Genomic DNA, 57,671 nt, shown 5'->3' on the forward strand with positions numbered 1-57,671 from the left:
GCTATGTTTGAATCAAATTCTGGTGCAGTTACATCTGCTTCTGGTGCTGGATCAACTGTTATTACATATGGTCCTGCACTCAATGGATTTTGACATGCATCTACTCCATCATAAGTAATTGTGATTGTTCCTCCACATGCTGTATAATCTTTTACAACTACTGCTTCGATACTTCCTGAGATTTCACATAAACCTGTTAAGATATTTGAGTAAGTAGCATCATCTGCACTAAAACCTTCTGCATCTGAACACATAATGTTAGATGGGAATTCTGGTGCTGTTACTTCAGGTGCTGGAGCTGGTAAAACAGTAATTGTCTTTCTGTAATCGATTTCACGGCCACAATCATCAACAAATTTCCAGTCTACGTATAAAGTTCCTCCACATGCATCATAGCTTCCGCTCAATTCACCTGGAACTTCTCCATTAATACCGCAAGTACCTTCTAACCCATTGCTGTATGCCAAGTTAGTAACGATATAATCGTCAGCTAAATCGCATGTTACATTGATATTTGGTAATGGATTTATAAACTCAGCCATTGGAGCTGGTTCAACAGTGATAGTTTGTGAAGCACTTAGTGGGTTACCACATATATCTTCACCATCCCATGTTACTGTAATTGTACCACCACACTCATCAAAACTATTAGTTTGTACTGGCTCTAATGATCCACTAATATTGCAATCACCTTCTAAGCCATTGCTATACGCTAATGAACCTGCTTGATAAGCATCCGCATCAGAACAACTTAGAGAAAAATTCTCTACTTCTTCAAGTGTTGGTGCTGGAGCTGGTCCTACTTTTAACTGCTTTCTAGCAGTAATTGTACGATTACATTCATCTGTGTATGTCCAATCTACAAATAATAGACCTCCACATGAATTAAATTCTCCACTCAATACTCCTTCAACAGAACCATTAATTCCACATTCTCCTTCTACTCCATTAGAGTAAGCTAAAGACGAAGGAATATAGTTCGCTGCTTCTTCACAAGAGATATCTTCATGTTCTGAAATATCAAAACTAGCCTCTGGTGCTGGGTTAACATCTACATCAAATGGCCCAGCGCTTAGTGGACGTCCACAAGCATCTTCACCACTATAGGTTATCGTTATTTTTCCTCCACATAAATCATATACTTTTTCCACGTTTGCTTCAAGTGATCCTGAAATTTCACAATCTCCAACTAAGCCATTTGTGTAAGTAGCTGCATCTGCTGAAAAGCTTGCTGCTTCTGAACACATAATATTAGAAGGAAACTCTGGTGTTGATATTGTAGCCTCTGGAGCTGGATCAACATCCACGTCAAATGGTCCTGCGCTTAACGGACGACCACAAGCATCTTCTCCATTATATGTAATTGTAATTTTTCCTCCACAAGCATCATATACTTTTTCAACATTTGCTTCTAATGAACCTGAAATTTCACAACCTTCTGTTAATCCGTTTGTAAAAGTTGCATCGTCAGCTGAAAAACCTTCTGCGTCTGCACATGTAATGGTAGATGGGAATTCTGGTGCAGTTACAATTGCTTCAGGTGCTGGTAATACATCAATAACTACTGAAGCACTTAATGGATTTTCACATTCATCCTGACCTTCCCAGGTAATTGTGATTGTTCCACCACATGAATCAAAATCATTTGTTTGTACTGGTTCTACTGAACCACTAATATTACAAACGCCTTCTAAACCATTTGAATAGTTTAATGCACTTGCCACATAAGTAGCAGCATCTGCACATGACAATTCTGATTCTACTTCAATAGTATCAAATACTGGTGCTGGTGCTGGATCTACTGTTATATCTAGAGTTGCTTCTAATGGGTTCCCACAAGCATCTTCACCAATATAATTCACTAAAATTTTTCCGCCACAGGCATCAAATTGATTCTTTTGTAAAGGCTCTATTGAACCATTTATGCTACAGTCTCCTTCTAAACCATTACTAAAGTTTAGTGAACCTGCAACGTATGCTGAAGCATCTTCACAACTTAAAGTAAAGTTTTCAATTGGATCTAATACAGCAGCTGGTGCTGGTGTAACTGTGTAGATTTTTTCTGCGTCTATTGTACGTCCGCAATCATCTGAATATGTCCAATTTACTGTAATAGTTCCTCCACAAATTGTAAAGTTTGGTGTTACAGTTCCTGGTACTGATCCTTGAATTGAGCATGCACTTTTTGAGATACCATTGCTATATAATAAGTTATCAGCTTCAAAGCTAAACGCCTCTTCACAAGAAATTGTTTCTGGTGATACTGGTTCAAACTCAGCCATTGGTGCTGGTAAAACAACTATTGTTTGACTAGCTGAAGTTGTGTTTCCACATAAATCTGTTGCAGTCCAAGTTCTAATAACTTCTCCTCCTTCACATGCTAATCCTAGATTATCATCATTTTCAGTATAAACAACTTGAATATTATCTGTACAATTGTCTGTTGCTGTTACATTTGCTGGCGTTGGTAGTAAATCAATACAGCTTACTTCTGTATCAGCTGGCACACCACTTAATACTGGATTTTCTGAATCTCCACCCATATATTCAATATAGATTGGATCTGCAAAATTCCCACAATCATCTTGTATTGTGTATTCAAAAGAAGACAACCATTTACAATCATCGTTACCTTTTTCCGTTCCTAATGATTTTGTAACCGTTACTGTTCCGCAATTATCTGAAAACAATGCTGCGATTTCAGCTTCAGTTGGACCTAATGGTTTATTATCAAAACATAAATTTAAGCCATTTGCTCCTGTTGGTACTTCTGCTCCTTTATTTAACTGTGGTGCTTGAGTATCTCCTCCACTATAGTTAATATCTAAATCTGCAATCATGTTTCCACAAGTATCCATAATAGTATACTTGTAATTAGCTGTCCATTCACAATCAGTTCCTTGAGGAGAACCAAATTTATTAACAATCACTTCACCACAATTATCTGAGTAAAGTCCTGCAATAGTACTAACTTTTGGTCCTGATGGCGCCTGAGCTAAACATAAGTTTAAGCCTGATGCGCCTGTTGGCACTTGTGCTCCATCATTAAGTGTTGGTGGTGTTCTATCTCCTCCAACATAACCGATTTTGATTTGCTCTTCGAAATCACCACACTTAACATCATAAGTGTATTCTACTTCCCAATCACAATCGTTACCTGACATATTAGATGTCTTAATAACTTCTGCTGGAGTATCTCCACATTGGTTTAAATACAAGTTTGCAACATCTTCCACAGTTGGACCTGGAGGTGCATCTTCTTGACAACGATCGAAGAAAGTACTTCTTTCTAACGATTGTGCAGTCATTGTACCTATACTAAACGCAAAAAGCACAATAAAGGCAAATGCCTTCATACTTCTGGTTTGTTTAGTAATAAGATCAATGCTACAACACGATAAATTCGTGATAGACTGCCAGATTTTGGCGCGACTACCACTTCGGGTAAAATTGCTCATAAACATAACATTTGGTTTTAAATTAAAATTATTTTAACATTCATTTTGACTACATCTCAGTAATCTATTACAATTCAAGTTTTTCAACTTAAAAAATAGGTTTGTTTTAAATGAAATCAAATAGCGTACGAATCTCGTAGGTCAAATGACTCCAGTATTGAATACATCAAGTACTCAAAAATCAATAAATGTGCTAATAATCAATTGTTGTGCTATCAAACAATTTTTTGGTAAGAACATAATAAATAATCGCTATAATACTATTTATCATGTGGCTAAAATGAATAGAAATCATCTTAACTTACTTTCAAAAGTAGAAGATAATATATTGACTGCCAAATAAATTTAACGTTTTTTTACATATTAAACAGTTGAACATTTTTTTTTGCATTTAATCGAAAAGTAATTCATTTTCTATGCAAAAATCTTCGATAAAATGTACTGATAATTTTATGTTTTTATGAAAAATACCATCTTCTTTTGCAAATGGAACATGCTTTCTATAACTATTTAATAGAGAGTTGATTAAAGGGGATGATGATTTGGGGCTTCTAAAGTGTAAAGCCTGAGATGCATTAAGTAATTCTATAGCCAAAATACGCTCTACATTATTAACTAATGTGTAAGCTTGTGTTGCAGCGTTTGCACCCATACTTACATGATCTTCCTGACCATTACTGGAGACAATACTATCTACACTTGCTGGTGATGCTAATTGTTTATTTGCGCTTACAATACTTGCTGCGGTATATTGTGGAATCATAAATCCTGAATTTAATCCTGGATTATCAACTAAAAAAGTTGGCAACCCTCTAAGACCAGATACTAGTTGATATATTCTTCGCTCAGAAATATTTCCTAATTCGGCCATTGCTATTTTTAAATAATCTAAAGCTAAGGCTAAAGGCTGTCCATGAAAGTTTCCACCAGAGATGATTTTATCCTCATCAATGAATACATTTGGATTATCAGTAACTGAATTAATTTCTGTTTTGAACGTTTTCTCTACAAATGCTAATGTATCTTTTGTTGCTCCGTGAACCTGAGGAATACATCTAAATGAATATGGATCTTGAACATGTGCCTTTTCTTGGTGAATTAATTCACTTCCTTCAAGAAATTCTCTTATACGCTCAGCTGTTTTTAATTGTCCGTTATGAGGCCTTACTAAATGTACCAATTCATTAAATGGTTCTATTCTTCCGTCAAATGCATCTAGAGAAATACTGGATATTAAATCTGCCATATAGGACAGTTTGTAGGATTTAAGAAGTATATGAATTCCATATGCACTCATAAACTGAGTTCCGTTAAGCAATGCCAAACCTTCTTTAGATTGTAGTACAATAGGTTTTAAATCAAATTTTTTCAATACCAATTCGGTATCACATATATCATCCTCAAAATACACCTCTCCTTTACCTATTAATGGTAACGACAAATGTGCTAATGGAGCCAAATCTCCAGAAGCTCCCAAAGAGCCTTGTGTATATACAACAGGTAAGATATCGTTATTATAAAAATATACCAGTCGCTCAACAGTTTCAATTTGTACACCACTATGTCCATAACTTAGTGATTGTATTTTTAAAAGCAACATAAGCTTAACAACTTCTTTAGGAACCTGATCCCCTATTCCACATGCATGAGACATGACTAGGTTTTCTTGTAACTGTGTTAACTTATCTTTCGAAATTTTTACATTACATAAGGATCCAAAACCTGTATTAATACCATAAATAGGATCATCTTGTTCTTGCATTTTGGTGTTAAGATACGCTCTACATTTTGAGATTTTATCAATTGCTTCAGCAGACAATTCTATTTTCTTTTGCTGAAAAATGATGTCATTCAAAGTATGAAGGTCTAACGTTTTAGAAGAAATTATATGGGTAGTTTTCATTGTCATATATTTGGTTTTTCAAAAATCAGCAATACATATATAGTATGCAACAAATGTTAATAATTAATAAAGTTTCTTTAAATTTTTTAAATCTTGTATTTTTGATTAACTAAAACAACTATAAATTATGAAACGATTAATTATTGTTCTATTCGTAATATCGATTACTGCATGTAAGCAAGAACCAAAAATTGATTACGCTATTCTTTCTGGAAAAGTAGAGAATACAAAAGCTACTAACGCTTTATTAAATAGTGTAGATTATAAAAGAGAAATAGCAATCAAAGAAGATGGAACATTCACTGATACACTTCAAATTCCTGAAAACGGATTTTATTCCCTATCCATTGGAAGAGAATTTACACCACTTTATTTAAGTGCTGGTGACAATTTAAATGTAACTATTGATGCCAAAAAATTTGATGAAACCGTAACCTATTCTGGTGAAGGGTCTGTTGAAAACAATTACTTAGCAGCTAAAACTTTAAACAATTCTAAAGCTACAGCTAATGCCGTTGAATTTTATTCTATGGAAGAAGATGCATTTAAAACGAAGCTTTCTGAAATAAAAACCAAAAATGAAGTCCTATTAAATGGATTAACAAATGCTAATGAAGACTTTTTAGCTACTGAAAAACAAAATCTGGTATATGACAACTATTCAATGTTAAATAACTACGTACAACGTCATGGTTATTATACAAAAAAAGAAGGTTTTGAAGTTTCTGAAGACTTCATTCCTGAAGATTTAAAAAATATGGTTTATGATAACGCAAAAGCATATAAATCTTCAAGTTCTTACAAAAACATGGCTTTTGATCATGCATTAACGAAAATATTTGACAGCCTTGGCGATGATATTTCAACGGTTTCTCCTGAAGATTTAAAAGATGTTACTGAAATTAAAATTCCTGCGTTAAAAAATGATGTTATTGATTATTTAGGAAGCTTTCTAGTGTCTCCGGGAAATGAAAACATGGAAGCTGTTTATAATTTCTTTGTTAGCAATTCAACCAATGATGATACTAAAAAGATGCTTACCGAAACATTTGACAAAAACAAAGACTTAGTTAAAGGAAAGCCTTCTCCTCAGTTTGTAAACTATGAAAACCACAAAGGAGGCGAAATGTCTCTGTCTGATTTAAAAGGAAAATATGTGTATGTTGACGTTTGGGCGACATGGTGTGGACCATGTATAAGAGAAATCCCTTCGCTAAAAGAAGTTGAAAAGAAATTCCATAACGAAAACATCGAATTTGTAAGCACTTCTATTGACCAGGCAAAAGACCATGATAAATGGGTTGCTATGGTAAACGACAAAGAGTTGGGAGGCATACAATTAATGGCAGATAAAGATTGGAAATCTCAGTTTGTACAAGAATATGCTATTCAAGGTATTCCAAGATTTATTTTAATAGATCCAAATGGAAATATTGTAAGTGCAGATGCGCCAAGACCTTCAAACCCTAAACTAATTGAGTTGCTTGAAGAAGAACTTAAAATGCAACCTTAATAACAAACTTTAAAAAAAAAAAGCCGTTCAGTAAACGGCTTTTTTTTTTAGGATTCTTTTTGTTTTGTCTTTTCTTCCTTAGGGTGTTCTTCCGGTTGTTTAAACAAATCGATGTAAGCTGCTCCTAAGGCTTCAATAACATGACTCGCAATCAAACTTTGATAGCCTAAATCTTCTAACGCAATGTCTGCCGATCGACCATGAAGATAAACCCCAAATAATGTGGCTTGTAAAGCATCATAACCTTGTGCCACCATTCCTGTAATAATACCTGTTAACACATCTCCTGTTCCTGCTGTTGCAAGACCTGGATTTCCTGTTGTATTAACATAGTACTTTTCATTGTAAACAGTAATGGTATTTGCTCCTTTAATTACAATAATGATATCGTGTTTTTTAGCTAAGATTTTGGCTTTTTCAAGTTTATCAAAATCATCTTTCCACTTCCCTATTAACCGTTCTAATTCTTTCGGATGTGGTGTTAAAACCGATTGCTTAGGTAATAATTTCAACAATGCTTTTTTCTTAGAAATGATATTTAGTGCATCAGCATCAATAACCAATGGCACTTTATTATTTTTAAGGAATTTTTCTAAAGCAGAAACTGTTTTAGTATCTGTTCCCATACCAATTCCTAATCCTATTACTTTAGGTTCTATTTCAAAGGCAATACTGCTTATTATATACTCATTGGCATCAGTAATAACCATAGCTTCAGGTAAAGCCGTTTGTAATATAGAATAACCACATTTTGGAATAAAGGCAGTAACTAAACCAGCTCCTGAAGCTAATGCTGCTCTACTTGCCAAAAGTGTCGCTCCTATTTTACCATAACTACCTCCTAAAATTAAAGCATGACCATACATGCCTTTATTAGAAAATTTTTCTCTGGGTTTGTACATTGGTAAAACCTCGTGCTTTCCAATAAGAATAGCGTTCGTTTCTGTTTTAAATAAAAACTCTCTATCTATACCAATATCAATGACTTCCCATTGTAATGAAAATTTAGCTGTTTCTGGCAAAAAGAAAATCAGTTTGGGTGATTGAAAACTCAATGTATGATTTGCCCAAACAACACTATCTTCATTTTCCAATACTTTATCTGTAAATGCTCCTGAAGGAATATCTATAGAAAGTGTAAAGGCTTTACTAGCTCTTAAATGAACAAATAACTGAGTAACCCATTCATCTACTGGACGATTTAAACCAATTCCGAAAATTGCATCAAGAATAATATCATCTTTATGAATTTGAGGAAAGTCTGCTTTGCATTTAAGCATAATTGGCCATTCTTTAGTAGTCTCTTTGATGCGATCATAATTCACGAGAAAATCTTTAGAACGTTTATCACTACAATTAACAATGTAAGTTTTAACATTATATCCATGGGTAATTAAATGCCTTGCTACGACCAAACCATCTCCTCCATTATTACCAATGCCACAAAATACATGAATAGGAACTTGTGCACCTTGCATCCTGATATGTAACCAATTAAAAATTTGGATGCCTGCGCGTTCCATTAATTCTGTAGAGGTAATGTTCTGTTTTTTAGCAGTTAACCTATCACCTTCATAAATCTGTTCTTTAGAGAAAATTTTCACGTGTAAAGTTTTATTTAAAAGTAAAAGTAATACTTTTGGAACTTAATATAAAACAACTCAAACGAAGTTGTAAATCAATACAAATGAAAGTTTTAAAATTTGGAGGTACATCTGTTGGTTCTGCGAATAATATCAACCAGGTTATATCTATATTAGAAAATAAATCGAAAAACGAAAACGTTATTTGTGTCGTTTCTGCTGTTGGAGGTATTACAGACAAGTTACTAAACGCAGGACATCTCGCTCAATCAAAAAACAAAGGCTACAAAGATGCATTTGCCTCTATTCAGCGTATTCATCTAAAACTGATTGAATCCCTTATTCCCAAAAAAAACAAAGAGGTTACCAAATATGTTGAGGCCAAACTCAATGACCTTAAAGACCTGTTGGATGGTTTATTTTTAATTAACGAATTATCACCCAAAACTTCAGATAAACTTGTGAGTTTTGGTGAATTATTATCTTCTTACATCATTGCTGAAACTATGAAGTCCAGAGGTATTGATGCGAATCGTAAAAATTCTCAAGACCTAATAGTTACCAATTCAAATTTCACAAAAGCAGATGTGATTTATAAAGATACAAACGCTAACATTAAAACGTATTTTAAATCTGCACATCAAGATATCACCATTTTACCTGGATTTGTATCTAAATCCACTCATGGAGAAATAACAACTTTAGGTCGTGGAGGTTCAGATTTTACAGCTGCTATTATTGCTGCAGCTTTAAAAGTGAAACAATTAGAAATATGGACAGATGTAAGTGGTATGTATACTGCAAATCCTAAATTGGTTAAGCATGGATATCCTATAAAGCGCCTATCGTACCAAGAAGCCATGGAACTATCCCATTTTGGAGCAAAAGTATTGTATCCTCCAACGGTTCAACCTGTTTTAGATTTAAATATTCCAATACATATCAAGAATACTTTAAAACCAGATGAAGATGGCACAATGATATCTTCAGAAACTGAATTAACAAATAACGCTCCAGTTAAAGGGATTACAAACATTAACAATATCGCTCTACTTACTTTACAAGGCAGTGGAATGGTTGGCATTCCTGGATTTTCAAAACGTTTGTTTGAAACACTGGCTCAAGAAAAAATTAACGTCATTTTTATAACTCAGGCATCATCTGAGCATTCTATTTGTTTCGGAATTGATAATGACGATGCAGAAAAAGCGAAAGCTGCAATTGATTCTACTTTCGAAAATGAAATTTCTTTACATAAAATAGACCCAATACTCACTGAAAATGAATTGTCTATTATCGCTCTTATTGGTGATAATATGAAAAATTTTCAAGGTATTAGTGGTAAAATGTTTAGCACATTAGGTAAAAACAACATTAATATAAGAGCTATCGCTCAAGGTGCTTCAGAACGGAACATTTCGGCGGTTATCGATAAAAATGATGTAAAAAAGGCTCTGAATGTTCTGCATGAGCGATTCTTTGAAGTTAAAACAAAACAACTTAATGTCTTTATTGTTGGCATTGGTAATGTTGGTGAAAAACTGATAGATCAAATCGCACAACAACACAACTTCCTTAAGAAAAAATTAAAAATTGATGTTCGTATAGCTGGTATGGCAAATTCCAGAAAAATGATTTTTGATGAAGAAGGCATTAATCTTAACGATTGGGCTTCTCAATTTCACTATGCAGAAAAATCTAGTATGCAAGGTTTTATAGACAAAATCATAGACATGAATTTACGAAATAGTATTTTTGTCGATATTACTGCAGATAAAGGTGTTGCTAGCTGGTACGATACATATTTAAAGCAAAGTATTTCAGTAGTGGCTTGTAATAAAATTGCCTGTTCTGGCACTTACGAAATCTATAAAAAGCTTCAGGATTTATCTTTAAGATACAATACACCTTTTCTTTATGAAACCAATGTTGGTGCAGGATTACCAATCATAAACACACTAAACAACTTGGTCGCTTCTGGTGACAAAGTAACCAGTATTGAAGCTATTTTATCTGGAAGTTTAAATTTCATTTTTAATAATTTTAGTGACCGAACTAACTTTCACGACACTGTTAAGCGAGCAGAATTTGAAGGTTATACTGAACCTGATCCTCGAATCGATTTAAGTGGTATTGACGTTGCAAGAAAAATATTAATTTTAGCCAGAGTTAATGGCGGAATCATGGAAATTGAAGACATCAATAACCAGTCGTTTTTAACCGAAGCTAATCTCAAAAGTAAGTCTGTTGATGATTTTTATAAATCACTCAAAACTGAGGAAGCACATTTTCAAAAGCTATATGCTTCTGCGGAATCTAAAAATTGCCAGCTAAAATATGTTGCAGAATACAAAAACGGAAAAGCAAAAGTTGGTCTAAGAGAGATTCCTGAAGGTCATCCTTTTTATAACTTGGAAGGTAAAGACAATATTGTCATGTTCTACACCGAACGCTATCCTGAACAGCCCTTAATCATTAAAGGTGCTGGTGCTGGTGCTGATGTAACTGCTTCAGGATTATTTGCTGACATCATAAAAATTGGAAACAAATAAAGACTTCTCTTGTGAAAAAAGACATGAACCAAATTAAAATTTTCTCTCCTGCAACAGTAGCCAATGTATCCTGTGGATTTGACGTACTTGGGTTTTGCTTAGACTCCGTTGGAGATGAAATGATTATTAAAAAAACCTCTCAAAAAGGAATTAATATCTCAAGGATTGAAGGCTACGAATTACCTTTTGAAGCTGAAAATAATGTCGCTGGTGTTTCTGCTCTTGCCTTGTACAACGATGCCAATCCAGACTTTGGATTTGATATAGAAATCTATAAAAAAATCAAACCAGGAAGCGGTATCGGAAGCAGCTCTGCAAGTGCCGCTGGAAGTGTCTTTGCCATAAACGAATTACTGGGAAAACCTTACAACAAAACACAACTTACCAATTTTGCAATGAAAGGAGAAGCCTTAGCAAGCCTCTGTGAACATGCAGACAACCTTGCTCCTGCTCTTTTTGGCGGATTTACCTTAGTTAAAAGTTTATCACCTTTGCAGATCTTAGAATTGCCGACTCCAAAAAATCTTTTTGCTGTTGTTATCCATCCACAAATTGAAATTAAAACTTCTGAAGCTCGAGCAATTTTACCTCAAGACGTCTCTTTAAAAAAAGCCATTACCCAATGGTCTAATGTTGGCAGTTTTGTTCATGCCTTACATACCGAAAACTATAAATTATTGAGTGAAAGCCTAATCGATGTAATTGTCGAACCTCATCGCAGTAAATTAATTCCTCATTTTGAAGACGTTAAGCAAACTGCTATAAATCATGGAGCTTTAGGCTGTGGGATTTCAGGTTCCGGACCTTCCATATTCAGTTTATGTGAAGGAAAAGAAAGTGCGAAAAAAGTTCATGATGCCATTCAAAATATCTATTCGCAAACAACTATTGATTTTGAAATCTATACATCAAAAATCAATACTGAAGGTATAAAAATACTATGAACTACTTCAGTTTAAATAAAAAAGCACCTGACACCTCCTTTAAAGATGCTGTGATTAAAGGATTGGCTCCAGATAAAGGCTTATATTTCCCAGAACATATTGAACCATTATCGAAAATTTTTTTTGAAACTATTGGTAACCTCTCAAATTCTGAAATTGCTTTTCAGACAATAAAACAGTTTGTAAGTCCTGATATTCCGGAAGCTGATCTAAAAGCTATTATTGAAGACTCATTATGTTTTGATTTTCCTGTTATAGAATTGGATAAAAGCATATCTACACTCGAATTATTTCACGGACCAACAATGGCATTTAAAGATGTTGGTGCTCGTTTTATGGCTAGATGCTTAGGTTATTTTAATACCAATAACACCAATGAAATAACTGTTTTAGTCGCTACTTCTGGAGATACAGGTGGTGCAGTTGCCAATGGTTTCTTAAATGTAAAAGGTGTTAATGTTGTAATTTTATATCCTTCTGGCAAAGTAAGCGATATTCAGGAAAAGCAATTGACTACGCTTGGTCAAAATATTATTGCTCTTGAAGTTGATGGTGTTTTTGACGACTGCCAAGACATGGTGAAACGTGCTTTTTTAGATGAAGAATTAACAAATAAAATGCAGTTAACATCTGCAAATTCTATTAATGTTGCTCGTTGGTTACCTCAAATGTTTTATTTCATGTTTGCTTACAAACAACTTCATAAAAAACATGATAAGATTGTATTCTCTATTCCTAGTGGAAACTTTGGAAACATTTGTGCTGGCATGATGGCGCAACAATTAGGGTTACCAATACAACATTTTGTAGCATCCAATAATGCTAACAATGTGGTGACTGAATATTTAAAAACGGAAACCTATACACCAAAGCCATCAGTACAAACCATTAGTAATGCTATGGATGTAGGTAATCCGAGTAATTTTATACGTATTCAGGAAATTTACAAGAACGATTTTAGCGTTCTTAAAAAGAATCTTACGTCTTATAGTTATACTGATGAAGAAACCAGAACAGCTTTAAAAGACATTTATAAAACTTACAATTATATAGCAGATCCTCATGGAGCAGTTGGTTATTTGGGTTGTAAATCGTATTTAAAACATCATTCAGATACACATTGTGTCTTTTTAGAAACTGCTCATCCTACAAAATTTTTAGATGTTGTTGAAAACGTTATAGATACTAGCCTTACTTTACCTTCTCAAATTAAAGCTATTATGAATAAGAAAAAAGTAGCCACTAAAATTTCAAGCTATACCGATTTAAAAACATGTTTACTTAAATAATATACTCATGACAAGTACTGACTGGATAGGTTTTGTTGGCGTTTTTCTTATACTCCTTGCCTATTTTCTTAATGTCTTAGAAAAAGTAAATCATAAAGACCTTTCTTTTATCGTACTCAATTTGATTGGAGCCACTTTAGCTTGTTTGGCTTCAATACTCTTGCAGTATATACCCTTTATCATTTTAGAAGGTGCTTGGGCATTAGTCTCACTTTATGCACTTTTGACCTTAAAAAGATCTAATTTTAAATAATATAATGATAGACCATAAAGAAATGACAAATGGCGCCTCCTAAAACAAAAAAATGCCAGATGACATGATTGTAAGGGATTTTGTCTATCGCATAAAATACGATTCCAACCGTATAAAATAATCCACCTGAAAATAACAATAGTAATCCGTTGGTTTGCATTCGGTCTGCTAAGGTTGAAAAATCAAAAACGATTAACCAACCCATTACCAAATATAAAAGTGTAGAAAAGGTTTCGAATTTACCTGTAAAAAAGAGTTTTAAAACCACTCCAAAAGCAGCGATTCCCCAAACTGTCCAGAACAATTCCCATCCCAAACTATCTGGTAATGTAATGAGTAATACTGGTGTATATGTTCCTGCTATTAATAAATAAATACTAATATGATCAACGATTCTAAAATAGTGTTTTCGTCGCTCTCCACTTACTGCATGATAAAATGTTGAAGCTAAAAACAAGACGATAATTGAAATCCCATAAACAATAACACTAAATAATGCATAAGGCGTCTCTTGCTTCAGAAATACAATCAACAGAATGAGTCCTGCAATACCTAAGACAGCTCCAAGTGCATGACTCCAAGCATTAAGGCGTTCTTCAAAAGGCGATTGTATTCGCATTATTGCTTCGGTTCTGTTGTTTTATTACTTACCCATTTATCTTTAATATCATAGTAATCAAAGTCTAAGGCTGGCTTTTGACGTTTTAATTTTCCGTCTTGAAATGCATGTTCTAAAATATCTTCAATTAAAAAATCTTCTTTAACATTAAATGGATCAAACTCACGTTTCAATGAAATATCGAATACACTTGCTGTGGTATTAAACCAAAAAGCTCGCCAGCCACTTCGCAATTCTTTAATAAGGTCAAATGTGGTTTTTCCGGTTTGCCTGTGAATGAGTTTCACTAAAATCTGACCTTCGGTGCGTGTCAGTTTTTTTAATTCTTCAGCAAATTCTTCTTCAATATACTTCTGAATAATCTTTGCATAGCGCTTTTTAGCTCTTCTGGAATCTAAGGTTTCTAAACGTTCTTTCAAAGTGGTTAAGCGTTCTGCTGCAAGTTTGGCATAAGGGTAAACCTTTATCGTTTTACGTTTTAAAATCAGGTATGTAATGCGATCTTCTTTTGAATCAAACTTTAGGTTTTGCAATAACAAAACTTCATTAAGGTCTATGGCTGTTTTAGGAATCGAATCGCCTTCAATTAGGATGTATTCAACAACCGTTGAGTCTTGTTGTACAGGTTCAATTTGAGCCATTACAAAGACAGGAAACAAAAGAAATATGTATCTTATTAACTTCATTATGAATTGCTAAGCTAAAACCATTCCAAACCTGATTTTAAGCGTTCGTCAAAATTAAATATTTACAATCTGTTAAACCTTAAAATCTTATTAATATTATATAGAGAAATTATAAATACTCTACCACACAAAAAACCCATAAACTTTTACGCTATGGGTTTCTAACAAAAATTTCAAATTTTAGAGTCGCTTTCGGTTATCGTCTGAACGTGTATCAATGAGCTTATTGAAAGGGTCTACACCAACTTCAACTGGCTTTTCGTCAACAATAACCGATATTGTATTGTTAATTTCTGTGATTTTATGCTTTTGTAAATACAGTACACGCTCTTTCTTGTTTCCATCGATATCATCTTCAGCAAAGACACCAATATCTATATAATCTTCAAGAACAACAGAGTGGATAGGGTATTTTTTATTTTCAGGAGTATAGCTGATAGAATCTCTACCTTCTTCGGAATAAAAACGTTTTCCTTTTTCATCATTTCGATATTTGCTTACATTAAATTCTATATCGACTTTAAATTTACCGTTATCCAATTCAGTTGAAGATACCTCTACAATTTGATTATCATACAAAGTAATGGTTTCAAACATGTCTTTAATGACATATTGTAAACTGTCTGGTGTAACAGCCTTGATGTGATTTACCATATCGATAGACGTTGTATAAGGAGGTTCCTGAAACTTAACCTTTTCCACATATGTTTTTAAAGCATCGTTGAGCACTTTTTCTCCTATGTAATCACTCAACGCATAAAACACTAAAGATCCTTTTTGATAACGAATATAACCTTGTCCGTCATTATACATCAGCGCTTTTTCCCGTTTACTTTCAAACGTACGCTGAATTAAATAATCGTCAAGAGATTTTTTCAAAAATTTACGCATTTGGGCTTTTCCTATTTCTTTCTCCAGAACTTTTAGAGCAACGTATTCTGATAGACTTTCAGATAACATTGTGGCTCCCAAAACATCTGCTCCAATAACTTGATGTGCCCACCATTGGTGTGCTACTTCGTGAACTGTAATGGCATATGCATAATCAATTCCGCCTTCATCACTATCGTCAACATCTGCAATAAATCCTGCATCACCAGCAAATGGAATGGTATTAGGAAACGATTGTGCAAAACTACCACTTGGAAACTCTATAATACGCAATTGTCTGTGTTGGTACGGACTAAAATTTTCACTGTTATATTCTAATGATGCCTTCATTCCTCTCATCATTCGGTCTAAATTATACTCGTGACCTTTGTGATAATAAATTTCTAATTTAACATCGTTCCATGTATCGCGTTTCACTTCATATTCAGCAGAATTAAAAGCATAGAAATTTAATATTTTACTATCCATTTTATAATGAAAATAGCGTCGACCATCTTCTGTCCATTCTTTTTGAAGATAACCTGGAGCAATAGCTATTTGATTTTCACTTGTGCTGACTGTTGCTTCAAAATCTATCCAATCACTATCTTTAGAAATATAAGTATTCCCCAGAGCTGTAGAGTCTGATGGATGTGGTTTTAAATCATTAGGTGGCAAATCATATTTTTCACGGGTTTTATTATCGGTTAATTCACCTCCATTATAACCCAGATTAGGGAACAATTGCATGTTATTGATAAAAGTTCCGTTTCGTAAGACTGGAGAACTATTTGTTAAAATGGTATTTGTTTTATTATGAACCGTGAAATGCAAGGTCATTGTATCACCAGGATTTAAAGGTTGTTTTAACCTGTAGATATCAAAATTGTATAGCGTATCTTCTAACACTAGTGTGTTTTCTCTATCAAACTCAAACGTACTGGGATAACTATTGTGATTTATAAAGATACTATCGATAGCCTGACTGGTCTTATTGACCATCACATAATCTCCAGAAGCATCAAAATTTAACGCTTTAGGAAAGATATTGACATTCGTTTTTACTGAAATGATTCTTGGTTGCGCATAATCTTCATACTTTTTATAAGTCTTCTCCCATTCAACTGTTTGGAGTTCCCTTTCTTTTGAAGAGTATCTTGTATTTTCAATATTATTTTCATGATAGATTTTAAACCCTAGAGCCAAAAATCCAATAAGCAAAACCAGTAATGTAATTGCTACTGGACGTTTAAATCTCAATCTGGCAATCTGAAGGCGTTCTTTAAACGAATGCGGAAGTCCGCGTACCCAAAATAAAGCAGCAATAACCATAAGTACAGAACCTGCTAAAACCCAATAGAATTTGTAAAGTAAATAACGTCCTAAAGAATCGCCATAACCATTCATATCATTATATCTAAAGCCTGGTCCTTCATTGTATTTAAATATCGATTGCTCAACTCCAGCTAAACTCAGTAATGGGATACCTATTGATAAGACAATTAAGATAAATAATCCTAAATATGGATTTCTAATAAGAGTTTGAACTGTTAATGCTAAAAATGCCCAAACGATATAATTAATAAGTCTTAAGCCAAACAGTTCTTTTATATACAAACCTAATTCAATGTCGTAATACCCCTTATATAATTGAAATAATATACCCGAAATCATAATAACAGAAAGCAGCAGCAACTGCATCTTAACAATCGCGATGAACTTAGATAAAAACAGAGACCAATTTGGAATTGGTGTCACATCTTCCAGATGATTAATATTCGCTATTTTACTTCTATTTACTAGCATTCCTGCATATAAAAACGTACAGATATTAATGGCGATTACAAAAGCACTTCCTCCTTGAAGCATACGCCACGTTCTTGGGTAAGTGGGTGTTCCAAAAGGATTACTAAAATCTGAAAGTGCTATCAGTACAATTATTAATCCAACAATAACAATACTAATAAACGGCCAGCTTTTAACGATGTATTTGAATTCTACATTTGAAATTTTCCAGGTCGTTTTTAGATTCTGAAAGAAAGAATAATCAAAGTTGACTTTGGGAAGATTAATACGCGTAATACCTCCAAAATTTCGTTTTGTAGAACGTTCTCCTTTACTTTTTCTAAATGAAAATGATATAGCATTTTGACTAAAACTGAAATATTTAAAGACTAAACCAAATATAATGGCAGAAACACCTAACCACAGTAAACGGTTGTATAAAATTAATGCTTTAATAGGGATATGCAGTTCATTCTGTTCAGCAACGGTCCAGTATCTCGTGTAGTAATACGCTGCTGCAGAGCCATAAGGATCTAGTAGTCCTGCCAAATATCGATTATCTGGATCTGATAAAAGCGATTCTGTTAAACCTTGAACAAAAAGTAATAAAATAATAGTAATAAAACCTGCTGCAATATTTCTGGTAAACGTTACAACTCCAAATACAATTGCTCCAAAAAGTAAAATATTTGGTAAAATAAATAACCAATATGCGTTAAAATATGATGTAAAATCAAATGAGACAACCAAATCAGAATTGGTTCCAGGCAACCTAAATCCGATAAACATTCCTATACCAATCGTCAATACAATACATGTAACGATGAGGATGGAACTAAAAAACTTAGCAAATAAATAATTTGCTTTTGAGAAAGGGTATGAATATAAAATGGTATGCATTTCACTTTTATAGTCTCGATATACAGACACACCAACAATAGAAGGAAATAAAAAGAAAATCAAAATGGTCAAACCATTAAATAAATTACTAACACCTAATGGTGAATTCACAATTTTAGAAGAACCGGTTGTGACAGTAAGACTATCAAAAATACCTGCTGTAGATGCAGCCATAATTAATGATAAGCCAAAGAAAATGGCCATATAAATGTAAAATGCTGGCTTTTTTATCCAGTACTTTAATTCATGAAAAAATATAGTTGAAAACATAATGTACTTTTTAAATTATTGATTTTTGAACTTAGCTCAATACTGGTTCATCATGCTTTAATGCTAAAAAATACACATCGTCTAATTGTGGTTCTGCTGACTTAAACTCTGCATCAGGTAAAGACTCTGCATACACCCGAATGTTCAGCGTATTGTCTTCATTATAGTTTGAAGATAATATATCATACTTAACTTCATTCGCTTCTAAATCATCACGCTCAATAACTTTTGTCCATATGCTTCCAATCAACTCTTGTCTTGCTTTTGTTGGTGTGGTGTGCTTTAAAATACGTCCTCCATTTAAAATTGCCATTTCATTACATAGCTCTTTTACATCTTCTACAATGTGAGTAGAGAAAATCACAGTGCAATTAGTTCCTACTTCTCTCAAGACATTTAAAAAACGGTGTCTTTCTGCTGGATCTAATCCTGCAGTAGGCTCATCTACAATAATTAGTTTTGGATTATTCAATAATAATTGTGCGATTCCAAAGCGTTGTTTCATACCTCCAGAATATCCTGCAACATGCTTTTTACGTACATCGTACAAGTTTGTAATTTCTAAAACTTCTTTAACCAAAGCTGTTCGGTCAGGTTTTGAACTTACTCCTTTAAGCATTGCAAAATAATCTAATAAGTCTTCAGCAGACATTTTTGGATACACACCAAAAGATTGCGGAAGGTATCCTAATACCTTTCTCAACGCCATTTTATCACCTAAGACATCAATATTTCCAAATGTAATACTTCCAGAATCTGGGCTTTGTAACGTTGCAATAGTTCGCATTAAAGATGATTTTCCTGCGCCATTAGGACCTAATAAACCAAACATTCCACTACCTATTTCTAAGCTTAGGTTATCAATGGCTTTGACTCCGTTTTTATAAGTTTTCGTTAAATCTTTAATGATAAGCTTCATCTGTACGTGTTTAATTATTAGTGTATAGGTCAATAAGTACAAAAATAAGGCGATTTGTTACAAAAATCTTTTCCGAAGCCTTAAAAAGAAAATAAAACGGTTTATTTTTACAATTATATAAAATCAGAATAACTTTTATGGCTACAAAAAGCATACTCAACAAAAAATCGATTGATTTCCTAGAAAAATATTTAAACAATGCAGCTCCAACAGGATATGAGTGGGATGGACAAAAAATCTGGATGGATTACCTCAAACCTTATGTAGATGAATTTATTACAGATACTTACGGAACTGCTGTTGGTGTCATTAACCCAAACGCAAAATACAAAGTCGTAATCGAAGGTCATGCCGACGAAATCTCGTGGTATGTCAATTATATATCAGATAACGGTTTAATTTATGTCATCAGAAATGGTGGTAGTGATCACCAAATTGCACCAAGTAAAATTGTAAATATTCATACCAAAAATGGCATTGTAAAAGGCGTTTTTGGCTGGCCTGCCATACATACAAGAAATAAGTCTAAGGAAGAAGCACCAAAACCTGATAATATTTTTATCGATTGTGGTTGCGCTACTAAAGAAGACTTCGAAAAACTTGGCGTTCATGTTGGTTGCGTCATTACCTATCCTGATGAATTTCATATTCTAAATAAAGACAAATTTGTATGTCGTGCTTTAGATAACAGAATGGGTGGATTTATGATTGCTCAAGTCGCTCGTCTTTTAAAAGAAAACAAGAAAAAACTTCCTTTTGGGTTATATGTAACAAACTCTGTTCAAGAAGAAATTGGATTACGTGGAGCACAGATGATTACTGAAACCATAAAACCTAACATTGCAATTGTAACAGATGTAACTCACGACACAACAACACCAATGATAGACAAGAAAAAAGAGGGTCTCTTAGAAATGGGTAAAGGTCCTGTAGTTGCTTATGCACCTGCAGTACAACAAAAATTGCGTGATTTAATTACAGATACTGCTGAAGCTAAAAAAATACCGTTTCAACGTTCTGCTTTATCAAGAGCAACTGGAACAGACACAGATGCATTTGCCTACAGTAATGGAGGTGTTGCCTCTGCTTTAATTTCGTTACCATTGCGATATATGCATACCACTGTAGAAATGGTGCATCGTGATGATGTTGAAAACGTTATTAAGATGATTTATGAGACATTACTCAAAATAAAAGAAGGCGACACATTCTCATATTTTGAATAACCAGTTAATCTGGATTAGGCAAAGAATTAAATGTAAAGCCTCTTAATTGAGGCTTTTTCAATATGGAAGAAAACATAGATATCGTTGATCAATACGGAATACCTACAGGAGTATCAGTCCCCAAATCTGTAATTCACACTAAAGGACATTTACACAATACAGCACATGTTTGGTTATTTACTTCTGAAGGCAAAATACTTCTCCAGCAACGAGCTGCTTCAAAAACTATTTGTCCGTTACTTTGGGATGTTTCAATCGCAGGACATATTGATGCAGGTGAAACACCTGAGCAAGCAGCTGTAAGAGAAGCTAAAGAAGAAATTGGGCTAAGCATTTCAGAAAAGCAGCTTATTAAAGTTGGTACGTTTAAATGTTTTCGGTCTTATCCTAACGGCATTATAGATAACGAATTTCATGTGACATTTATAATAGAAATCAATCTTCCTATTGAAGACTTCTCTCCTCAAAAGGAAGAAGTGGAAGCTTTAAAGTTTGTGAGTCTTTCTGAGTTTAAAACACTTTTAGAGCACAGCGAAACTAACAATCATTTTGTCTCAAGCAATCGGAAGTATTATGACTTTGTTTTAGAGACAATCTCAACAAAACGAACCCAATAATTTTCATTATTTTTCATACATGAATAACGTATTACTTGCAGTTGCTCCAGTACTAATCATAATTATATACATTTACTGTAAAGACAAGTATGAAAAAGAGCCAAAAGGTTTACTTCTTTTAAGCTTTCTTTTTGGAGCTGTTGTGAGTATCATTATCACAACAATTCTGTATCTTGGTTTTGATATTCTCTTACCTTTAAAAGATAAATTTAGCGTCTTAGAACAATTTATAAAAGCTTTTTTTGTGGTAGCTTTAGTTGAAGAATTCAGCAAATATGTTATCGTGCGTTATTTTGCTCAACCCAGACTTGCGTTTAACGAACCTTTTGACGGAATTGTTTATGCTGTTATGGTATCTATGGGTTTTGCAGCTACCGAAAATGTATTATACGTTTTAGAAGGAGGAGCTGGTGTTGCTGTCTTAAGAGCTTTTACAGCTGTTCCTGCGCATGCTACTTTTGTGAAGGTTAAAGTATTGGTAGGTAGTAAGTCTAACGTTTATAGGGGTTACGCTTATTAATAAAAAATAAGAAACCCATCGTTGATAGATGGGTTTTTATATAAAATATGTATTATTCTGGTTATAATACAGATTGTGATTCAATTACATTCACTCTATTTGATACTGAAGATATTTCTTCTACAGATACAACTGGTGCTGGTTGATTTGCTACAGCTGTTGCTAATGCTTCAATATCAATTATATTACCAGTTGAAGGTGCTGGTACTGAACCAGCAATACCACCTCGTTCAAATCTACCAAATGATACACCACCACCATCTTGATTGATTGCTGATAACAATGGTAAATATTTAGCTGTTGATTTTCTATTAATGATTGCTTCACCATCTTCAGCTTCGATATTAATACCACCTTGTGAATGTCTAGCACCAGATAATAAACCACCACGTTCAACATACATACCTTTTTCAGCCTTTGGTTTTGATGAAGCTAACTTAACTACACTTGATGCTAGAATTTGTGCAATATTTAAACCAGCTGATAATTTATTTTGTGCTATACCTTTTATTTGTAATGCTGTATTAATAGCTGTAAAAGGTAAACCACCAGTTAAAGGTGAAGTTGCAACTGCTTTAGCGTTTGCAATTTGAGTATTAGCAACTATTTGTGCATTAGCTTGTGCTGTATTGATTTTAACTTGTGCAACAGCTAATGCACTTTCAGCAACAATAGAAGCAATTCTAGCTGCTAATGAATCACCTAGTATTGTATTTAGAATACCAGTTACTTGTCTTGCATTATTAATTTTAGCTTGTGCTAATGCATTATCAGATTCAATTTCAGCTAAATCTAATTCAGCTTGTTTTTCAACCTTTGCAATATTAGCATTATTTTTAATTTCTTGTAATTGTAAATCTCTATCAAGTTCTAATAATTTTAATAGTTCAGTTTTTTCTTCTTCAGTTAGTTGAAGGTTTTCAATTTCAGCTTCTTGTCTATCAAAATCTCTTTGAAGTTTTTCTTCTTGTGTTTTAAATTCATCTTCATTTCTTCTTTCATTTATTGAATCTAAAAGTTCATCTTTTTTATTTTCAAAATCTTGAATACTTGTAAGTTTATCTTTATTTAAAGTAGCATCACTAGTTTTTTGTTCTGATTTCTGTGATTCAATTTTATTTTCTACAGCTAATTGTTCATTTTTAAGTCTTAATACTTCATTTTGTAAATCAACATTACCTTTATTTAATGATGCTTCTTTTTGTGCATTAGCTAATCTTAAACCAATTAAATCTCTTTCAGCTTTACTTTGTTTATTTAAATTAGCAAGTAAATCATCACTAGCTTTTTGTCTATCCTCGAATGATAAAGATTCATCATCTCTTAATTGTCTAAATTTTTCTGATTGACGTTCTAATCTTTGTACAACACCTTCTTGTGCTATAATTAAACCTTCAGTATTTTTTTTTATTTCAGTTAATGCTTTAGCATCTTTAACTACGTTTGAAAAATCTATATTAGATACAGCTGTACCTACAGCTGATGCACCATCAGCAACTTCATTAAATGCTTCACCAAAATTAGTAGCTACTTTTGCACCAGCACTAATAGCTTCAGCACCTATTTCAACTAATGTATCTTTTGTTTCATTAATTTTAGTATCTAGTTCTTTTAATTTATCAGCATCTTTACCACCGAAAAATGAATTTTCCCAACCTCGTTGTGCTTCTAAAATAGCTAATTTAATAGCAAAGAATGATGCTTTAAGTGGTGTTATAATTAGGGTAAGTAAACCACTCATTACTTTACCTAACGCATCAAAACCACCATTAGCTTGTGATACAGCTTCAACCGTATCTACAATTGTACCAACTACTTTATCGAATACAATACCTACTGCATTGAATACAGTAGATACTGCATCAGCTACTTTTTGATTTCTACCAAATGCTTCAGTAAGTTTAGCAATACCAGCTACAATAAAACCAATACCTAATGCTTTTAATGCTGAACCAAAACCAATTACAGCACCTTTAGCTTTACCAAATAAAGATGGGTAATTACCAACATTAGATTTTTGTTTTTCTAATTTAGATGTATTCTCTTTAATAAGGTCGTTATTCTTATCAATTGTTTTATTAATATCATCTAAAGATTTTTTACCTTTTTTGGTACTTGTATCTAATTGATTCCTTATTTCAACTAATTCTTTATTTTGTTTTTTAGCATCATCAATTGATTGAACATTCTTATTCAATGCATCATTTAATCTAGTTGTTGCATTGGTTGTAGTTTGTAGAACTTTACTTTGCGCTCTATATTCTTTTTGAAGGTTCTTTAATTCAGCTTCATTTTTAATGAATATAGCACTGGTAGTATCACCAGCTTTTGCTAATTCTTTTTGTGATGCTGATAGTTCTTCAATTCTTTTTTTAGTTGATTGAAGTTCTGATAATAATTTTTTATTGTCTATTTCTAAAGAAGCAATTTTTATCGTTTCTGCCATTGTTCATAGTATATTTGGGGTATTGTGATTCATCTTGTGAATCGTTATCTGTAGTTATTAACTACATTGTGTTTCTGTTTTGGTTACAACTGCATTTGAACCAGTTGTATATTCAGTTTCTGTTAAATATGGTGAACCAACATATAAATCACCAGTAACACCAAACTGAATTGATTTCACACCACTAGTACAAATAATTGTATCTAAATCATAAGTGAATGTTTCAGTTACTTCATCACCTTCACAATCATAGTATGTAATTGTAATTGCATCTTCTGGTTCAGTAGGATTACCAGTTGCTCTTACAGTCCAATTATAACAAGGTGTTGAATTACATTCATTATTTGTATTGGTCACCACTGCATTTGAACCAGTTGTATATACAGCATCTGTTAAAAATGGGTCACCATTATATGTATCACCAGAAGTACCGAATTGAATTGACCTTACACCATTAGTACAAATAATTGTATCTAAATCATAAGTGAATGTTTCAGTGATTATTTGATTATTACAATCATAGTATGTAATTGTAATTGCATCTTCTGGTTCAGTAGGATTACCAGTTGCTCTTACAGTCCAAGTTTTACATTCTTCTGGGTATAAATTAACACTTCTACCCACTTCAACTAATTCAGCTTCTACTTGTGTTGAAGTAACATTATATTTCAATTTATTACAGAAATAATATTGCCCAGTTTGTTTTAAGAATATTAATTTATAGAAGTCAAAATTTTTAATATCAGCTAAATTAAAATTGAATTCAACTTTTACTGTTTTATATTTATCTAATACTTCAATTAAACTTGAATAATATTCATCAAATACTTCTGAATAAGGTTTTGGTAATGTTAGATAATTGAAATAATCATTGATTGGTACAGCTGGTGTACCATTAAAATATAAAGAATAATCAACCTTATCATCACTTCTATGAAGATTAACCAATTTCAATTTATTTTCAACTGGTTCATAGATTAATTCTTCATCATATGCTATTAGATTGTGTTTTAGACTTGAATATGTTTGATAATAGTCATCAAAATATGAAGTAGTAAATAAGTTATTATTAATCACTTCAAATATTGAAGTGAATATTGTTTTTTCAGATGTTGCAAGTTTATTATCTAATAAAAATGAATCATCATAAAACCCAGTTGTATCTATTTCTGAATTTGGATTTTTACCATACTTCCATTTAAAGAAGTTTTCTTGTGCATATGAATTTGTAAATTCTTCACTTTTTTTTCTATTTAATTTTGAAGTGTAATCTACGAAACCATCTATACCAATTAATAAATTATTAATATTTTTAGTTGTGATTACATTACTAGTTTCTGATTTATTTAGAAGTAAACCATATCTATTTGTAATATCTTTTATAAAGTCTAATTGTTTAACATCACCTAATTTCATTTCATTACCAGAAACAGTTACTGGTTGTACATCATTTATACCTATATTATAATCAAAGGTGAAGTTATATTCTAACCATTCACCAAATACAAAACCACTTGAAAAATCAATATATTTTAGACTATACTTAGAATTAGCTTCTAATTTCCAAGTATAAACATCACCATCATTTGTAAATAATTCAATTTCTTCTGTTTGAATATTAGCACCAAATGATTGTGTCATATTTATTACTCTAAATTCAACACCATTTTGATAAAGTATTAATCTCAAATAATCGGCAAAACGAATATTATAATTTGCTGAAATATTTATTCTAATTATATCACTGAAATTGGTGGTAAAGCTTCCAGCATCAATAGTAATTTCTGTTGTAGAAGAAAAACTTGTATTTGATACATCATCTAATCTATATATATCATCTGGTAAAGGTTCAGTACCAACATTATGTTCATTTACTTCTTCAATATTAAATTCAGTTGTTTCAATATCACCAATATTTTCTGTAATAATTTCAAGTGGGGCATCAACAACATAACCTTCACTTAATGATATATATTCTTTTTTAAATGAATCATAAATATTAGCATCTTCAAATAAATCACCATCAACTTCAAAACCAGCTTCTTCAATAATTTTATTAAAAACATATTCAGCTTTTATAAATGGTAGTGTTTCACTTAAATTATAAGTTGATGCTGATATATTATCTTCAAATGGGTATGATTCTGGTCTTTGAACATTATCAGTAATGATTGAGTAATTAAAATTTGATGTATCATCATTAATATATGTTTGATAATCTTCTATACTAATTGAATGAGTTAAACCAGATAGATTTAAATCAGATAATTTTTTACCTTTTAATGCTTCACCTAATTCGATAATACCATTATATATTGTTAAATTATATGTTTCTGGTGTTACTGATTGAATGATTGCATAACCATCAACAAATATTGGAATAGTATTATAATAATAACTACACCTTAATCTATTATATGGTAATTGAGTATTATTACCAGCAATACCTAAACCTTCAAATATTCTTGTATTATTTGATGTTTTAGGTAATTTGATAGTATTAGAATATGAAGATTGTTTAGCTGTAATATTACCTAAACTATTTATAGTTAAAGTTCTTGAAATTTTACCACCTTCAAATAAATCAACTCTTTGACCTTCAATAATTATTTCTTCTTTAATATTCATTAATATGTTATATTATATTGTACTGGTAATTCCACTGTTAAAGTGATATCATTACCGTTTATTCTTCTGTTATTAGTGTTTACAGTACCAGATACATTTACAGTAATCCATTCACCAGTTTGAAATGGTGTTTGTGATGTATATAATTGTACTGATGGTGATGTAAGTATTTCTTTTACATAATTGATTTCATCATTATTCATTGTAGATTTCAATCTTAATGTTTTAGTGATTTCTTTACCTTGATTGTATGAAAATGATTTAGGTGATTCATCTACATTTAAAAATGAATTTCTAGTGATTTCACCAATTGCTTTACCTTTTAAAGTTTCTCTATAATATTCATCAAATAACCAATATGAATAACCACCTTGTGGGTTAAACCATTTCAAATAAACACCACATTTAGATGGTACTTTCTTTAAGTTTAAATTGGTTTTAAATACATCATCTTCATAGATTTCTAATCTATTCACATTATCAGTTAATGCTATTACGTTTAATGTAGTCCAGTTTGAAGTTCCTTTATCAACCCATAAACGCATTGTATTTGAATCAGTATTACCAGTAATAATTACTTCTTCATTAGTACTATTTAGATTTACAATTTTAATATCAGTATTACCAGATACTTTTAATAATTCAAATTGAAATTCATACCCTTCAAAATATGTAAGATTGTAATCAATACCATTGGTTGATTTATGTAATAATTGACAATTATTTTCAAAGATTGTTTCATCAATTTGTTTAACTGATTTTGAAAAAGTATATGTTTTATCTTCAACTGTAATTGTTGAACCATTATCTAACCAAATATTAACATCTAAATCTAAAATTCTATCATCTTTAATTTCATATTGTGCTGATGGTGGTATGAATGTTGAATCTTCAAAACCATCAAAATTAGCTTTAACAATCTCTTTTAAATTAAATGTGAATATTCCATTGGTATCTGGATATATTGTAAAATAATTATCAAATGGTTCAGCTGTTATTCTAGCATATCTAGTTGTTACACCAACTTGAACATTACTAAATGTTATGTAACTATCATTATATGCTGGATAAATACCAGTTGGTTCTTGTGTGAATGTAATTGCCATTTCTTATATATTTTTTTCTAATAATTCTAGTGATGTTTCAATCTCATTTACGAATAGATTAACATTGAATTCACTTACTTTTTTTATGATTGAATCAATACGTTCTGGTGTAATCACTTGTTCATACACTTTTAATTGATTTGCTTTATTTGTTCCATTTTTAGCTATCTTTTTTGCTATTGCCCAAGCTAGACCAGTACTAGATATTTTATCTTTAACTGATTTTATACCTTTTGATTCAATCCACTTTTTAATTTCTTGAATCGGTGGCATTTTACCACTACTTCTACCAGCTAAATATGTTGCACCAAATATTTCAGCTTTATTGACTCCATATTTAGCTTCTAACAACGTTTCAAACTTTCCAGATGCACGTTTACCACTTTTATTATAAAGTGCTTTAATATCATCTAGAATTCCTTCTATCTCTTTTTTGATTATATCGTTTTGATTATCCATTTACAGAATAGGTTATTAATAAACCATCTAGATTAAAATCAAATAGGTTCAAAACTTCTGTAATTCTCCACGTCACAATTGATAAAGTATTATCACATTGTATAGATTCTTTGATTGTTATCATTGTATTATTAATTAATGGTTTGATATAAGTTTGATACCTATAATCATAATCTTCTTCATCAATATCTGATGATAATAGGACTAAAAAATCACCAGTATAATTTGTTGATTCTAATTCGTTATAATCACCAAACGTTTCAGTTATTAGTGGTGGGTATAAAAACACTAACGGTGTTGTATCATCTACTTGTTCTTCACCATCATATAAATTGGCAAAATCTTCTCTTGCATAGGTAAATACCCATTCATTTGTTGTACATATATTTTTGATTTGGTTATACATTTTTAGTTGTGTTTAATTGTTTTAATATTCTGCATTTCGTGTTGTAAATCAGAATTGGTTTTATTCATCAATAGCTTTGTGAACACCTCACTATATTCCAGATTCATTATTGCATCATATTTTAGAATATCACCATCAGCTAATGCATCTAATGTGTTATAAATTCCAAACTTCTGAAGACGTTCAGAACCGTTTACTTGTTCCCATTTGATATTGGTATGTTCTGATGTTAATGATGATGCTTCAGCTTTAGAAATCTGTTCTAATTGATTCTTTACATTATTTAGTAAACCGAAGAATTCAGTGATTCTAAGATTTAATACTTTACGTTTCTTTTTAGCATTCAGATATTGAACAACCTTTGATGGTAATATTTTCGTTAACCATTTTGGTGTTACATAATCTTCATACCCTTGAACCATTGATATAATTTCAATGATTGTTTCATCATTCGTTAGATTTAAATTTTCTTTTATAAATTCAACTTCTTTTAACTTTAGATTGTAGATATCATATTTAGTTTCTATTGGTTTTAATAGTCTTAATATTTCTACATATTCAAGTATTAATTCAGTTGGTTGTTTTAAAAAATCCTTTAGTTTATAATTCTTTATTTCTTCCATTTATGATACCCATCTTAAAGTGTTATAATTACTAGCTGATTTTGCTAAACGTTCCATAAAGAAATATCTAGTACCATCAATTGCGTGATTATAATTATCAATCGGTTGACCAGTTGATTCACCACTTCTATCTTTTTGATATGTGTAGTTTTCAAATTCTTCAATTAAGTTTTTACCTAATAATAGAAGGTCATATTCTTGCATTATTTGAATACCAGATATGATTGAACCTTTACCTTTACGAACACCCATAATTGATATACCGTATGTTCTTAATTCTGCAATGGTTTTTGGTTCTGATGAATCACATATAATTAAACCGTTATACAGTTCATTATCATTCATTATGTGTTTAGCAATTGCTGAATTCAGAATTCCTTTTTTGTACAGTGATTCAACTAGTATGATTTTATCTTCATATTTATAAATCTTTGTAATTGCAGTTGGGTCATTTGAATAACCAAAATCTAAACCAGCACCTAAATATTTAGCACCTTGTGGTAACTCTTTTATTTCAGTCCAATTTTCAAAGATTACACCATCAGCAATACCCAATTCACCTAAACCCAATACACGCCATTTATTAACCCAAAATGGGTTACCAGTTTCAGCTTTTTTTCTATACCATAAGATTGATTCTAATTCACCTTTAGGTATGTATTCGTTATGGGTGTAATTAAGTTGAAGAAAATCAACGTGTTCTTGTCCTTTTAATTCAGTATGTGCCCAAAATTTACGTCTGGGGTTAAAGTCTAATATTGTAAATTCTGATGTTCTACCTTGTAATTCTAAATAGGTTGAAAACTTAATATTATCAGCTTCATTTATATATAGATGTGTTCTTCTTGAACCTAATCTTGATGATTCACCATCAACACTAAAAAATTCGATTACATTTGAACCAAATGTGTATGTTTTATCAGTGTGGTTTATCTTGAACTTTGAGTATAAACCCATTGATTTTAAAAGTTTGTCAAAATCTCTTAATGCACCAGATTTTAAATTTGGTAATGATTCAGCAACGATTGATAGAATTAGATTTTTTCTTTCACTCATTGCTAGAAAAATGAATAACTGAAGTATTGAAATAGTTTTACTACAACCTTTACCACCTTGTACTATTCGTACTGGTTTTTGTAGTGTTACTATTTTTTCAAATGATGTTGTAGTTTTATATTCATTCATTATCGATTTGAGGGTTAATATCTTCTTCTTTATTATCTATGATTTCTAAATATTCAGCATCATCATAATTTGGTTCTTCTTTTACTTTAGGTTGTAATTCGATTGATTTACCACTTAAAATTGAATCAATTAATACTTTGTGTTCATCACTAGATGCTGTAATTTGAATCAATGGTTGGTTCACTGGTGCATCATTATTTTTACGTAATTGTAGGTCTGTGTTTTTACGCTCCAATGACCATAAATATGGGTATGCATTTTTCAATTTATCATCAAATGCTTTAGCTGTTAAATGCATCTTCTGTTTGATTCGTGCAACTCTTAATGCTGATATAAAATCTTCTTTATCTTCTTCAGTTAATGTTGTGTTTTGTGAAATACTTTTTGGGTGGTCTTGATTTGGTGATTTTAAGAACTCAAAATATGACATACTAATTCTATGCTTTTTAGGTAATTCAGAATTCACTAAATAGAAAATATCTTTATCACTCAAAAGTGTTGTATTTGGGTCTTCTAAAACTTCAACCATTTTAGTTAGAAATATGTATGCTTTATTTGCCATTATTTATGTTGTTTTTTATTGGGTTCTATACCAACTTGTACCATCACAATGAAGTGTTATATTATTTGCGAATGTTGTACCAGATGATGCTGTAGTTATACCACCAGTAGTATTAGATTCTTTAACATCTTTATCAAATGCAATTGATTTAGCTGTGAATTTTAATACTCTATTTGTTGATTCAGCTTCAGTTGGTAGATTGAAAGTCATACCAGAACCAACTTCACCTATGATTTGATAATCATCTGATGCTACTGTATAAGTATTACCAGTTCCAACACCAGCTGTAATAGTTAATGATTTATAATTCAAATCATTTGTTAATGCTACTGTACCATTTTTATCTGGCATTTCAATAGTCCTATTATCAGTAACATTATTAGAATATAACGTCATTGTATATGAGCCATTGTGAATATTAAAATATGATGCTTGTATTCCACTACCATCATTTGTTCTAATTATACCACCAATTTCATCATCAATAATTAATTTAGTTCCATTATTAGAATCATCATAATCACCTAATGTTACTTTAATACCACTTACTCTAGTACCAGATTCACTATAACCTTCATAAGTAGTACCACCAGTTATTTGTGATTCATACCAACCTTTAGTAATTAAAGTAGAATCTTCACCAGAATTAATTAATGAATTTGATGCATATGATTCAACAATACCATTGTGTTTTACTAAAAATGCATCACTTCTAGTTATAGCTGAAAATTGACCAGCTGGTGTTGAATAAGTACCATTACCAACTTGAAATAAAGGTCTATCTGATGCTGATGTTGAACCAGTCCAAATTACATTTGATGCACCAACTGCAAATTGATTCATAGCATTAACATTTAATGCAATACCAATTGCACCAGCTGGTGTTATTCCTTCAGCATAGTTACCCATTCCAAATAATGATGAATAACCATTAACATTGGTAGATGCTGTATTATATACACCTATTGTAGTATTACCATATCCAGATTCAATATTATTGAATGCACCAATAATAGTATTAACAAATGATGATGATGAAATTTCATTAGCTGAACCAATAACAGTTGAATATCCACCACCAGTAATTTTATTATTTAAACCTAAACCAATTGATGCTGGTGCTGATACACCAGTATCTGAAAAACCAGCTGGTGATGCTAATGTTAAATCAATTGAATCTAAACCTATATTACCAAAATCATCTGGGTCTGTACCAATTAATCTATATCCAATACCATTACCTTCATCTAATGCTTCTAAACCAGTTGAAGTATCACCAGTATAATTTAAATCACCATATTCTTTAGTAATTAATACTTTTGAATCAGCACTTGAAATAATATCAGTTGTTAATGATGGTGCAATTACATCACCCTTTTTAAGTATTGTTAATGCATCACTTCTATTACTTGTATTAGTACCATTACCAACATTAAATAATCTATCTGAAGCATTCCAAGTAGTTGTATCACCAGTAATGATTGTATTATTAATTCCAAAACTAGCTTCACCAAATGTATCAGCATTAACATTTAAACCAACTGCAACTGAATTTAAACTATTAGATATAGCATTTAAACCAATTGCTGTTGAATAATCACCATTTGCTTCAGATTCAAAACCAAATGCTGTTGAATAATCACCATTTACTGTATTATCCCTACCAAATGTTATTGAATAATCACCATTTACTGTATTATCCCTACCAAATACAGTTGATGTATTACCGCTGGCTGTTGTATTTCTACCAAATGAAATAGAGTATAAACCACTAGCTTCAGAATTATAACCAAATGCAGTAGAATAATTACCACTAGCTTCAGAATTAAAACCAAATGCTTGTGAAAAATCACCAGTCGCTCTTGATGTATAACCAAATGCATTTGAATAATCACCAGTCGCTCTTGATGTATAACCAAATGCATTTGAATAATCTCCACTTGCTTCAGAATTACCAAATGCTGTCGAAGCTAACCCACTTGATAATGAACTAGTACCAAATGCTGTTGAAAATAATCCACTTGCTATTGTTTCACTACCAAATGCATTTGAATAATCTCCACTTGCATTAGTGTTATAACCCAAAGAAACTGATGCAACACCAGATGCTGTTGATTCTTGACCAAATGCTGTTGAATAATTACCACTTGCTGTATTAGCTCTACCAAATGCTGATGAATAATTACCAGTTGCACCATAAGTTGTTGAAGCAAAATTTGATTGTGACACATCAAATGCACCTAAACCTATATCACCATAATTTTCAGCTGTTCTACCAGATATAATTATACCAACACCATTACCTTCATCAATATTTATAAATGGTGAAGCTGTTAAACCAGATAATACTGGTAAATTATCTAAATCTTCATAATCGTTTGAAAATCCAACTGTACTAATTGAACTGGTATTTGCTTTTGTATTGAATAATGCTATTAAATCTAACTGATTAGTTATAGTTCCATCAATTTCACCCCATTGTGTATTTGTTAAAACTTCAACACCAACTTGACCAGCATATATAACTGGTAATAATGCTGACATTGTATCAGTTTGACCAGTATATGTTGTACCATTAATATTAAATTCTGAATAATCTGTACTACCTAATAATACTTGATTTGTATCATATGAATTATAGATACCAATATTTTCAGTACCTAATTTTACTGGTATAAAAATAGTAGCATATGGTGTACCATTTAATGTGAATATTTCATCACTAATTGTATTAATTATAATCATTAGTATTTATTTGTATTTGGGGTGTTGTTCATAGATATGAACATTATAATTTATCTTCTTCACCGTATTTTTTGGTGTAATATTTTATTCTTGCTGTTTGTTTTTTAATGATATCTGATAATTGTTCATTGATACCTTGTAATTCAACTATATCAGCTTGTAGTTTTGTTATTGATGCTTGAAATGTAGCTTCTAATTCAACAATTTTTGCTTTATATCTAGCATCTATATCTGATACCATTTCTTGATAAATATCAAGGTTTTTTTGTAGGTTTTCCAATGCTTCTTTTTCAAGGTTTTTTTCACCTTGTTTAATTCCTAATCTAATAGCAATAGTATCTTTATACCATAATGTAACAGCACCAATTGCAGTACCAACCCACTGTAATATTTTTATTGTTTCTGGTGTCATTATTTTATTACAGTGAATTTTTGACCAAATGTGTTAATATTTGGGTTATTACCTTTACAGTATCTACTGAAGGTTGTGTTATTTTCTTGAAGATATTTATCAATCATATTGAATTTGATTGATGCATCTTGTTGTGATTGTTTTACTAAATCTCTAATGAAATTTCTATCAACTGGTTGTGAATCATTAGTGAATTTTTGCTGTAAACCAAATGGTGTTTGATTGGTATTGATTTCATATAAATATCTTGCATAAGTTAAATCAGCTAAATATGATTTTATACCAGCTTGTGTATAATCGTCACCATCGATTGTGAATGATGAACCATTGATTAAATCACTATATGATGAAGTGTTTATATTGTTTATTAAATCAAAATAGAAATCACCTAATACATCAACTAAATCAACTGATTGTGCTAACTTGATACATTGTTCAATTTTATCTTTATCATTTTTTTTAGATATGTTTTTGAAGGTTGAAAATTCACCAACACTTAATAATGAAGTTGATGTACTATCAGTAACATCACCAACCACTTCAAACGTACCTTTAATGTATGTTTTAACGGTTGTATCTGGAAATACTATTTCTACATCATAAACATATTTAAACGCTGGTAAATCAACTAAAAATGAGTTTATATTTACAACACCATTTTCAGCATCAGTTATTGTAATTCCACTTGTAGATTCTAATCTTTTTACAACTGGTGAATCATAAGTTTTTTTAATATCCATTATGATAGTAGCACCAGATAAATCAATTGGTGTTTCAACATCATTTGTTGATGTATTGAAAGTGAATTGAATACCAGAAAATGTATCACCTTTAGTTTGTGGTTTAAAATTATATGTATTTGGGGTCATTATTTTTTATTATTAAATCTTTATGTTATTCGTTGTAGATTATCCAATCATTTGGTTTAGTACCCCAAACTGTATCATTTTGAGTTACATATAATAATGCTAAAGTTTCTACATTTCGTTCAAATTCTGAATAAGAACCTTCTAGTAATACATTTTCTTTAATAGCATTATATAAATTATCAGCATCAGCATCAGTTACTTTAAAAATTGATACACCATCTTTTTGTTCAACAACTGTTAACACCTCTTGTAATGATTCAATTAAATTACCTTTTTCATCATATTGTACATCACCATTTTTATCTAATACTGGTAATAATTCATCTTCATAAATTACTTTTTCAGTTTTTATTAAATAATCTCTTGAACCTAATTTTTGGGTCTTTTTTATTATCGTTCTTTTTAAAAAACAATCAACACCAGTGAATGTTTTATCAATTTTTTTATTTGTTATTATACTTGAAATCATTTTTATACTATTTTTAAAATTCCGCTATCATTCCAAACATCACCAGATGATAAACCAGATGAAGAAGTTGGTACGTTTGATAGATTTAATGTTTCAGCTTTTACTGTTGATTTTGTTTCTATATCATTATAATGTATTTCACCACTTTCATTAATACCAGTAAACTCAATTACTTTAGAAACTGTATCACCACTTAATGCTTCTTCATCAGCTAAACTTAAACCACCATCATTATTATTATTAATGAATAAATCCATTGTTGTTGTATTATAAGAACCCCATTTAATTTGAATTTTATTATCAGTAGTCATTCTAATTCCTTGAAATGCATTAGAAGAAAATTGTTCAACAAAATTTAATTTTAAAAAACGATTACTATATGATTTTGCAACTCTAAAACTCATTGTTGCTTGGTCAAGTCTTTTTACAATAATATCACCTTCAAAACATAATAAATCACCTTGCGCTACTGTATGCCAAGTATTATTTGAAGGTACAAATGTACCTTTAGATATACCAGTATTTACAACAATTAAATCTGTATTGGTTAATATTTCATTTTGAATAAATCCAGCTGGTAAATTAACACTTTGTGATATTACCCAACCTTGTTTGAATACCTCAATATCATCATAAATATATGACGAAGTAACACTATTAATTTTAATATAATATCTATTCCAATTGGTAGTGCTATCACCAATAATTATGTATGTTTTACCATCAGCATCTTTACCACATCTTACTGTATAATTTCTTAATTCTGATGAAGTAGAATAAACATTTAAAATATCAAAACCAGATGTTAACCATCTAACGCTAATGTTCATTTTTAATGAACTAGAATATTGACCACCAATTTCTACTTCAATATTAAAAGCTGAATAATTATTACCTTCAATTAAAGGTGTTTTAATAATCATATAACCATTTGTACCATTACCATACAACATATTATGGTCTGGATTATAAATTGTTTGTATTTGTGAACCTTGACTTCTTAATAATGAACTAAATGCACCTTCTGGTATTGTTACACCTTCATCTGATTCAAGTGTATTTGTTTTAACTGAACCATCTACATCAAGTGTTGAACCATCATATGTTAAATTACTTGATGAACCAAAACTACCACCATCATTAAATTGAATTTCTGTATCATTACCAGCTGGATTAGTAGAACCACCACCACCAGAAAGTGATGATAAATCAACATCACCATTAAACCCACTTTCATTACCAGTAAATTGTAAAGTATCACCAGATAATGTAACATCAGATATATAATTATCTGATGGTATTGTTGGTTGGTTTGATAAATCATTATAATCACCACTAAAATGTGATAAATCTGATATTTGTGATTCAGTAATAGATAATGCTGATTGATGTGTTGTTACATCAGATTCAGTTACTGTATAACCACTAATAAATGGGTTAACACCATCTTCACCATCATTGGTTAATTCTGATGTGTTTGTAACTGATGAAGTATTACTATTTTCAGATACAGTAACACTAACTTCTTCAACTGATTCATCAACTGTTATACTAACTTCTTCAATATTTTCATCAACCGTTATGTTTACATTTTCTGCCATTAATCAGTTAGTATTTGTTCTGTACCATTATCTACAGATTTTTCATCTGTTGCATATGGTGATATTATTTTTAAATCTTCAGTAATTGGTTCAACAAAGTTGAACATCAATTTGTTAAACATTTCTTCAATCATATCTCGTTCTTCTTCTTTTGAAGTCCATAATTGAAGATTCATTTGTTTTAATAATTCACCAGAATTACCAAATAATGATGATTCTGATACATCTATTAAACCTAATGGTACACCAAATGCTAATGCAATATTTGTTCTAGCTTGTGCTTCTGAATATTGAAATGTTTCATCATTCGTTTTACTAGTTAAATCATCAAGTTTTATTTGCTTATCTAAATCATCTGATACATTACTTGATTCTAATACTAATACAGCACCAGTATTTTCTGAACCTCTTAAATCATCAATTTTATTTGTGAATTTTCTACGTTTTTCAGCACTATCAAATGGTTGAACCGTTAGAAGTTTAGTATTCAAAAATCCGTTACCAATATTTTTACTTCTAAATTTTTTAGCAGCTATTTCAGTTATAGCTTCTTCTAAAACTGGGTTTAAATCTGATAAGCTGTAAATACTGTTACTATCTTTTTGAATATTTAGTATTTGTCCTTTATATTGTAAAATACCATCAGATGCTTCTATTTGCGCTTCTATAACCTTTTTGATTGGGTTAAACCTATCATAAGATTTGAATTTATCAGTATCTACTCTACCATCTTTTTTATCCCAATTATTGTATTGTACAATTTTACCAGAATAACCAGTATCATCATCTTTACCAATTCTACATTGTCCTACTGGTATTACTTTGATTGATTTAATTTTCAGTTCACCATTGTAACCAATATGTAAAAACACATTATTATGTGTTGCAAATTCTCTTGATGCGATTCTTAAAACTTCATTCAAGGTTTGACCATCATTATTGATGATTTGTTTACCTATTTTACCAAATGATTTACCATAAATTGCTTTAGCACATTTATCAACACAAATTTTAGATGTAACACTATTTGAAATTAAAGTTTCAACCAATGATGGATATGCATTATCAGCACCGAATGTGAAAATTTCGTTGCGTTTTTCTAGTTTAATATCTAGAATTGAATCTTTAACTTGATTGAAATGTAATTGCATTATTTTTTAGTAGATTTTGAACTTCTTCTAGTTCTTTTTTGGGGTGTAGATTTTTTGCTACTTATTTTTTTATCCTTGCATCCAGCACAAGGTTTTTTTGAAGATTCTTTAACAATTTCTTTAACTAATTCTGAATCATCTGATTCAATTTTAGCTTCTTCTTTAATTTCTTCTTCAGATTCATCTTTTTCTTCAGTTTCTAAACCAATTAATTGTTTCCAATTATCTGGATAAACTGAAAACAATTCAATTCTAGAAGGTTTAACCTTTAGAAATTCAATTGCTAATTCATCTGTCATTATGTCGTTTGAAATTGTTAAACCAGAACCTAATTTTACTTTGTAAATTACCATTGGTAACTTTAGTTGAAATTGTGATTTCATATAAATTCGATTTAAGTATTGTAACATCATTCTAACATCACCAGAACAACTTAAACAAGGTGAATGATTAGTTCTTTTTGTATAATCGTTTGCTAATGTTTTTATATGCTGTTTTATCACCTTTGGTGATGATTGAAGTATCTCTTGTATAGTCATATAAAGTGAATGAAAAATAAAAGGGTAAAGGCTATTAAAGCGTTCACCCTTTTTTATATGTAGTTTTATTTTTTTTGATTAGCTATTAGCTAGGGTCAAATGCAGTAGTGAATGATGCAGTTGATGCACTATAACTACCTTCATTGAAAATCATATATGGGTGATTTTCATAACTGTTTTCTGAAGTTGCTAATGTTACTAGAACACCAGAATTTTCATTTGATGCGTTTGATGCTTCTGATAATCTCATTCCAGAATCCCAACCGTACACTTTATAAGCGTCACCACTATCTGTACCTTTGTAGTTAGTTTCTACAACTACTACGAATAAACCGTTTTTAAACTCGTTTAATCTTTCAGCATTATCAGCTGAAGTTGTTGGTAATCTGAATAAAAATGAATGTGAATATCCATCGTAATCATCTGCATTTGGTGTATATGAAGTAGCTGTTGATGCTAATTCTCTATACCATTCAACTGAATATCCAACTGCATCAGATACTAAAGAAGTAATAGTAGCACCAGAAGTAGTACTAGAACTTTTATCAATATCAGTGAAGTTTAATATCACAGCTTTACCACCATCTAAACCTTTGATTGGTAAATCAGTACAAGAAAACAGAATATCGTTTGTTAATTTTGTATTACAAGCCATTGTTGTTATTGTTTTTATTTAAATGGGGTGAAGGTTATTCACCCCAGTTATTGTTATTATTGGTTAATCACTCTTGTTGAAGTGGTGATTATGCACTTAATGTAAATTCAACGATTTCATCAGCATTCTGGATTTGTACACCAGCTTTACCTTTGATTCTCATTAACATTTTGTCAGTATTTTTATCATACCAAACATCAACTAATTCATTTTCGTTTTCAACGTCAGAACCTACAATGAAGTTTGTACCTATAGATGCAAATGCTCTATTTGTACCATCTAAACCGTAACATCTGATTAAGTCACCACGTCCACCACCGATGTTGTAAATTCCTTCATCGTGTTCTGGTTTGTAGTGATATAAATTATCAGCTTTTTCTTTAGCGATATACATATCGAATACATCATCACCTACAAGTGTTACATATTTTGAACTTCTTGCTACTTTAGCTGGTGCTGCAACTCTCATTGCTTCAACCATATCTTTAACATTTGAAGTTGTGATTGCTGAAATTGCACCAGTGTTACCAGTGATTACATCAGAATTTGCATCAATTAATTTAATCCAACCATCAAATAATTGGTATGAACCAGTTGAAGTATTACCTTGCCAGTAGTGTAATTCTAAAGTTTCACTTGTTGAAGCTACTTTAGTATTTACAATCTCTTCTTCAAATGGTAATGAATCACCATTGTTAGAACCAGGTGCAATTACTGTATTAGGTAATTTAGTTTGTAAATCATCTGCACAGTATGATTCAAATACTGTAAATGGTTTTACTGTTATTGTTACTTCTGTTAACACAGCATCACCAGAAGGTGAAGCACAAGTTCCAGCTTGTAATGTTGCGTCACCACCTACGTGTGGTACATTTGTAGAGCCTTTAACTCCACCCATTAACATAGCGAATTTACCAGCGTCTGAACCAGCAAATAAAGTTTGTGTTAATGCTTGTGATTCCTTTGCTACGTAATCACTAAAATTTGAAATATCTAATGCCATTTCTTTTTGTTTTTTAATTTCATTTTCAACCTAACGTGTATGTATATGAATGTTAGATTTAAAATTTTTTGTTATTATTAGCTTCTTAAATAGTTTTTAGAAACCTTGTTATTTATAGTTGTTCTTGCTTCAACCGTTGCTTCTGGTGAACCAACTAATTTTTTCATTGCAACTATTTCTGCTTTTAAAGAATCGTTTTCAGCTTTAATTTTTGCTAAAATCCCTTCTTCAAATACTTTTAATATTGCTTCAAAATCAATTTCTTCTTCTGCAACTTCTTCTGCTACAGTTTCAGCAACTTCTTCTTCAACAACTTCTTCTTCAGTTTCTTCAACTTCTTCTTCTGATTCTGCTGGAATTATTTCTTTTAATTCACCAGCTTCAAAAATCATAGTTGAACCATCTGTTGTTACTCTTTCACCTTCAATTGGTTTGTTATCTGCATCTACAGCATTATCACCCACTTGAGGTTCATCAGTTTCAGCTAAATCTGGAAATGAAATTTCATCACCATTAGCATCTTGAATTAATAAAGCTTTGATATCAGAATCAGAACCAAAAAATGCGTTCATCGCATTGATGAATTTTTCCGTTTTTGTCATAATTTTTTTGTCTTCTTCTTTGTTATAGTATGCTACAGCTTGAAGTGATTCTTTTACTTCTGTAGCTAATCCAATTTCTAATGCTTCATCAGCTGATAGAAATGTTTCGTTTTTTAATAATTGTGATATTGAATCAGTATCAATATTTGTGTATGTAGAATAGAATTTGATGAAGTCGTTTTCAATTGATTTCAATTCTTTAGAAACTGCAATTAAATCATCTGAACCACCAGAAAAATTTGAAATCCACGGATTGTGAATCATTAATCTATCTGAACCAGCTTCAACTATTCTAACATCACCAGCCATAAACACAATCGAAGCAACGCTATATGCTTTAACTGCTACAGTTGTTACTGGTATTTGAAGGTTACGTAAATAAGAAAAAATAGATTGTCCAGAATCTACTGAACCACCAACTGAATTGATGATAACTTCAACTTCTGTTAAACCTTTATAACTCTTGTATTGTCTAATAACATCTAGTAAAGTAGTATCTTCACCTATAACGCCTTGTATGTTTATAACTCCCTTCATTTACTACCATATCAGTAGAAATGATGGTGAAACACTAAAAATGGACGTGGTAACGTCCAATCATAAAAAAACCCCTTAAAAAAGGGGTTAAAATCGTTGTGATTTATATGGTTAATACTGCATCATCATATGGAATTATTAATACAGCTTTGGTAACCCATTCATTATTGTTGGTTGCAGTCTGTTTTGGTAGTTTTCTGAACTGTAAATTATCAGTGGTGATTGTTTCAATATCAAATAACATCATTTTATCAACGTATTTGAATAAGAAGAACCCTTTGATGGTTTTATTTATGTTATGAAATTCATCTTTTTCATCAGCTACAGCTTTAGCTACAGCATTTAATTTATCTAATTCAATCATTATACCTTCTGGGTAATCGGTTGAACTATTTTTTCTGGTCTTTACTTCACAAATTCCATCTAAAACTGGTGTATAATGTTCATTTGGTGTACCAGCTGAATAAAATGTGAAATCATATCTTGAAAATGAATCATTTTTTACTTCATTTAGTGTTATGGGGTGATGCTGTTTAATAAATTCATTTATAGTTTCAGCTTCAATATTTATATAGTTTTCAAATGTGTTCATTTTCGTGGGTGGTTTTTAGAATTCCTTTACAAAATTCTGAAACAGATAATTATCAATTATATCTAAATCTTCTGTTATAATTTTATCATTGAAATTCAGTAACATTTCACATTTAAAAATGGTGCTGGGGTAACACGTTCTGATATCTTCAATTTCTTCAGTATCAACTGAAATTTTAATAGATTTTATAGAATCAATACAAGTGAGTATATCACCTTTAATTTGTTTTTCTATAGCTTCATCAGTTAAATCATTTAAGTACCATCTTACACCCTTTAAATTGGTTGATATTGATACCATTGTACGGTTAAGTTCTTTTACTTTTATCATTTATTTTGCGCTTTTATTCAATTTGGATATTATTTTTCTAATTGTATCTGGGTGTAAATTGTATTGGTCACCAAGTGTTTTATATCGTTCACCTTTTGTACCAGTGAGTTTATAAAAATCATCATAGATTGAAATGTGATGAATAATATCTGAATTTAAGATTACTTTGTTTCTTATTAATTTAACTATGGTGGTTAAGTTGTTTTTTTCATTTAGTAATTGGTAAATGGTCATTTATTTTTTAAGTATTTTTCTAATAGTAGATTCAGATTTAATTAATGTATAATCTGAATACACTTCTATTATATCTTTAACAGATACTTCATCTTCATAATATTTCGATTGAATGAATGATTCAACTTCTGTTAAATTGTTATCGTGGTGAAGTAAATAATCTGAATTGATAATATCAGATTCTAAATCTAATTCTGATTCTAATGTATCTATGATTCTAACTTCACATTCATCATCGTTGATGATAAGATTATCTAATGATGTTACTTCTTCCTTAAATTGATTTATATAATCAATACAAGAATAATAAAGTCTTTTGTATGCAAACGTTTCAAATGAACCTTCAGGTTCATTAAAACGTTCTTGAAGGTTGTGCAATTGAATGTAACATTCATTGAATAATTCATCTTTTAATTTGTAATCAAATTTGTTGATGATTTTGTAAATCAAAGGGTAATAATCTTGAAGGTTAATTTTCATTAAGGTGGGGTAATTCATTTTCATTATAGGTTGGTAATTTTTTCACCTAATGTTATTACATCATCAACTAATTTTTCTGATTGAAAATCAGTTAATAATAGAATTTGGTATTTAACTTTGAAATTGGTTAAATCAAATCTTTCGGTTGAAGTAAGGTTATTAAATCCAATTCTAGTTTCAATTGAATTTGATATCTCGTTTACTCGTTGAAGGTGTTCTTTTTTATCTTCTAATTCATTCATAATAGTTTACTTGTTTCTAAATAAATATGTAGAACTTTAGAAAAAACCAGATTTGAAGAAAAATAAATTGAAAATAATTTCTGGTTGAAGATATTTCATCACCAAAAATAAATTAGTGATTGAAGATAGATTTAAATAAAATGTTTATTTCGATTGAAGATAGTTTTCAATTTCAAAAACCATTTTCGCAATATTAGTTTTAAATTAGTATTAAAATAGTTTTAATATTATTTTATTATATAATTATATATAATTAATATCTAATAATGAGGTTAGCTACAACTAACATCACCCCTATTTTAATATAAAACTATGTTAGCTACAACTAACATCACCCTATTCATAATTAAGGTATGTTAGCTACAACTAACATCACCCTATTACACTGATGTTATCTACAACTAACATCACCATACACTTCTTCAACCAGTTTTCAACATTTGTTAATTACTCATATGTTAAAATTCTGTTAACGATAAAAATATCACTTCAACTTAGTACAGTTTGGTAACAAATAAATATTTGAACTGAATCTTCAACCGATAGATTTTATTTATACAATTTTCAATTTCGATAGAAAATAAAAATGTCGTTTAGTAAAGTTCTACATATTTATAATAAAGAATTTGACAGAATTCAACCCTTCAACCTAGAGTTGAAACCAGTGGGACTTAGTACCCCCACTGGTTCTTCAAGGGTTTGTTAATGAAGTTAGCAAACGCTTGAAAGATAATAATGAAGAATAAAAAAATTAAAATGAAAACACCTTTTGAAAAATTTGAAGAAGAAATGATTGGTAAAAAATTTACTAAATCTTTTCAATTCCTTAACCATAACCCAAATCTAAACCACCTTAAAAAGAAATTGATTGAAGTAATATATTCTTTCAATCAAAATGGTGACCAGTTTTATAAAAATTATGATGATGTAGCAAAAGAATTAAATACTACACCACGTAATATATCACAACTAGTAATTCAACTGAAGAAACTGAATTATATATCAACCGATAACACCAAAAATTATAAAGCATATAAAGATGGTGGTGGTTCATCAACTTCAATCACATTAAATATCCAGAATATTATTGATGATTGTTCAATTCCAGAACCAATATTTAAAGCAAAAGAAAAAAGAACCAAAACAAAAAAAGCTATGAATAAAGATGTACAAAAACGACTTGAAGAACTGTTTGCTAAAAAAGAAGCTAAAGAACAAACTAAACCAATTGAAGAAGTTGTAACACCTTCAACCGAAAATAAGGTTGAAACACCAACTGAACCAATTCAAGTTGCTAATACATCAGCTGATGAAGTTGTAGATGCACCAGAACCATCTACTGAATTATTCAATGTTAAAGACGTTCTGAAATGTGTTCTATCTTCTGAAGAACATATAACTAAATTCTATAATGCAATTCTTCAACCATTAGAAAAAACTAATGCTAAAAAAACTGGTAAAGAATTTGAAATATCACTTGAAGATTTAGCTAAAAGAATAATCAGTAAAAAATATTCATTGCGTGGATATACAACTTCAGATTTAAATTTAAATGAAGTAATCGCAATTGGTGACCAAATCAAAAATTTACCATCACCATTACCAAAACCTAAAGTAATAATTCCCAAACCAGAACCAAAAGCTGTTGAAGTTAAACCATCACCAGAACCAAAAGTGATTAAACTAAATCAACTAGAACTTGAAGTCAAAAAAATTGAAGATGAATCACAAAAATGGTTTGAAGAAATAAATGCAATGAATTAAAAACCCAAATTAAAATGAAAAGAAACTATGAAGAAGAACTACTTCAACTGATTGAAACATCACCAGAACCATTTACAATGAGTAATAAACAAATACAATCACAAATTGATGGTATATCAAACTACCAGATTACAAAGTGCCTTAAAAGCCTTCAAAATAAAAATGAAATCACAAAGGCAATTTCAAATGTGTATGATTCAGAATATGGTCTATGGAATAACAAAAGAATCATTTATAAAATAGAACAACAATAAGATTATCATGTTGCAACGCAACATGATAATCAACACATTTAAAACCCAAATCAAATAATGTCAGCATCATACAAAAAAATAGATACAACACAACCATTTAAAATATCAGTTACAACTGAAGATAGATATAACCCATCAGCAATTACAATCAAAATCATTTGCTGGATAACACCACAATATGTTGATGATTATTCTAAAGTGATTAAACGCTATTCTAAACGCCTTAAAACATTAATCTATAACAATATCAATAGAAACGTTTTTGATGAATCTAGAACCATCGTAATAATTGATACAGCTGATAAAATGATGAATAAAAATAAACCATCATATGCATCATTCAATATTACAATGTATCAACATAAACCATTTAAGAAATTGAAATCTAATGATATGTTAGAAGAACTAACACCACTTTGTGATTTGGTGATGAATCAACTTCAATCATACGATGATTTCAAATTCTCCAAATCAAAATAAAATGTTAAAATATTGTTAACAATAAAAATCTGAAGTTATTATAGTACAGTTTGGTATCATACCAAATATGTAATTGTTTTTTTTAAAATGTTAAAGAAATGTTAAAGTTTGAATAAAGGAAAACTTCTACATATTTATAATAAAGCAACAATAACAAATGGTAGTTGCACCAAACAAAAACAAATTACTATGTCAAACGTAATAACAAAATCAAAATCAGAAGAATTAGTAGAAGCATTATTAAATTCTGGTGCTATGAAATTAGTAGAGAATCAAATACTAGTTGGTAAAGCAATAATAAAATATATGTGTAAGGGTGATATCTTTTATCTAGATGTATTAACTACAGCACCAGAATGTAGAAAACAAGGTCATTCTAAAAAAGCTATGAATATACTATGTGATTATGCTAAACAATTTGATGTAACAATAGAATTAATTTGTGGTAAAGTTAATAAGATAAACCCTAATGTTAGAATGAATGTTAGAATGAAAGGTATTGATTTTGCTAGTTTCAATGGTACATTAACTACAGATGCAATACCAGTTAAGGATTTACCAAAATTCTATTCAAAGTTTGGATTCATAAAAGATGGTAAAATCAATAATAAAGTTAAAATGAAATTCAATTAACTAGATAACAAGATGTTCATGTTGCAACGCAACATGAACATCTAAAAAAAACTAAAAATAAAATGAAAAATAAAATGAAAAAACAAAAAGAAGAATTTACTGAATTTGAAAAAATGATAATAAGTGTATCTGAAAATAAGTATAATTATAATCAAGAAATTCAATATTTACTTAAAGAGTTATTCAAAAAAAATAACTCACATTATGAACAAATTAGAAAAGATTGGTTAGTACAAATGAAAAATGAATTAGAAAAAGGTTTAATATTTTTAATTGGTTGGTATAACATAGAATTAAGTCGAGGTTTATTCAGTGAAACTTTGGTAGATAAAAAAACAAATTTTGAATTTGTTATTTGTAAAAGTGGATTTACAATTTCTGAAACTGGATTTGAAATTTATAAGTATGGTAATTTGGAATCACCCAAATTAGAAATTTTCAAAATAAATATGGAAAATTTAATGGAATATGTTAGTGGTGTTGGGGTAAAACGTACTACTGATGTTTTATTTAATAAAATGTATTAACCCTTAAAACCCAAATGAAGAATATACACCTACTAGATGAACCAACTGATGAAGTGGTTGAACAAATCGTTAACGATTCAACACTGAATCCTACAGCACGTTTTATTCTGATTCATATGATTGCAAATAAAGATAAACACTTCAATGAATCAATCATCAGAAAAGAACACCCAATGTTCAATTTAAAAGATGTTCAACAAGCGTTTGAACTTCTGGTGACCACCAACTATTTGAAACGTGTGATATCAAAAGAATTTGAAACACATTTCTATCTATCATTCAACGAGTTTGAAAAAGATATAGGATTATTTAACTAAAACCCCAAAATACAAAATGAAAAAAATTACAACATTATTAACTGCATTAATACTAATAACAAGCTGTTCAACATCTGATGATTCAATCAGTGAACCACAAGAAACTGGTGATTGCTTTTGTCAAACATATGGTACACCAGTAGCACTTGAAGATAATTCAATCGAATTAGGTATAACTAAATGGGTTTCAACTTCAACATCATATGATACAACTGAATATAATTGCTCAAATAGTGAATCAATCAGATTCGTACCTAATAGAAATCCAAATGCACCTTCTGGTTGGCAATATCCAAACGTATCTACAGAAGATGTTACCATCAGATTAGATAAAGTGTGTGAATTCATAACAGAATAACCAATAACCAGATTATCATGTTGCAACGCAACATGATAATCACAATACAAAGTACCCCAATGAATAGTGAAATACGAATACCTAAACAAAGATGAAGAATATGAACTAATTGAAGCATACCAAAATGGTGATGAATCAGCACTAACTAAACTTATTGAATTTAATCAACTAAATGTATCAATGGTGGTTGGTAAATTCTATCACCCATATGATGGTAGTTATAATGATGCAATTCAAGAAGGTAATATTGCACTGATGAAAGCAATCAAAAAATTTGATACTTCAACTGGCAATAGATTAATATCATACGCTAATAGAGTAATAATAAATGATATCTATAAAAATGTTTACCTAAAACATAAAACCATTAAACTGAATGATAGAGCCATTAGAGAAATGAACAAGTGTAAAGAAGGTGAAGAACCTTTATCTGAAGGTTATAGAATAGCATCCAGATACAACTTTACACCATATGATATTGATGAACATTATGATGATGAATGTTTTGGTTACGAACAAAAAACACTTGAAAATAAAGAAGTAAAAAATGTGATATCTGAACTGATTAACCAACTACCAGATGAAACAAAATTTATTATTGAACATCGATTCAATATAAATGATAAACCATTTTTGAAGTTAGAAGATATTGGTAGATTCATTTGTAATGATGGTAAATATAGAACCGTTGGTGCATATAGACAATTAGGTAAAAATAGAGTTGATAGAGGAATTGAAAAACTTAAAAAATTAGCTGATAAAAATAATATCAAATTAGAAGACTATTTATAATAACGGTTAACAAGATTAACCACAATACTAATACCCAAATGAATTGGCAAAACTTACAAAACAACAATATAAACTTCATAATGAAGCTGTTGAAATTCTTCAACAAGAAACACTAACATTCGATGAAAAATTATTCGTCTATAGTAACTGGAATGAATCAGCTGAATCAATTAATTCACAAGCTGGTGCATTCTTTACACCACAAGGTTTAGCACAAGATTTTTCACTTGAAATTATTGAAGAAGAATCTGTAATTGATTTATGTGCTGGTATAGGTATGTTATCATTCTTTGCTTACCACTGGAAAAACTGTAATGTAACTTGCGTTGAACTTAATCCTAAATATGTTGAAGTTGGTAAAAAATTATTACCAGAAGCTAATTGGGTATGTGATAGTATTTTCAACTATAAATCATTTGGTCATCATCACCAATCAATAAGTAACCCACCATTCGGTAAAGTAAAAACTGGAATAAATAATGAAATTAAAAATGATTTAAGTTATAAAGGTTCAGAATTTGAATTTATAACAATTGATATTGCATCTAAAATATCTGATTATGGTTCATTCTTAATTCCACAAGGTTCAACACCTTTTAAATATTCTGGTAGTGATATTGGTTTTATTGATTTAAGAATGAAATCAAAAGGGTATAACCCATATGAACAAGAACCATCAAGAAAGGTTAAAAAGTTCATTAAAGAAACTAACTTCAACCCAATCTTTAATACTGGAATTGATACAAGTATTTATATGAATGATTGGAAAGGTGTATCACCTTTATGTGAAGTAATAAATTTTGATTGGAAAGGTATTTATTACTAATGAAACGTATAATCATATTCATAGTAATCTTCATAATATTCAACACTTGTAAATCAGATGATGTTACATTCATATCACATAACAATGTACCAATCATTCAAGTTGAAATAAATGGTTTACCAGCTAATCTATTAGTTGATACTGGTGCATCAATATCAGTTCTAGATATAACAACAATTAATCATTATGGGTTCATTATAGATACATCTAAAGAACTATTTATTGTATCTGGTGTTGGTGGTTCAACTAATGGTTATCACCTCTTAAACGTCACCATATGTAATACCAATGGTGAACTAATAACTGATGATTTCAACTTCAGAACTATTAACCTATCTAATCAAAGATTTCATACTGGTATAGTTGGTATTATTGGTGCTGATTATCTAAAACAAAATGATGTGATAATAGATTATAATACACAAACAATTAAGAATATCAAATGAAGAAAATAGTAATAACACTTCAAGAAAAACTAGATGCAACTAGACCTAATGTATATAGGAATAAGAAGAAGTACAGACGTAAAAAGAAACATAAGAATAAAGAAGAATAAATCTTTGACATAGGATTTTATTTAGTTGAAGATACCCTATCAGTTAGTTCTGGTGGGGTTTCTTTTTGCATTATAATCAACCATCACCAAATGGTAACCATAATCTTTAGTATATTTGATTCAACGCTTATATCAACTTATAATGAATCATTCATCAACCATCATTAAACCTATATTGATAAGACTATTTCAACATCTGGAATATATGACCATTGATGAATTAAAACTATATAAGAAAATCATATCATTACCAGCATTAGATAATACAATACCACAAGCTAAACAACAACGTTTAATGAAGTATCTATTGGAATTAGAACAAGTTGTTGATGATAGAATCAAACGTTCTTAAAACGTCTTATTTTATCCCTATATAAATAACCCTACTTATACCCCTATTTCAACCACCAAAAATACACTATAATATTTGTATTATAATAATTGTTATGTCAAATAGAATTTTAAACACCCCTATTTATAAGGGTTTTGAAAGGTGTATTATTAGTTATTATCTTCTATATAGTTCTTCTGGTTCTGGTGGTTGCTCCTACCCTATCATAGGGGTGTGGGGTACTCTTATTTAAACATAAACTATGTATCTCGAATGGTTTTACTGGGTTCATCGAATGATTTTACTGGGTTTCAGATAGTTTAGTAAATATTCATAAGGTTTTTATTATAATGAATAAGTGTTAATAAAATTGTATAAATAAAGCTGATTATTAGATAGTTAATTCTTTATCTTTACGTCAACTATTTAACCAAAATTATATTATGAAAACAAGTTTAATTATTGTTCAATATATAATTTTTAGTATATGTATTTTATTATTTTTTTTAATGATTTAAGTTTAGCTGATGTTGAAAGTATATTTTTTATTGCTTCAGTTATTGGTAGTTTCTTCTGGTGGTTATATCTTCAGATAAAGAAGAAATTTTTTAGTAAGGTTGAAGATGATTCTAGTAATAATATTAATGGTGGTACTGCGTAATGGTTGAAGTGATGTTTTTCTTCTATGTGATTTAGTTATTTTGATTTACTATGATGATTTATGTTTGATAGTGTTTTGAATGTTGCTTAAAATGGTGAACCCTTGATTCTGGGTTAAAATCAAGGGTTTTATTAGTGGTGATGAAAATGTTTATTTCTTCAATTTAGCGACTTCTTTTTTAGTTAGATTAAACATTACGATATCATCATCAGTTAGTGTAATATGTGTTAAAGGTGATTGTATCATATCATCATCAGTTAGAACATAATCTTCTGGTAGTTCATCGATGTTTGGGTTGGTGATTAATGTATTATTTGTATTCATCCAGAAGTTCAAAGGACGTGGTGACATCCAAGTACTAACTTCTGTTAAACCTCTATAGTGAATTGTAATGAAGATATTGGTTTTGTTATTGAATTTTGACATCAAAGAACCATCAGTAATATCTTCTGCATCGAAGTTAGATTTCATACCATCTATTGTTATATGGTCTATGATATTATCTACAGCCATTTTAAGCGTTCTAAAATCAGTTTTACCATCAATCATTGCTAATGATTCATTATATTTTTTAAGTGTTTCAGAATTGGTTAAATCATTTAATTCAATTTGAAGATTATCAACTTTGGTTTGAAGATTTTGTTCTATTGATTTAGCATCTTCATATTCTTTAATTATATCTTCATCACCTTCAAGAGTACCTAATAATTTAAGGTATCTTTTTTTGGTTGCAGTTGCTTCATTTAGATTTGATTTAGCATCATTTAAAAGAAGTTCTACAGATGTTACAGCTGAATCATTTGCTGATATTGTTTTAATCATTTGTTCTAGTTCTTTAGTTTTGAATAGATGTTTTAGAATGAATGATTCAAGTTTATAAATATTTGCACTAGGGCATTTACAGTTGGTTGATTTATTATCTTGTGATATACAGCTATAGAAATTTTTAGATGTTCCTTGTTTAAATCTACCAACCCAATTACGACCACATTTACCACATTTAAGTAAACCAGCTAATAGATAATCATATTTTGGTTTAGAATTTAATTTTCTATGTTTTTTAGATTTTCTTGCTTGTTGTGCTTTATTGAATATTGTTTTAGTTATGATTGGTTTATAGAAATCTGGATATAGAATATTTTGATAAAGTCGTTCACCTAAATACGCTCTATTAGAAAGTACATTTAATATTGTTGATGATTGCCATATAACACCATTACGATGTTTACGATTAGATAGTATTTTAGAATCATCAGCTTCATCTTCTATTCGTTGGTATGTTGTTGGTATATTCAATTTATTAAGTTCATTAGCTATTGCTTGCATTCCTTTATTTGTATTGATATACATATCATAAATCATTTTAACAACTTTAGCTTCACTTTCAATTATGATTGGATAACCATTATCATCTGATGAATAACCATATGGTAAAATACCCATTGTTTTACCTTCTTCTGCTCTATTCTTTAACGCTCTGATTGTTTCAACTGATTGTTGATTTGGTGCATATTCATCAAATGCTGACATAATTTGTAACATCATTTTAGTCATTGGTGACGTTAAATCTAATAGACCTTTATCACCCATAAATACAGTTACTTTATAATCAATTAAATCTTCAAGTATATCATTGAACATTCTTAACTTTCTTGATAATCTAGATTGTTTTCTAACATACACCATTGTGATTTTACCAGCTTTGATATCATTCATCATTTTAATTAATGCTGGTCTTTTTTCTATTGGGTCTGAACCTTTGATACCTTCACCTTCATCATAGATGTATATCTGGTTATCATCTAAATCATTCTTATATGCGTATGCTTTACCTTCTGCTATTTGGTTTTCAATTGAATTAGATTCATCATCAAGTTTTGATAAACGTGTGTAAATTGCTAAGTTCATAATGTGTATGTTTGTTATTAATTATGATGCAATATAATGATATTAGTAAAAAGTACCAAAACATTAATCTACTCATTTGGTATTTTAATGGGTTACTTTATGGGCAAGGCCAAATTTGCTTCCAACAGAATTAAATTAAACCTTTTCGGATTAGGTTTAGCTACTTTATTTCATGGAGCTTATGATTTTTTCTTGTTTATAGATTTCATTCCTGGCATATGGATTGGCGCTTTTGTCTCTCTTATTATTGGCATCATTCTATCTCGTAAAGCCATTAAAAAACATCAGGAACAGTCACATTTTAAATCTTCAAAATAAATAGTCCCAGAATATACTATATTTCATTTTTTAGAAGCACTTTATATTATTAACTTTACACTACCTTTTTAAACTTCAATTGTATGTATAAAATAAAAGTCAATAATTCACACAGTTTTGATATCTCAAGAGAGGATTTAAACAAACTGGATGCTATTGAGACTACCGAAAATCAATTTCATGTACTACAGAATAATAGCTCTAACAAAGCTTCAGTGGTAACCTCTGATTTTAATAAAAAAAACTACACCATAAAGGTCAATAACAATACCTACGAGGTTGATATTAATGACGATTTAGACCAGCTTATCGAGGCTTTAGGTTTTGAAGTTGGTGCAAGTAAACAAGTCAACAATGTTAAAGCACCAATGCCTGGACTTATTCTGGAAATTAATGTCAAGGAAGGTCAGGAAGTTAAAGAAGATGATCCGTTATTAATCTTGGAAGCCATGAAAATGGAAAACGTAATTACTTCTCCAAGAGAAGGTATTGTTAAATCTGTTAACATAAAACAAGGTGAAACTGTAGATAAAAATGCACTGCTCATCGAATTTGAATCCTAAAAATCAACCAGTAAGGTTTTACAGGCTTTGTTAGTGCCGATCAATATTAGTGCCAATCAATAATTAAATATCACACTAAGCACAGTTAAAGTGTAATTAAAAATAAAAATCCTTCTCTGAATGAAGGTTAGAATAACAATGAAAAAAATATTAGTTGCCAATCGAGGTGAAATCGCAATTCGTGTCATGCGAACGGCAAAAAAAATGGGTATTAAAACCGTTGCTGTTTTTTCTGAAGCAGATAGAAATGGGCCTCACGTAAAATATGCTGACGAAGCCGTTTGTATTGGTCCTGCTCCTTCAAACCAATCGTATTTAAGAGGTGATAAAATCATAGAAGTCGCAAAAGCTTTACAGGTTGATGGTATTCATCCAGGCTATGGCTTTCTTAGTGAAAATGCAGACTTTGCGAAACTGTGTGAAGCTAACAATATTATTTTCATAGGACCTCGCTCTAAAGCCATCAAAATGATGGGAGATAAATTAGCGGCTAAAGAAGCTGTAAAAGGCTATAATATTCCTATGGTTCCTGGTGTGGATCACGCCATTACAGATCCAAAAGAAGCAGTTCAAATTGCTAAAGAAATCGGTTTTCCCATATTAATTAAAGCTGCAGCAGGTGGTGGCGGAAAAGGAATGCGAGTGGTTGAAAAAGAAAAAGATGTTGAAGAACAAATGAAACGAGCTATCAGTGAAGCGACTTCTGCTTTTGGTGATGGTTCTGTGTTTGTAGAAAAGTATGTAAGTTCTCCTCGCCATATCGAAATTCAGGTTATGGCAGATAGTCATGGTAATATTATCCACTTATTTGAACGTGAGTGCTCTGTGCAACGTCGTCACCAGAAAGTAGTCGAAGAGGCACCTTCGGCAATATTAACTCCTGAACTTAGAGAAGAAATGGGACAGGCAGCCATTAACGTTGCCCGCTCTTGTGATTATTTAGGTGCTGGAACTGTAGAGTTCTTAATGGATGCCGATTATAACTTCTATTTCCTGGAAATGAATACAAGATTACAGGTTGAACATCCTGTGTCTGAATGGATTTCTGGTGTTGATTTAGTTGAACTTCAGATTAAAGTTGCTCGTGGTGAAATGTTAGATATCAAACAAGAAGATTTAAACATTAATGGTCATGCTTTAGAACTCCGCGTGTATGCCGAAGATCCTATGAATGACTTCCTGCCCAGTGTTGGTAACTTAGAAGTCTATCAATTACCAGTTGGTGAAAATATTCGTGTTGATAATGGTTTTGAGGAAGGTATGGACATTCCTATTTATTACGATCCAATGCTATCTAAATTAATCACTTACGGAAAGACACGTTCTGAAGCGATTCAGTTAATGATAAAAGCAATTGATAATTACCATATCAAAGGTGTACAAACCACATTGCCTTTCGGACGTTTTGTATGTGAACACGATGCCTTCAGAAGTGGAAACTTTGACACACATTTCGTGAAAAAATACTATGCTCCTAGCCTTTTACAAGAGCAACATCATAAAGAAGCTGAAATCGCTGCAAAAATTGCTTTAAAATGCTATTTAAAAGATCAAAAACTATTACGATTACCAAATTAAGACACTATGGACTCTAAGATAAAAACCCTCAACGACAAACTAGAACTTTCCAGATTAGGAGGCGGACAAGCACGTATTGATAAACAACATCAAAAGAAAAAATTAACGGCCAGAGAACGAGTGTTATACCTTTTAGATGAAGGCTCTTTTGAAGAAATAGGTGCCTTGGTTACACATAGAACTAAAGACTTTGGCATGGAAAAGCAGAAGTTTTACGGAGATGGTGTGGTAACTGGCTACGGAACCGTTAACGGAAGATTAGTCTATGTCTTTGCTCAAGATTTTACAGTGTTTGGAGGTTCTCTATCTGAAACTCATGCTGAAAAGATTTGTAAAATCATGGACATGGCTGTTAATGTAGGTGCGCCAATTATCGGATTAAATGATTCTGGAGGAGCGCGAATTCAAGAAGGTGTTCGTTCTTTAGGTGGTTATGCTGATATTTTTTACAGAAACGTTCAGGCTTCAGGTGTGATTCCTCAAATATCTGCTATTATGGGACCATGTGCTGGTGGTGCTGTTTATTCGCCAGCAATGACAGATTTTACCATCATGGTTCAAGATACCAGCTACATGTTTGTTACAGGACCCAATGTTGTTAAAACAGTGACTAATGAAGAAGTAACCAGTGAAGAACTGGGAGGTGCTAGTGTGCATTCTACAAAGTCTGGAGTAGCTCATAAAACCTCTGCAAATGATGTAGAATGTTTAGAAGACATTAAGAAATTATTGAGCTATTTACCTCAAAGTAATAAAGAAAAACCTGAAGTGTTGGAGTTTAAATTTCAAGATGAAATTAGAGACCATTTATCTGATATCGTTCCTGAAAACCCAAATAAACCATACGACATGCATCAGGTCATTGAAGGTATTATTGATGAGGATTCTTTTTACGAAATTCATAAAGATCATGCCGAAAACATCGTTGTTGGTTTTGCTCGTTTAGGTGGAAAATCGATTGGTATTGTTGCTAATCAACCCATGTTTTTAGCAGGTGTTCTTGATGTAAACAGTTCCAAAAAGGCGGCACGTTTTGTGCGTTTTTGTGATTGTTTTAATATTCCTTTATTAGTACTTGAAGATGTTCCAGGTTTTTTACCAGGAACCGATCAGGAATGGAATGCTATCATTGTCCATGGCGCAAAATTGCTCTATGCATTTAGCGAGGCTACAGTGCCGAGAGTCACTGTTATTACCAGAAAAGCTTATGGTGGAGCTTATGATGTTATGAATTCCAAACATATTGGAGCAGACATGAATTTTGCCTGGCCAAATGCTGAAATTGCAGTGATGGGAGCTAAAGGTGCTGCCGAAATCATTTTCAAACGTGAGATTTCTGCTGCCGATGACCGTGAAACAAAATGGAAAGAAAAAGAAGCAGAATATGCCAAGTTGTTTGCTAATCCATATAGCGCATCTGAACGAGGCTTTATTGATGAAGTCATTCTTCCGAAGGATACTAGGAGAAAACTTATTAAAGCGTTTTCAATGTTAGAGAATAAAGAGGTAAACAGACCTCATCGCAAGCATGGAAACATTCCTTTGTAAAACTCCTGTATAGGTAGAAATCTTAATCTAAAGCACATCATTAAGCTAGGTGCTTACACATCCAGCAACCGTCTGTGGTAATTAATTTGTCCGAGATGATACACTAAATGGGTACTCAGGTGCATTAAGAAATATTCAGTCGTCATAGGTTCTTTAAACACACGATGTGTATATTCTTTTTCTAAATCGGATTCTGTTAGATGTTGTAATACTGAAAGCACAACGTTCATGGTATCTTCTACTTGCTGAATTAATTCTGCTTTCGGCACATCTTTTAGCGAAAATTCTAAGTCGCGTTGTCTTACATAACCTGAATTTCCTAAAGCTGAACCAATAAAATGATTCAGGTTTCCAACGAGATGCAAACATAAATTACCTGCAGAATTTGAAATCCCTTCAGGAACAAGCCATAAAGTCTTTTCTGTTTTATAAGATTCTATTTCGGTTTTTAGTGTGTTTAAATCTCTGGTAAAT

56 protein-coding genes (1 of these 56 running past the window's edge) are annotated in these 57,671 nt (G+C 30.9%); 24 read left to right on the plus strand and 32 right to left on the minus strand.

Annotated elements, in window-relative coordinates:
• Together ACRHNM_RS14900 and hutH are read right to left on the minus strand one after the other, a co-directional pair.
• Positions 1 to 3,458: hypothetical protein (locus tag ACRHNM_RS14900; protein ID WP_431137448.1), on the minus strand; the 3,458-nt coding region annotated here is incomplete at its 3' end.
• A 391-nt stretch (positions 3,459 to 3,849) separates the two neighbouring features.
• A complete protein-coding gene (hutH, locus tag ACRHNM_RS14905) occupies positions 3,850 to 5,361 on the minus strand; it encodes a histidine ammonia-lyase (protein WP_431137449.1) in 1,512 nt (503 codons plus the stop codon).
• Positions 5,362 to 5,488: 127 nt separating this feature from the next.
• Between hutH and ACRHNM_RS14910 the strand changes: the two genes are divergently transcribed.
• On the plus strand, positions 5,489 to 6,874 hold the full coding sequence (locus ACRHNM_RS14910) for a TlpA family protein disulfide reductase (RefSeq protein WP_431137450.1): 1,386 nt from the start codon (positions 5,489 to 5,491) through the stop codon (positions 6,872 to 6,874).
• Between the two features lie 47 nt (positions 6,875 to 6,921).
• Here ACRHNM_RS14910 and ACRHNM_RS14915 read toward each other — a convergent pair whose 3' ends face one another.
• The gene (locus ACRHNM_RS14915) at positions 6,922 to 8,478 is read right to left on the minus strand and encodes an NAD(P)H-hydrate dehydratase (RefSeq protein WP_431137451.1); all 1,557 of its coding nucleotides are present in this window, start codon (positions 8,476 to 8,478) and stop codon (positions 6,922 to 6,924) included.
• Between the two features lie 83 nt (positions 8,479 to 8,561).
• Between ACRHNM_RS14915 and thrA the strand changes: the two genes are divergently transcribed.
• From thrA to ACRHNM_RS14935, 4 genes are read left to right on the plus strand one after another with little or no spacing between them, the layout of a single operon-like run.
• Complete coding sequence (gene thrA, locus ACRHNM_RS14920; protein ID WP_431137452.1) at positions 8,562 to 11,009, plus strand: bifunctional aspartate kinase/homoserine dehydrogenase I; 2,448 nt, start codon at positions 8,562 to 8,564, stop codon at positions 11,007 to 11,009.
• A 23-nt stretch (positions 11,010 to 11,032) separates the two neighbouring features.
• Positions 11,033 to 11,953, plus strand: coding sequence for a homoserine kinase (locus ACRHNM_RS14925; RefSeq protein WP_431137509.1), 921 nt, complete (start codon positions 11,033 to 11,035; stop codon positions 11,951 to 11,953).
• Positions 11,950 to 13,242, plus strand: coding sequence for a threonine synthase (gene thrC / locus ACRHNM_RS14930; protein ID WP_431137453.1), 1,293 nt, complete (start codon positions 11,950 to 11,952; stop codon positions 13,240 to 13,242). Before ACRHNM_RS14925 ends, thrC begins: the two co-directional genes overlap by 4 nt.
• A gap of 7 nt (positions 13,243 to 13,249) precedes the next feature.
• Positions 13,250 to 13,495 (plus strand): CBU_0592 family membrane protein, encoded by a 246-nt coding sequence (locus ACRHNM_RS14935; protein WP_431137454.1) that lies wholly within the window; start codon positions 13,250 to 13,252, stop codon positions 13,493 to 13,495.
• Here ACRHNM_RS14935 and trhA read toward each other — a convergent pair.
• From trhA to ACRHNM_RS14955, 4 genes are all read right to left on the minus strand, one after another.
• A complete protein-coding gene (trhA, locus tag ACRHNM_RS14940; RefSeq protein WP_431137455.1) occupies positions 13,488 to 14,114 on the minus strand; it encodes a PAQR family membrane homeostasis protein TrhA in 627 nt (208 codons plus the stop codon). The two genes, ACRHNM_RS14935 and trhA, sit on opposite strands and share 8 nt — an antisense overlap.
• A complete protein-coding gene (locus ACRHNM_RS14945) occupies positions 14,114 to 14,800 on the minus strand; it encodes a DUF4294 domain-containing protein (protein WP_431137456.1) in 687 nt (228 codons plus the stop codon). The genes trhA and ACRHNM_RS14945 overlap by 1 nt, the downstream gene beginning before the upstream one ends.
• Positions 14,801 to 14,980: 180 nt before the next feature.
• Positions 14,981 to 18,625 (minus strand): M1 family aminopeptidase, encoded by a 3,645-nt coding sequence (locus tag ACRHNM_RS14950; protein WP_431137457.1) that lies wholly within the window; start codon positions 18,623 to 18,625, stop codon positions 14,981 to 14,983.
• A 31-nt stretch (positions 18,626 to 18,656) separates the two neighbouring features.
• Positions 18,657 to 19,544, minus strand: coding sequence for an ABC transporter ATP-binding protein (locus ACRHNM_RS14955; protein ID WP_431137458.1), 888 nt, complete (start codon positions 19,542 to 19,544; stop codon positions 18,657 to 18,659).
• A 137-nt stretch (positions 19,545 to 19,681) separates the two neighbouring features.
• On the opposite strand from ACRHNM_RS14955, the gene ACRHNM_RS14960 reads away from it, so the two are divergent.
• The 3 genes from ACRHNM_RS14960 (at position 19,682) to ACRHNM_RS14970 (ending at position 21,907) form a co-directional block, all read left to right on the plus strand.
• On the plus strand, positions 19,682 to 20,770 hold the full coding sequence (locus ACRHNM_RS14960; RefSeq protein WP_431137459.1) for a M42 family metallopeptidase: 1,089 nt from the start codon (positions 19,682 to 19,684) through the stop codon (positions 20,768 to 20,770).
• Between the two features lie 62 nt (positions 20,771 to 20,832).
• The gene (locus ACRHNM_RS14965) at positions 20,833 to 21,387 is read left to right on the plus strand and encodes an NUDIX hydrolase (RefSeq protein WP_431137460.1); all 555 of its coding nucleotides are present in this window, start codon (positions 20,833 to 20,835) and stop codon (positions 21,385 to 21,387) included.
• A 19-nt stretch (positions 21,388 to 21,406) separates the two neighbouring features.
• Positions 21,407 to 21,907, plus strand: a complete 501-nt coding sequence (locus ACRHNM_RS14970; RefSeq protein ID WP_431137461.1) for a PrsW family intramembrane metalloprotease — start codon at positions 21,407 to 21,409, stop codon at positions 21,905 to 21,907.
• Positions 21,908 to 21,968: 61 nt separating this feature from the next.
• On the opposite strand, the gene ACRHNM_RS14975 is transcribed toward ACRHNM_RS14970, so the two are convergent.
• The 23 genes from ACRHNM_RS14975 to ACRHNM_RS15085 form a co-directional block, all read right to left on the minus strand.
• Complete coding sequence (locus ACRHNM_RS14975; protein WP_431137463.1) at positions 21,969 to 24,353, minus strand: hypothetical protein; 2,385 nt, start codon at positions 24,351 to 24,353, stop codon at positions 21,969 to 21,971.
• Positions 24,354 to 24,410: 57 nt separating this feature from the next.
• On the minus strand, positions 24,411 to 26,981 hold the full coding sequence (locus tag ACRHNM_RS14980; RefSeq protein ID WP_431137464.1) for a hypothetical protein: 2,571 nt from the start codon (positions 26,979 to 26,981) through the stop codon (positions 24,411 to 24,413).
• Positions 26,981 to 28,087: a hypothetical protein gene (locus tag ACRHNM_RS14985; RefSeq protein ID WP_431137465.1), complete on the minus strand. Its 1,107-nt coding sequence runs from the start codon at positions 28,085 to 28,087 to the stop codon at positions 26,981 to 26,983. Before ACRHNM_RS14985 ends, ACRHNM_RS14980 begins: the two co-directional genes overlap by 1 nt.
• A 3-nt stretch (positions 28,088 to 28,090) precedes the next feature.
• The gene (locus ACRHNM_RS14990) at positions 28,091 to 28,546 is read right to left on the minus strand and encodes a hypothetical protein (RefSeq protein WP_431137466.1); all 456 of its coding nucleotides are present in this window, start codon (positions 28,544 to 28,546) and stop codon (positions 28,091 to 28,093) included.
• Positions 28,539 to 28,952 carry a hypothetical protein gene (locus ACRHNM_RS14995; RefSeq protein WP_431137467.1) on the minus strand — a complete coding sequence of 138 codons (414 nt, stop codon included), beginning with the start codon at positions 28,950 to 28,952 and terminating at the stop codon, positions 28,539 to 28,541. The genes ACRHNM_RS14990 and ACRHNM_RS14995 overlap by 8 nt, the downstream gene beginning before the upstream one ends.
• A 2-nt stretch (positions 28,953 to 28,954) precedes the next feature.
• The gene (locus ACRHNM_RS15000; protein ID WP_431137468.1) at positions 28,955 to 29,575 is read right to left on the minus strand and encodes a hypothetical protein; all 621 of its coding nucleotides are present in this window, start codon (positions 29,573 to 29,575) and stop codon (positions 28,955 to 28,957) included.
• The gene (locus ACRHNM_RS15005) at positions 29,576 to 30,760 is read right to left on the minus strand and encodes a PBSX family phage terminase large subunit (protein ID WP_431137469.1); all 1,185 of its coding nucleotides are present in this window, start codon (positions 30,758 to 30,760) and stop codon (positions 29,576 to 29,578) included. It lies immediately after the preceding gene.
• Positions 30,753 to 31,322: a hypothetical protein gene (locus ACRHNM_RS15010; protein ID WP_431137470.1), complete on the minus strand. Its 570-nt coding sequence runs from the start codon at positions 31,320 to 31,322 to the stop codon at positions 30,753 to 30,755. Before ACRHNM_RS15010 ends, ACRHNM_RS15005 begins: the two co-directional genes overlap by 8 nt.
• Before the next feature lie 15 nt (positions 31,323 to 31,337).
• Positions 31,338 to 34,067, minus strand: coding sequence for a hypothetical protein (locus ACRHNM_RS15015; protein ID WP_431137471.1), 2,730 nt, complete (start codon positions 34,065 to 34,067; stop codon positions 31,338 to 31,340).
• A 43-nt stretch (positions 34,068 to 34,110) separates the two neighbouring features.
• The gene (locus tag ACRHNM_RS15020) at positions 34,111 to 34,479 is read right to left on the minus strand and encodes a hypothetical protein (protein WP_431137472.1); all 369 of its coding nucleotides are present in this window, start codon (positions 34,477 to 34,479) and stop codon (positions 34,111 to 34,113) included.
• Positions 34,479 to 35,348 (minus strand): hypothetical protein, encoded by an 870-nt coding sequence (locus tag ACRHNM_RS15025; protein ID WP_431137473.1) that lies wholly within the window; start codon positions 35,346 to 35,348, stop codon positions 34,479 to 34,481. Before ACRHNM_RS15025 ends, ACRHNM_RS15020 begins: the two co-directional genes overlap by 1 nt.
• Before the next feature lie 25 nt (positions 35,349 to 35,373).
• Complete coding sequence (locus ACRHNM_RS15030) at positions 35,374 to 35,817, minus strand: hypothetical protein (protein ID WP_431137474.1); 444 nt, start codon at positions 35,815 to 35,817, stop codon at positions 35,374 to 35,376.
• 2 nt (positions 35,818 to 35,819) lie between these two features.
• Positions 35,820 to 37,418, minus strand: a complete 1,599-nt coding sequence (locus tag ACRHNM_RS15035; protein ID WP_431137475.1) for a hypothetical protein — start codon at positions 37,416 to 37,418, stop codon at positions 35,820 to 35,822.
• Entirely contained in the window at positions 37,418 to 38,569 is a 1,152-nt protein-coding gene (locus tag ACRHNM_RS15040; protein WP_431137476.1) for a hypothetical protein, read from the minus strand. The genes ACRHNM_RS15035 and ACRHNM_RS15040 overlap by 1 nt, the downstream gene beginning before the upstream one ends.
• The gene (locus ACRHNM_RS15045; RefSeq protein WP_431137477.1) at positions 38,569 to 39,108 is read right to left on the minus strand and encodes a hypothetical protein; all 540 of its coding nucleotides are present in this window, start codon (positions 39,106 to 39,108) and stop codon (positions 38,569 to 38,571) included. Before ACRHNM_RS15045 ends, ACRHNM_RS15040 begins: the two co-directional genes overlap by 1 nt.
• Positions 39,109 to 39,193: 85 nt before the next feature.
• Complete coding sequence (locus ACRHNM_RS15050; RefSeq protein ID WP_431137478.1) at positions 39,194 to 39,763, minus strand: hypothetical protein; 570 nt, start codon at positions 39,761 to 39,763, stop codon at positions 39,194 to 39,196.
• A gap of 88 nt (positions 39,764 to 39,851) precedes the next feature.
• Complete coding sequence (locus ACRHNM_RS15055; protein WP_431137479.1) at positions 39,852 to 40,766, minus strand: hypothetical protein; 915 nt, start codon at positions 40,764 to 40,766, stop codon at positions 39,852 to 39,854.
• A 77-nt stretch (positions 40,767 to 40,843) separates the two neighbouring features.
• Positions 40,844 to 41,905: a Clp protease ClpP gene (locus ACRHNM_RS15060; RefSeq protein WP_431137480.1), complete on the minus strand. Its 1,062-nt coding sequence runs from the start codon at positions 41,903 to 41,905 to the stop codon at positions 40,844 to 40,846.
• 103 nt (positions 41,906 to 42,008) lie between these two features.
• On the minus strand, positions 42,009 to 42,497 hold the full coding sequence (locus tag ACRHNM_RS15065) for a hypothetical protein (RefSeq protein WP_431137481.1): 489 nt from the start codon (positions 42,495 to 42,497) through the stop codon (positions 42,009 to 42,011).
• Positions 42,498 to 42,512: 15 nt separating this feature from the next.
• Entirely contained in the window at positions 42,513 to 42,827 is a 315-nt protein-coding gene (locus ACRHNM_RS15070; protein WP_431137482.1) for a hypothetical protein, read from the minus strand.
• Complete coding sequence (locus ACRHNM_RS15075) at positions 42,828 to 43,061, minus strand: hypothetical protein (RefSeq protein WP_431137483.1); 234 nt, start codon at positions 43,059 to 43,061, stop codon at positions 42,828 to 42,830.
• On the minus strand, positions 43,062 to 43,541 hold the full coding sequence (locus ACRHNM_RS15080; RefSeq protein ID WP_431137484.1) for a sigma-70 family RNA polymerase sigma factor: 480 nt from the start codon (positions 43,539 to 43,541) through the stop codon (positions 43,062 to 43,064).
• Positions 43,542 to 43,564: 23 nt separating this feature from the next.
• Positions 43,565 to 43,783, minus strand: a complete 219-nt coding sequence (locus ACRHNM_RS15085; protein ID WP_431137485.1) for a hypothetical protein — start codon at positions 43,781 to 43,783, stop codon at positions 43,565 to 43,567.
• Positions 43,784 to 44,539: 756 nt separating this feature from the next.
• Between ACRHNM_RS15085 and ACRHNM_RS15090 the strand changes: the two genes are divergently transcribed.
• The 12 genes from ACRHNM_RS15090 (at position 44,540) to ACRHNM_RS15145 (ending at position 51,282) form a co-directional block, all read left to right on the plus strand.
• On the plus strand, positions 44,540 to 45,547 hold the full coding sequence (locus ACRHNM_RS15090) for a hypothetical protein (RefSeq protein WP_431137486.1): 1,008 nt from the start codon (positions 44,540 to 44,542) through the stop codon (positions 45,545 to 45,547).
• A gap of 14 nt (positions 45,548 to 45,561) precedes the next feature.
• Positions 45,562 to 45,801, plus strand: coding sequence for a hypothetical protein (locus ACRHNM_RS15095; RefSeq protein ID WP_431137487.1), 240 nt, complete (start codon positions 45,562 to 45,564; stop codon positions 45,799 to 45,801).
• 57 nt (positions 45,802 to 45,858) lie between these two features.
• Positions 45,859 to 46,281: a hypothetical protein gene (locus ACRHNM_RS15100; protein ID WP_431137488.1), complete on the plus strand. Its 423-nt coding sequence runs from the start codon at positions 45,859 to 45,861 to the stop codon at positions 46,279 to 46,281.
• Between the two features lie 189 nt (positions 46,282 to 46,470).
• Positions 46,471 to 46,914: a GNAT family N-acetyltransferase gene (locus ACRHNM_RS15105; protein WP_431137489.1), complete on the plus strand. Its 444-nt coding sequence runs from the start codon at positions 46,471 to 46,473 to the stop codon at positions 46,912 to 46,914.
• A 74-nt stretch (positions 46,915 to 46,988) separates the two neighbouring features.
• Positions 46,989 to 47,441, plus strand: coding sequence for a hypothetical protein (locus tag ACRHNM_RS15110; RefSeq protein ID WP_431137490.1), 453 nt, complete (start codon positions 46,989 to 46,991; stop codon positions 47,439 to 47,441).
• A 14-nt stretch (positions 47,442 to 47,455) separates the two neighbouring features.
• Positions 47,456 to 47,758 carry a hypothetical protein gene (locus ACRHNM_RS15115; RefSeq protein WP_431137491.1) on the plus strand — a complete coding sequence of 101 codons (303 nt, stop codon included), beginning with the start codon at positions 47,456 to 47,458 and terminating at the stop codon, positions 47,756 to 47,758.
• Between the two features lie 16 nt (positions 47,759 to 47,774).
• Positions 47,775 to 48,116, plus strand: a complete 342-nt coding sequence (locus tag ACRHNM_RS15120) for a hypothetical protein (protein WP_431137492.1) — start codon at positions 47,775 to 47,777, stop codon at positions 48,114 to 48,116.
• 66 nt (positions 48,117 to 48,182) lie between these two features.
• Positions 48,183 to 48,908 carry a sigma-70 family RNA polymerase sigma factor gene (locus ACRHNM_RS15125; RefSeq protein ID WP_431137494.1) on the plus strand — a complete coding sequence of 242 codons (726 nt, stop codon included), beginning with the start codon at positions 48,183 to 48,185 and terminating at the stop codon, positions 48,906 to 48,908.
• Between the two features lie 43 nt (positions 48,909 to 48,951).
• Positions 48,952 to 49,734, plus strand: coding sequence for a hypothetical protein (locus ACRHNM_RS15130; protein WP_431137495.1), 783 nt, complete (start codon positions 48,952 to 48,954; stop codon positions 49,732 to 49,734).
• Positions 49,734 to 50,180 carry an aspartyl protease family protein gene (locus ACRHNM_RS15135; RefSeq protein ID WP_431137496.1) on the plus strand — a complete coding sequence of 149 codons (447 nt, stop codon included), beginning with the start codon at positions 49,734 to 49,736 and terminating at the stop codon, positions 50,178 to 50,180. The genes ACRHNM_RS15130 and ACRHNM_RS15135 overlap by 1 nt, the downstream gene beginning before the upstream one ends.
• A 252-nt stretch (positions 50,181 to 50,432) precedes the next feature.
• Entirely contained in the window at positions 50,433 to 50,642 is a 210-nt protein-coding gene (locus ACRHNM_RS15140; RefSeq protein WP_431137497.1) for a hypothetical protein, read from the plus strand.
• A 466-nt stretch (positions 50,643 to 51,108) separates the two neighbouring features.
• Entirely contained in the window at positions 51,109 to 51,282 is a 174-nt protein-coding gene (locus ACRHNM_RS15145) for a hypothetical protein (protein WP_431137498.1), read from the plus strand.
• Positions 51,283 to 51,432: 150 nt separating this feature from the next.
• On the opposite strand, the gene ACRHNM_RS15150 is transcribed toward ACRHNM_RS15145, so the two are convergent.
• Positions 51,433 to 53,190 carry a recombinase family protein gene (locus ACRHNM_RS15150; RefSeq protein ID WP_431137499.1) on the minus strand — a complete coding sequence of 586 codons (1,758 nt, stop codon included), beginning with the start codon at positions 53,188 to 53,190 and terminating at the stop codon, positions 51,433 to 51,435.
• A 36-nt stretch (positions 53,191 to 53,226) separates the two neighbouring features.
• On the opposite strand from ACRHNM_RS15150, the gene ACRHNM_RS15155 reads away from it, so the two are divergent.
• The 4 genes from ACRHNM_RS15155 to ACRHNM_RS15170 all read left to right on the plus strand — a co-directional run bounded on the left by ACRHNM_RS15155 (position 53,227) and on the right by ACRHNM_RS15170 (position 57,197).
• Entirely contained in the window at positions 53,227 to 53,508 is a 282-nt protein-coding gene (locus ACRHNM_RS15155) for a hypothetical protein (protein ID WP_431137500.1), read from the plus strand.
• Positions 53,509 to 53,591: 83 nt separating this feature from the next.
• Positions 53,592 to 54,071 (plus strand): acetyl-CoA carboxylase biotin carboxyl carrier protein subunit, encoded by a 480-nt coding sequence (locus tag ACRHNM_RS15160; protein WP_431137501.1) that lies wholly within the window; start codon positions 53,592 to 53,594, stop codon positions 54,069 to 54,071.
• Positions 54,072 to 54,209: 138 nt separating this feature from the next.
• Positions 54,210 to 55,649 (plus strand): acetyl-CoA carboxylase biotin carboxylase subunit, encoded by a 1,440-nt coding sequence (gene accC, locus ACRHNM_RS15165; protein ID WP_431137502.1) that lies wholly within the window; start codon positions 54,210 to 54,212, stop codon positions 55,647 to 55,649.
• 6 nt (positions 55,650 to 55,655) lie between these two features.
• On the plus strand, positions 55,656 to 57,197 hold the full coding sequence (locus ACRHNM_RS15170) for an acyl-CoA carboxylase subunit beta (RefSeq protein ID WP_431137503.1): 1,542 nt from the start codon (positions 55,656 to 55,658) through the stop codon (positions 57,195 to 57,197).
• A gap of 53 nt (positions 57,198 to 57,250) precedes the next feature.
• On the opposite strand, the gene ACRHNM_RS15175 is transcribed toward ACRHNM_RS15170, so the two are convergent.
• Positions 57,251 to 57,671: the 3' portion of a DinB family protein gene (locus ACRHNM_RS15175; RefSeq protein WP_431137504.1), read on the minus strand. Its footprint extends 26 nt past the window's final position; the window shows 421 of its 447 coding nt (coding positions 27-447); the start codon falls outside the window, past its right edge — the gene reads right to left on this strand; its stop codon occupies positions 57,251 to 57,253.

This window comes from Psychroserpens mesophilus (assembly GCF_050617655.1).
In the GTDB taxonomy this organism is placed as follows: domain Bacteria; phylum Bacteroidota; class Bacteroidia; order Flavobacteriales; family Flavobacteriaceae; genus Psychroserpens; species Psychroserpens mesophilus_A.

Coding starts and splice junctions, on each gene's coding strand:
- hutH (WP_431137449.1), bottom strand. CDS start 5,361: ATGAAAACTACCCATATAATTTCTTCTAAAACGTTAGACCTTCATACT.
- ACRHNM_RS14910 (WP_431137450.1), top strand. CDS start 5,489: ATGAAACGATTAATTATTGTTCTATTCGTAATATCGATTACTGCATGT.
- thrA (WP_431137452.1), top strand. CDS start 8,562: ATGAAAGTTTTAAAATTTGGAGGTACATCTGTTGGTTCTGCGAATAAT.
- ACRHNM_RS14925 (WP_431137509.1), top strand. CDS start 11,033: ATGAACCAAATTAAAATTTTCTCTCCTGCAACAGTAGCCAATGTATCC.
- thrC (WP_431137453.1), top strand. CDS start 11,950: ATGAACTACTTCAGTTTAAATAAAAAAGCACCTGACACCTCCTTTAAA.
- ACRHNM_RS14935 (WP_431137454.1), top strand. CDS start 13,250: ATGACAAGTACTGACTGGATAGGTTTTGTTGGCGTTTTTCTTATACTC.
- trhA (WP_431137455.1), bottom strand. CDS start 14,114: ATGCGAATACAATCGCCTTTTGAAGAACGCCTTAATGCTTGGAGTCAT.
- ACRHNM_RS14945 (WP_431137456.1), bottom strand. CDS start 14,800: ATGAAGTTAATAAGATACATATTTCTTTTGTTTCCTGTCTTTGTAATG.
- ACRHNM_RS14950 (WP_431137457.1), bottom strand. CDS start 18,625: ATGTTTTCAACTATATTTTTTCATGAATTAAAGTACTGGATAAAAAAG.
- ACRHNM_RS14955 (WP_431137458.1), bottom strand. CDS start 19,544: ATGAAGCTTATCATTAAAGATTTAACGAAAACTTATAAAAACGGAGTC.
- ACRHNM_RS14960 (WP_431137459.1), top strand. CDS start 19,682: ATGGCTACAAAAAGCATACTCAACAAAAAATCGATTGATTTCCTAGAA.
- ACRHNM_RS14965 (WP_431137460.1), top strand. CDS start 20,833: ATGGAAGAAAACATAGATATCGTTGATCAATACGGAATACCTACAGGA.
- ACRHNM_RS14970 (WP_431137461.1), top strand. CDS start 21,407: ATGAATAACGTATTACTTGCAGTTGCTCCAGTACTAATCATAATTATA.
- ACRHNM_RS14975 (WP_431137463.1), bottom strand. CDS start 24,353: ATGGCAGAAACGATAAAAATTGCTTCTTTAGAAATAGACAATAAAAAA.
- ACRHNM_RS14980 (WP_431137464.1), bottom strand. CDS start 26,981: ATGAATATTAAAGAAGAAATAATTATTGAAGGTCAAAGAGTTGATTTA.
- ACRHNM_RS14985 (WP_431137465.1), bottom strand. CDS start 28,087: ATGGCAATTACATTCACACAAGAACCAACTGGTATTTATCCAGCATAT.
- ACRHNM_RS14990 (WP_431137466.1), bottom strand. CDS start 28,546: ATGGATAATCAAAACGATATAATCAAAAAAGAGATAGAAGGAATTCTA.
- ACRHNM_RS14995 (WP_431137467.1), bottom strand. CDS start 28,952: ATGTATAACCAAATCAAAAATATATGTACAACAAATGAATGGGTATTT.
- ACRHNM_RS15000 (WP_431137468.1), bottom strand. CDS start 29,575: ATGGAAGAAATAAAGAATTATAAACTAAAGGATTTTTTAAAACAACCA.
- ACRHNM_RS15005 (WP_431137469.1), bottom strand. CDS start 30,760: ATGAATGAATATAAAACTACAACATCATTTGAAAAAATAGTAACACTA.
- ACRHNM_RS15010 (WP_431137470.1), bottom strand. CDS start 31,322: ATGGCAAATAAAGCATACATATTTCTAACTAAAATGGTTGAAGTTTTA.
- ACRHNM_RS15015 (WP_431137471.1), bottom strand. CDS start 34,067: ATGATTATAATTAATACAATTAGTGATGAAATATTCACATTAAATGGT.
- ACRHNM_RS15020 (WP_431137472.1), bottom strand. CDS start 34,479: ATGACACCAGAAACAATAAAAATATTACAGTGGGTTGGTACTGCAATT.
- ACRHNM_RS15025 (WP_431137473.1), bottom strand. CDS start 35,348: ATGACCCCAAATACATATAATTTTAAACCACAAACTAAAGGTGATACA.
- ACRHNM_RS15030 (WP_431137474.1), bottom strand. CDS start 35,817: ATGATTTCAAGTATAATAACAAATAAAAAAATTGATAAAACATTCACT.
- ACRHNM_RS15035 (WP_431137475.1), bottom strand. CDS start 37,418: ATGGCAGAAAATGTAAACATAACGGTTGATGAAAATATTGAAGAAGTT.
- ACRHNM_RS15040 (WP_431137476.1), bottom strand. CDS start 38,569: ATGCAATTACATTTCAATCAAGTTAAAGATTCAATTCTAGATATTAAA.
- ACRHNM_RS15045 (WP_431137477.1), bottom strand. CDS start 39,108: ATGACTATACAAGAGATACTTCAATCATCACCAAAGGTGATAAAACAG.
- ACRHNM_RS15050 (WP_431137478.1), bottom strand. CDS start 39,763: ATGGCTTGTAATACAAAATTAACAAACGATATTCTGTTTTCTTGTACT.
- ACRHNM_RS15055 (WP_431137479.1), bottom strand. CDS start 40,766: ATGGCATTAGATATTTCAAATTTTAGTGATTACGTAGCAAAGGAATCA.
- ACRHNM_RS15060 (WP_431137480.1), bottom strand. CDS start 41,905: ATGAAGGGAGTTATAAACATACAAGGCGTTATAGGTGAAGATACTACT.
- ACRHNM_RS15065 (WP_431137481.1), bottom strand. CDS start 42,497: ATGAACACATTTGAAAACTATATAAATATTGAAGCTGAAACTATAAAT.
- ACRHNM_RS15070 (WP_431137482.1), bottom strand. CDS start 42,827: ATGATAAAAGTAAAAGAACTTAACCGTACAATGGTATCAATATCAACC.
- ACRHNM_RS15075 (WP_431137483.1), bottom strand. CDS start 43,061: ATGACCATTTACCAATTACTAAATGAAAAAAACAACTTAACCACCATA.
- ACRHNM_RS15080 (WP_431137484.1), bottom strand. CDS start 43,541: ATGAAAATTAACCTTCAAGATTATTACCCTTTGATTTACAAAATCATC.
- ACRHNM_RS15085 (WP_431137485.1), bottom strand. CDS start 43,783: ATGAATGAATTAGAAGATAAAAAAGAACACCTTCAACGAGTAAACGAG.
- ACRHNM_RS15090 (WP_431137486.1), top strand. CDS start 44,540: ATGAAAACACCTTTTGAAAAATTTGAAGAAGAAATGATTGGTAAAAAA.
- ACRHNM_RS15095 (WP_431137487.1), top strand. CDS start 45,562: ATGAAAAGAAACTATGAAGAAGAACTACTTCAACTGATTGAAACATCA.
- ACRHNM_RS15100 (WP_431137488.1), top strand. CDS start 45,859: ATGTCAGCATCATACAAAAAAATAGATACAACACAACCATTTAAAATA.
- ACRHNM_RS15105 (WP_431137489.1), top strand. CDS start 46,471: ATGTCAAACGTAATAACAAAATCAAAATCAGAAGAATTAGTAGAAGCA.
- ACRHNM_RS15110 (WP_431137490.1), top strand. CDS start 46,989: ATGAAAAAACAAAAAGAAGAATTTACTGAATTTGAAAAAATGATAATA.
- ACRHNM_RS15115 (WP_431137491.1), top strand. CDS start 47,456: ATGAAGAATATACACCTACTAGATGAACCAACTGATGAAGTGGTTGAA.
- ACRHNM_RS15120 (WP_431137492.1), top strand. CDS start 47,775: ATGAAAAAAATTACAACATTATTAACTGCATTAATACTAATAACAAGC.
- ACRHNM_RS15135 (WP_431137496.1), top strand. CDS start 49,734: ATGAAACGTATAATCATATTCATAGTAATCTTCATAATATTCAACACT.
- ACRHNM_RS15140 (WP_431137497.1), top strand. CDS start 50,433: ATGAATCATTCATCAACCATCATTAAACCTATATTGATAAGACTATTT.
- ACRHNM_RS15145 (WP_431137498.1), top strand. CDS start 51,109: ATGTATTTTATTATTTTTTTTAATGATTTAAGTTTAGCTGATGTTGAA.
- ACRHNM_RS15150 (WP_431137499.1), bottom strand. CDS start 53,190: ATGAACTTAGCAATTTACACACGTTTATCAAAACTTGATGATGAATCT.
- ACRHNM_RS15155 (WP_431137500.1), top strand. CDS start 53,227: ATGATATTAGTAAAAAGTACCAAAACATTAATCTACTCATTTGGTATT.
- ACRHNM_RS15160 (WP_431137501.1), top strand. CDS start 53,592: ATGTATAAAATAAAAGTCAATAATTCACACAGTTTTGATATCTCAAGA.
- accC (WP_431137502.1), top strand. CDS start 54,210: ATGAAAAAAATATTAGTTGCCAATCGAGGTGAAATCGCAATTCGTGTC.
- ACRHNM_RS15170 (WP_431137503.1), top strand. CDS start 55,656: ATGGACTCTAAGATAAAAACCCTCAACGACAAACTAGAACTTTCCAGA.